The following is a 56806-nucleotide window of genomic DNA, read 5'->3' on the forward strand; positions in this document are numbered from 1 at the left end:
GCGCCCACGTTTCCGTGACGATGGCCATGCCGATACCAAATTCGCCGCCGATGCCGAGACCGACGAGAGCGCGAAGCACGAGCAGAACATAGTAGTCATTGCACCAGTAGATGCCTGCCGTTGCGAATGAATATAGGAAGATCGTTCCTGCGAGTACCTTGATGCGGCCAATCCGATCAGCCAGGATACCGAAGATGTAGGAACCGGCCCAGATGCCGAGCGTTGTTGCCAATGTCAAGTTGCCGGCCTGTCCAGGCGTCAGGCCGAAATCGCTGATGATGAAGACCAGCACGAACGATAGGAAGAACATGTCCATGCCGTCGGCAGCATACCCCAAGGTCGCTGCAATCAAGCTCTTCGTATGGTGTCCCTCTTCTCCCTCCAAGTAGACCGGCACATTCTTTTCGTCTGCCATTGAAATCTCCTCCTTTGCATATCTCGTTGACTGAAGGGCGCCTTTGTGCAGGATGGGCAGCAATTCAGCGCTAAAAAAGAAAAACTGCTTCATCAAGCGCTTCACCTGCACCTAAGAAGACAGTGCTTCAATATATTTCTATGTTATCAGTGTATTCAAATAATATAGAGATGTCAAGAGTGAATGAGAAAATTTAAGAAAGAGTGCGTATGAGCCGATTCCGGCTCATACGCACTCTTTCTTGTATACCGCTGTCTGCGGCGGTCAGACAATCCCCTGTGCGACCATCGTGTCTGCGACGTGGAGGAATGCCGTGATGTTGGCGCCGGCGATGAGGTTGCCCTTCATGCCGTACTTCTCCGCGTTCTTCTTGGAGTTCTGATAGATGTTCTTCATGATGCCCTTGAGGCGATTGTCGACTTCCTCGAACGTCCAGTGCAGGCGCTCGGAGTTCTGGCTCATTTCAAGCGCGGAGACGGCGACGCCGCCGGCGTTTGCCGCCTTCGCGGGGGCGAAGAGAACACCCTTTTCCAAGAGGTATTCCGTCGCGTCGAGCGTCGTCGGCATGTTCGCGCCTTCGCCGACGGCCATGACGCCGTTCGCCACGAGCGCCTTGACACCCTCGATGTCAAGTTCGCTCTGCGTCGCGCACGGCAAGGCGATGTCGCACTTGACCGTCCAGACGCCACGGCATCCCTCGTGGTACTCGGCGTTCGGACGCTTTTCGACGTATTCTTTGATGCGGCCGCGGCGCACTTCCTTGATCTCCTTGACGAGTGCGAGGTCGATGCCCTCGGGGTCATAGACGTAGCCGTTCGAGTCGGAGCAGGTCACGGGCTTTGCGCCGAATTCGATGGCCTTTTCAATCGCATACGTCGCGACGTTGCCCGAGCCGGAGACGACGACGGTCTTGCTCTCAAGGCTCTTGCCGTTGTCTTCGAGCATCTCCTTCATGAAGTAGAGGAGTCCGTAGCCCGTGGCTTCCGTGCGTGCGAGGCTGCCGCCGTAGCCGAGACCCTTGCCCGTGAGGACAGCGGAATCAAAGGAGTTGACGATGCGCTTGTACTGACCGTAGAGGTAGCCGATCTCACGGCCGCCGACGCCGATGTCGCCCGCCGGCGTATCGACCATCGAGCCGATGTGGCGATAGAGCTCCGTCATGAAGCTCTGGCAGAAGCGCATGACCTCGTTGTCGCTCTTGCCCTTCGGGTCGAAGTCCGAGCCGCCTTTGGCGCCGCCGATGGGAAGCCCCGTCAAAGAGTTCTTGAACGTCTGCTCGAAAGCGAGGAACTTCAAAATGGAGAGCGTCACGCTCGGATGGAAACGCAGGCCGCCCTTGTAGGTGCCGACGGCGCTGTTCGCCTGCACGCGGTAGCCGCGGTTGACCTGAACCTCGCCCTTGTCGTTCTCCCAAGGCACGCGGAACATGACGACGCGCTCCGGCTCGACCATGCGCTCAAGGATTTTGTGCTTCTTGTACTCGGGATGCTGCTCAAGGACAGGCACGATCGAGGTCAGGACTTCCTTGACCACGTTGTGATATTCCTTCTCCTGCGGATCCTTCTTTTCGATAGAGGCGAGGATGTCCTCTACATACTGCTGCATTTCCGTCATGCGTGATTACCCCTTTGCTTTGAAACTTCATAAGAGAAAACTATCGTGCGGCTAAGCACGCATATATAATAACGCAAATAGCAGAAAAAGTATACGGTTTTGCTAAGGTATTATGTATACATAGTTACAGGCGAGGAGTGGATTTTCGTATGCGCTAGGCCATCCGCCTGCTTGTTGGCGCTATGAAGAGGCGAAGATCTTCTTCCTTGACAACAAATACCCCTATGTGTATAATAAAAATACCAATAGGGGTATATGCAAAGGAGGATCGTTATGAATGTTTTGGGAAAAGGCGCTCCGTTGTCGCTGCACAAGGGCATGACGGGCAAAAAAGGCTTGGCAAAGAGCTCGTTCTTCGCTACAATGAAGGAAAACTGCATGGCGGCAGATGCGCGCGTGCTGGAGGAAAGCCGCCAAAAGGAGCGAGTTTTCGGCGCGTCCTTCTGGTCTTTCCTCGCAAAACATTCCTGGGGGTAAGAATATGGCATTTTCCTTTACGAAATGGCAGGGCTGCGGCAACGATTTCGTCCTTGTGAACGGCTTTCGGGAGCAGCTCCCGGATGACCTTGCGGCGCTCTCGCGAAGGGTCTGTGATCGTCACTACGGCATCGGCGCGGACGGGCTGATTCTCGTGCTGCCGTCGCAGCAAGCGGACTTTCGCATGCGCATCTTCAATGCGGACGGCACGGAGGCGGAGATGTGCGGCAACGGCATCCGCTGCTTCGCGGGCGTCGTCCATGCAGAAGGGCTGAGCGGCGAGGCGGAATTCACGGTCGAGACGGGCGCGGGCGTCCTCGTGCCTCGCCTGCAGCTTGCGGGCAGCAGGCTCACGGGCGTGTGCGTCGATATGGGCGAGCCGATCCTTGAAGGCGAGCGCATTCCTGTCCTGGGCTTTGGCGCATCACGCGTCATCGAGCAGCCGATCGAGGCGGCGGGCGAGACGTTTTCCATGACCTGCGTTTCCATGGGCAACCCGCACTGCGTGATTTTCGTCGAGGATGCACAAGCCGTGCCTATGGAAAAGTTCGGGCCTCTCCTTGAGCGGCACGAGAAGTTCCCCAAGAAGACAAACGTGGAGTTTGCGGAAATCAAGGACGCTTCCCACATCCGCATGCGTGTCTGGGAACGCGGCGCTGCCGTGACGCTCGCGTGCGGCACAGGCTCATGCGCGACGCTTGTCGCCGCCGCGCTCACGGGACGCACGAAGAGAGAAGCCGAGGTGCAGCTCGACGGCGGCAGGCTGCAGATCGAGTGGACGGCGAACAATCATGTCTACATGACGGGGCCTGCCGAGAAGGTCTTTGCCGGAAGGTATGAATGAATATGGGAAAAAAGGAAATGCTACGCGAGTCGAATTTGACTCACGCAGCATTTCCTTTTTTCAGTGCTTTCCGAGAACCAGAGCTGTATATTTCGCGCGTTCTTCCTCAGGAATTTGCAAGATATCCATCGCTTTTTCTACAGGGAAGTCCATGCTTTTCATCACATTGCGAATAGAAGCGGTCGTTGTTTCCAGCACACCTTGCGACAAGCCTTGCGACAAGCCTTCCTGTCTGCCCAAACGCAGGCCCTTTTCCATTGCTTCCTCGGCGCGAACTTCTAAGGCTCGTTCTTGATTCCAGACGAAATTGAGCATATCGAAGACCTCCTTTGCCTGCTTTTGTCGAAAATATTCTCCGAGATAATCATGCGTGATGCAGTATTGTACGGCATTGCTTACCGCAATTTCGAGGCTATTGCCATTCTTTATGCATTCTCGTACCGTAGAGACAAAGACGCTGTAGCTTTTGAGCGCATGACATTTTTCTAAAATCGGACGATTCGGCTTGTTGTTGATGTTAAAAACCTTGACGTCAAGCTCCAAATCGTTATCGTGTCCCCCGAAAGCGTCAGATAGATGCAATGCCCAGCCATCAGGCATTTCCGCGAGCCCGTTATAAAATACATAGAATTTCGGCGCTGGAAGAGGAATCAATTCTTTTTTGTAGACAGCATCCTTGTCTACATAGCGACGGTAGATTTCCGTGAGATACATCAGCAAACGCAGGGGCATATTCGCATTGATGGTACTTTGATGTTCGACAAGGAGCACATGTTGGTTGCCGACGATGAAGCCGATGTCGTTCTTGACCCCAGTGAAAAGGGTTTCATCGATCGTGGCGAGTGTTATGTCACCCGGTGTTGTCTTGCGGTCGAGAAGAGCTTCATAGATTTCCGGCAAGCGCTCTGCATTATTGAAGATATTACGGAAAAGCGAATCCTTGTAGGTGCGTTTCGTATTTCTCACGGGCGTGTCACCTCTTGCCTATATTATACTATAAGCATATTGCCGAGACAAGGATTGCCGCGTTCTTCAGAGCCAAGCGTATTTCAAGATGAAGAGCACGGTCAGGATGTACATGAGCCATGTCACGTTGCGGAACTTGCCTGAGGCGACGTGCAGCAGCGTGTAGGAAATGATGCCGAATGCAATGCCCTCGGCGATGGAATAGGCAAACGGCATGACGGCGATGCAGATGAAAGAAGGGATCGCCTCGGTGATGTCTGACCAAGGAATCTTCGCGACCTGCTGCATCATGAGGAAGCCGACGATGACGAGCGCCGGCGCCGTCGCGAAGCCCGGCACGGCGAGGAAGAGCGGCGAGAAGAAGAGCGCGACGAGGAAGAAGATCGCCGTCGTCACGGCCGTCAGTCCCGTGCGCCCGCCCTCAACGATGCCCGCCGAGGACTCGACGTAGGTCGAGATCGTCGATGTGCCCAGACATGCGCCGAGCGCCGTGCCGCAGGCGTCGGCGAGGAGCGCTCCCTTGACGCGCGGCAGACGCCCTTTCTCGTCGAGCATGTCGGCGCGCGAGGCGCAGCCGATCAGCGTGCCGAGCGTATCGAAGAGGTCGACGAAGAGAAAGGCGAAGATGACGACGATGAAATCAAGCGAGAGGATTGCATGGAAGTCAAATTGCAGGAAGGTCGGCGCGAGCGACACGGGCGGCGCGATGATGCCCGAAGGCATGAGGCTGAAGTAGCCGCGTGCAGGATCGGGGATGTAGACGCCGAGAAGTTCCAGGATGATGCCCAGCCCCCAGGTGGCGAAGATGCCGATGAGGATGTGCCCCTTGATGTTCTTTATGACGAGCACGGCGGTCAGGAGGATGCCAAAGAGCGCGAGGAGGACGGTGATGCCCTCGGAGTGGAACGTCCCTTCTGCCATCGCCTTGGGAAACGAGAAGAGTGCGACGAGCTTCGGCCCTGCGACGACGACATGCGCGTTCTGCAGGCCGATGAATGTGATGAAGAAGCCGATACCGACGGTGACGGCGCTCTTCAAGGTCAGCGGAATCGCATTGAAGAGCGCCTCGCGCACATTCGTTACGGAGAGTGCGATGAAGATTAGGCCTTCGACAAGAACCGCCGTCAATGCGAGCTGCCACGAGTAGCCCATCTGCCCGACGACCGTGTAGGCGAAGAAGGCGTTGAGTCCCATCGCGGAAGACAGCGCGAACGGCAGATTGGCAAACGACGCCATGAGGACGCACGAGATGCCCGAAGCGAGCGCCGTCGCCGTGAATACCGCGCCCGCATCCATGCCCGCAGCACTCAAGATCAGCGGGTTCACGGCGAGGATGTACGCCATCGTCATGAATGTCGTAAGCCCCGCTAAGAGCTCCGTCTGCACCGTCGTGCGGTTTTCCTTCAAGTGAAACACGTTTTCCAGCATTTTTTCCATCGGATTGTCTCCTTTTCCTTGGGAAGATTTGATGAATGACACTTTTATTCTAGCGGAAACAGCAGGAGATAGCAAGGCATAACACAAGGACTTTCTTCGTGAGTGAGGCGGATTCCCTAGCAGTTGTCTCTGGAAAAATTCTGCGTTCGTGCTAGAATAAGAGGGTGAACTTGAAGTTTTACAAAGGAAGGGAGTCTTCACGATGGCATACGAACTGCAAATGAAGCGCATATACGAAGAGTCTGCGCCGACGGACGGCAGGCGCATCCTTGTCGATCGCCTGTGGCCGCGTGGCATGAAGAAGGAGCGTGCCGCCTTGAGCGAGTGGGCGAAGGAAGTCACGCCGTCGCCCGAGCTTCGGAAGCTCTACCACAGCGGCGAGATGAACTTCGACCTCTTCGGAAAGGCATACCTCGAAGAGTTGAAAAAAAGCCCCGAAGCCGCCGCTTTCGCCGCGAAGTGCCGGGACTGGCTGCAGGAATCTCCCGTGACGCTCGTCTACGCCAACAAGAACGCCGTAGAAAATCACGTCCTCGTACTGCGGCAGTGGCTGCTTGATGCGATGGGGCAGGGATGAAAAGAAGAGAAAAACCGCCCGCTGCAGGAGATTTTGTTTCTGCAGCGGGCGGTTTTTTGTCGTTCGTTTTTTTTAGAGTTCGGGAGATGACAGTTTACCGGCAGTTCCTAAACATCAGCCGATCTTCACGACATGCGATACGTGGAAGCCGTTTTCTTCGAGCTTCTTTTTCACGGCTTCGCTGTCCGTCGTGTCGAAGCGCACGACGATTTCGTAGCTGCCGTCGTCTTGCTGGCAGGTGACGAGGCTGTCGATGTTGCAGCCGCAGTCGGCGATGATGCTGCCGAGGTCGCGCACGACGCCGACCCGGTCGCCGACGTCGGCGATGGTGAAGCGCGTCTTGCCGTGCGTCAGCCCCATGACGTCGACGAAGGTCTTGAAGATGTCGGTCTCCGTGATGACGCCGACGACGGCGCCGACGCTCGACACGACGGGCAGGCCGCCGATTTTGTGGTTGTACATGATGAGCGCGGCTTCCTCGATGGTCGCGTCATCCTTGACGGAGACGACGTCCTTCTGCATGATTTCGCCGATGCACATTTTCGCCAGCAGCGAGGTGATTTCGTAGCGCGAGAGCGTCGTCGCGGGCGACGGCGAGACGCGCATGATGTCGCGGTCGCTCAAGAAGCCGACGAGCTTGCCGTCTTCATCGACGACGGGCAGGCGGCGGAAGCGGTGCTTCTTCATCAAATCCTTCGCGGCCGAGACCTTCGTGTCCGGCGTGACGGTGAAGGGATTTTTTGCCATGCGGTTTGCTACAAACATTGTCAGCATCCTTTCTTTAGGAAGCGCGGATAACGGATTTTCCTCTATTTCAGCCGCCCAAATAGGCTTTTCGCACATCTTCGCTCGCTGCGAGTTCCTTTGCCGCGCCTTGGAGCGTGATCCTGCCCGTTTCCATGACGTAGGCGCGGTGCGCGATGGAAAGCGCCATGTTGGCGTTCTGCTCGACGAGGAGGACGGTCGTGCCCTCGCGGTTGATGTCCTCGATGATGGAAAATATTTCCTTGATGAGGAGCGGCGCAAGGCCCATCGACGGCTCGTCTAAGAGGAGGAGCTTCGGGCGGCTCATGAGGGCGCGTCCCATCGCGAGCATTTGCTGCTCGCCGCCCGAGAGCGTGCCCGCCTGCTGCTTGCGGCGTTCCTTGAGGCGCGGGAAGCGGTTGTAGACGATCTCGAAGTCTTTTTCCACCCCCGCCTTGTCCTTGCGCGTGAAAGCGCCCATCTCCAAGTTTTCCTGCACGCTCATCTCAGCGAAGATGCGCCGCCCTTCGGGCACCTGTGAGATGCCGTGCTTGACGATCTCGTGCGCGGGCATGCCCGCGATGTTTTCTCCAAGGAAGGAGATGCTGCCGCTCTTGGGCGCGAGCAGTCCCGACACCGTGCGCAGCGTCGTGGACTTTCCCGCGCCGTTCGCGCCGATGAGCGTGACGATCTCGCCCGCCTTGACTTCGAGGCTCACGCCTTTCAGCGCGTGGATCGCGCCGTAGTAGACGTGGATGTTGTCGATTTTCAGCATGATTTCTGCCATCTTTACGCCTCCCCGCCGAGATAGGCACGAATGACTTCGGGATTTTCCTTGATTTCTTTCGGTGTGCCCTCGGCGATGATTTCGCCGTATTCGAGGACGTAGATGCGCTCGCAGATTCCCATGACGAGGCTCATGTCGTGCTCGATGAGGAGGATCGTCAAGCCGAATTCCTTCTTGATCCAGCGGATCATTTCCATAAGTTCCTGCGTCTCCTGCGGATTCATGCCGGCCGCCGGCTCGTCCAAGAGGAGGAGCTTGGGCTTCGCGGCGAGAGCCCGTGCGATCTCAAGGCGTCGCTGTGCGCCGTAGGGCAGGTTTTTCGCGAGTTCGTGCGCCTGCTTTTCGAGGTGGAAGATGGCGAGAAGCTTCATCGCCTTCTCTTCTATTTCGCGCTCTTCCTTGAAATACCTGCCAAGGCGAAGTACGGCTTCGGCGACCGTGTACTTCGTGCGCGTGTGGTAGGCGATCTTGACGTTTTCGAGGACGCTTAGCTCGGAGAAAAGGCGGATGTTCTGGAAGGTGCGTGCGATGCCGCGTGCCGTGATCTCGCTGGGCTTCTTGCCGACGATGCTCTTGCCGTTGAAGGTAAGCTCGCCTTCGGTCGGACGGTAGACGCCCGTGATCATGTTGAACGCCGTCGTCTTGCCCGCACCGTTCGGCCCGATGAGGCCGATGAGTTCGCCCTTTTCGATGACCATGTTGAAGTTTGACACGGCGCGCAGGCCGCCGAAGACTTGCGCGAGTCCGTCCGCTTTCAGTAATTCAGCCATTCGCCTGACCTCCTTTGCCGAAGATGCGCTTCAACGGGCCGAACGCCGTGAGTTCCACATAGCCGAAGATTCCTTTGGGGCGGTAGAGCATGAAGAGGATCAGGGCGACGGCGAAGATGATCATGCGAAATTCGGGCCAGCTTGCGAGCGCCGCCTGCAGGATCGTGACGAAGAACGCGCCGACGACAGAGCCGGTCAGAGAGCCCATGCCGCCGAGGACGACCATGATGAGGAAGAAGAAGGACTGCATGAAGGTGAAAGACGTCGGGTTCAGATACGTCAGCGTATGCGCGAAGAGCCCGCCGCCGAGTCCTGCGAATCCTGCGCCGATGGCGAATGCCATGACCTTGTAGCGCGTCGTCGGAATGCCCATGGCCTCGGCGGCGATCTCGTCCTCGCGGATCGCGATGCAGGCGCGGCCGTGCGTGGAGTTCACGAAGTTCTTGATGAAGAACAGCGTCAGGAACACGGCAAAGAAGACCCATGCGAAGTTGGTGTCGCGCGCGATGCCCTTGAAGCCCGCTGCACCGCCGACGTAGTCGATGTTGATGAGCACGACGCGGATGATTTCACCGAGGCCCAAGGTGGCAATGGCGAGGTAGTCGCCGCGAAGGCGCAGCGTCGGCAGACCGATGAGCACGCCGAGGAAAGCTGCAGCGATTGCGCCTGCGAGGAGCGCGAGGGGAAACGGCACATGAAAGTTCGTCGTCAGAATGGCGGCGGCATAGGCGCCGACTGCCATGAATCCTGCATGGCCGAGCGAGAACTGTCCCGTATAGCCGTTGATGAGGTTGAGGCTCGCCGTCAGGATGATGTTGATGCCGAGGAACAGGAGGTTCAGCTGCCAGAAGGAGCCGATGACGCGCCCCGTGATCAGTCCCTGAAGAACGGCAAAGAGGATGAGCCCGAAGAGGAAGAAGATGAGATCCTGCTTGCGTAAATTCATGCCGCACCTACACTTTCTCGCGGGTGTTCTTGCCGAAAAGCCCCGCAGGTTTGAAGAGGAGGACGAGGATCAAGATGGCGAAGGCCGCCGCATCGCGGAACGTCGAGGAGACGAAGCCCGAGACGAACGCTTCGACGATGCCGAGGATGAGCCCGCCTGCGACGGCGCCCGGCAGGATGCCGATGCCGCCGAGCACCGCGGCGACGAACGCCTTGATGCCGGGCATGATGCCCATCAAGGGGTCGATCGAGTTGTAGTAGACGCCGACGAGCACGCCCGCGACCGCCGCAAGCGACGAGCCGATCCAGAACGTGAAGGAGATCACGCGGTCTGCATTGATGCCCATGAGCTGCGCCGTTTCAGTATCATAGGACGCGGCGCGCATCGCCTTGCCGATCTTCGTGTACTGCACGATGTAGGTCAGGACGACCATGAGGAAGCATGTGATGCCGAGGATCAGCATCTGCTGTCCGTTGATGACGAGAGAGCCGACGCTGAATGCCACGTCCTGAAAGAGCGGCGGGAAGGTGCGCGGCGTCGGCGAGACGAAGTACATCATCGCGTACTCCAAGAAGAGCGAGACGCCGATCGCCGAGATCAGCGCTGAGATGCGCGGCGCATGGCGCAGCGGCTTGTACGCGAGCTTCTCGATGACGATGCCCAAGAGTCCCGTGATGATCATCGCGAGGATGAGCGCGGGCACGATGGGAAGTCCGAGGTTTGTCACGGCGAAGAAGCCGAGATATGCGCCGACCATGTAGATGTCGCCGTGCGCGAAGTTGATGAGCTTGATGATACCATAGACCATGGTATAGCCGAGCGCGATCAAGGCGTAGATGCTGCCGAGAGACACGCCGTTGATGAGCTGCTGGGCGATTTGCTCCGAAAGCTCCATGATTTCTCCTTTCTTTTGTGAAACGAAATTTTCATCAAAGTATAGAAAAGGCCGCATCTCTGCGGCCTTTTCCCTTGCCTGGAAGTGGAATCAGTTCCCCTCCGGCGCAATCTTCGCCTTGAGTTCCTTTTCGCCGTTCTTCATCTCAAGGATGACCGCCGTCTTGATCGGGTTGTGGTTCTTATCCATGGAGATGGTTCCCGTACCGACCTTGAGATCCTTCGTCGCCTCAAGCGCCTCGCGAATCTTTTCCGTATCGCCGCTGCCTGCACGCTTCAGAGCATCGACGAGCATCTTGCCCGCATCGTAGCCGAGAGCCGCGAAGACGTTCGGTGCACGGTTGTACTTCTTCTTGTACGCTTCGATGAAGCCCTGCACCTCGGCGTCCTTCTCTGAGTAATGTGTGCTGAAGAAGGTGTTGTTCAGTGCGTCCGCGCCGGCGATGTCGACGACCTTCGTGTCGTCCCAGCCGTCCGTGCCGAGGATCGCGGAGTTGATGCCCATCTCACGCGCCTGCTTGACGATCTTGCCGACTTCCTCGTAGTAAGCGGGCACGAACATGACGTCAGCGTTCACCGTCTTGAGCTTCGTGAGCGTCGCCTTGAAGTCCTGATCCTTCTGCAGGAAGGCTTCTTCCATGACGACCTTGCCGCCCGCCGCTTCGAACTTCTCCTTGAACACCTTCGCGAGGTTCTTCGAGTAGTCCGAGCTGTTGTCGACGTAGATGACTGCCGTCTTCGCCTTGAGCTCTTTCGCGGCAAAGGTCGCCATCACTTCGCCCTGCTGCGGGTCGATGAAGCAGCTGCGGAAGACGTAGGGCTTGACCTTGCCGTTTTCCACCGTCGCTTCGGGACTCGTCGCGCAAGGTGCGATGATCGGCACCTTCGCGTCCGTCGCCGTCTGCGTCTCGGCGAGCACGAGACCCGTCGTCGCAGGGCCGACGATGACCTTGACGTCGTCGTCAGAGATGAGCTTCGTCGCCGCATTGATCGACTCCGCCGCTTCCGACTTGTCGTCGACGGAAACAAGCTCGATCTTCTTGCCATTGATGCCGCCGGCCTCATTCGCCTCGTCGATTGCGAGCTGCAGGCCCTCGATCGTGGCGTTGCCGTAGTTCGCGACGTTGCCCGTAAGCTCGAAGTTCGCGCCGACCTTGATCGTATCGCCCGACTCCTTCGAGCCGCAGCCTGCAAAGACGCTGCCCAAGAGCGTCGCTCCGAGAACGGCGCAGGCGAGCCGCAGGCTCTTCTTGCTGAAAATCATGAAAATCCCCTCCAAAATTCTTAGAGAATGTGCATAGCACGATAACTTTCCCTATTATATGCGATGTTACAGAGTTAGTCAAGGACGGATTCTTCAGGAATGGGCGTTTGTTTTCTTTGAGGAAATTTCTCTGATAGGTCATTTTATACGGGTCACAAAGAGACGTTCCTATAGTATAATATATAATATGAAACGAGCGAAGAAAGTCCTGCTCGAAAATTTTTGGAAAACAAGGAGGAGATGAGGAAAATGAAAAATGTGTTCCGGTTCTTTTTTGCCTGTGCTTTGGTGCTCGCAGGCAGCGTCCTTGCGGGTAGCGTCGCAAGTGCGCATACGATGCCCGATTCCGAGGCGGTGCTTCTCTATCCGCGTGCGCAAGGGAGCATGGATATCACGGTCGAGTTCCAATGCGGCATGTCGCTCGACGAGGTCGAGGCTGTCTTGGGCAGCGATTTTGAATTGCAGGATGACTGCTATGAGTTCCGCATCGTGCGCTATACGTATGGCAACATCGCATTCGATGCGACTGTCGGCAGGAACGATTCGCGGCCGACAGGTGAGATCCCCGTCAGAAGCATCGAGTGCCAAAGCCCGTACTTCCATACGCCGTCAGGCTTTCGCGTCGGCGGCAACTATGCGGACGTCGCGGCGATGTACGGCGAGGGCGAAGTGTCGAAATATGCCCCGGGCGAGCGCATCTATACGCTTCCATCCTATCGGAGCGTGAGCTTCACCGTCGATGATGCGGATCGCATCACGAAAATCACTATTATAGCGGGCGATGTATGAACTTCATATGTTCAGCCGTGAAGCAGAGCGGCAGGAGTTGCTTTTGACACCGTTTCTGGCGATGGCATCAGCAAGGAGGTTTTGAAAAATGAAACATCTGTTCCAGACCGTTTTCTGTGGTGCGCTGCTGCTCGTTGCTCTCGTCTTTGTTAGTGGTACGGCGAGCGCGCATACGATGCCCGATTCCGAATGGGGGCTGCTCTGTGACGCCGTAGGCGGGGACGGGGCGGGCGTGATCGAGTTTGGCGTCGGAATGCCGCTTCAATATGCCGAGGATTTTTTGGGCAGCGGTTTCGACGAGGAGGAAAAGGCGATCGAATCCTTCCGTCTCGTATATTACAAATACCCTGGCATCACGTTTTGCGGCGAGATGCAGAAGAGTGACCAACGCCCGCCGGGCGAGGCGCCCATCGTTTTCATCGAATGCAGGAGTACGGATTTTCGTACACCGTCGGGCTTTCGCATCGGAGACGCCTTCGAGGAGGTCGAAGCGATGTACGGCAGGGGCGAGGTGAGCGGTTCGAAGCATGTATATTGGCTCGATGAGGCGAGAAACGTGAGTTTCACGGTGGATGAGGCGGGTCTGATCGAGGAGATTGGCGTGCATCAGGTCATTTTCGGTTAAGGAAAGTTCGCCAATCGGTCTGCGCCTTCGGCTTGAGCTCTTGGATTTTCACGCTAAAATACCAACGGAAAGATTTTGAGATTGTCTCTTGACTTTTGGCGGGCACTCTTTTAGTATGAGCAGCGAAGCGATACTTGTAATATTTTAGGAAGGAAGTTTACCTAATGGAAACACCGCTGAAAAAAATGGAGTCCGAGTCAGAGCATGTGGAGAAGAAGGCTGCCAATCTCGGGAAGAGCGCCGTGCAGGATAAGATGAAGGTCGTCGGAACGATCGGATCCATTCTGTCCGTGTGCATGTATGTCTCCTATATCCCGCAGATCATCGGCAATCTGTCCGGACATCCGGGCGATTGGATTCAGCCGTTCGTCGCGTTCATCAACTGCACGATCTGGGTGACGTACGGCTTTTTCAAGCAGCAGCGCGATTGGCCGATCGTCATCGCCAACTCCCCGGGAATCGTCTTCGGCCTGACCACTGCATTGACTGCGCTCTTTTAGCAGAGGGAAGGATTTTGTTTATTTGTGAAGGAGAAGTGAGAAAATGAAGCTCAGTGCAAGAAATCAGTTCAAGGGCAAGGTCGTATCCATCGAGAAAGGTGCGGTCAATGCCATCGTCGGCATCGAGATCGCAGGCGGCAACGTCGTCACGGCGACCATCAGCATGGGCTCTGTCGAGCGGCTCGGTCTTGCGATCGGCAAGGAAGCCTACGCCGTCATCAAGGCGACTTCCGTCATGGTCGGCGTGGACGACTGAGCGCCCCCTGGCGTTCAGGAACTGCACATAATGAAAAAGCCGCTGTCGGGTTTCCTCGACAGCGGTTTTTTTTCGTGCGATTCGGCGGTGGTCAGACAGCCTTGCGCTCTTTTGGCGTCTCATGCGAGATGCGGCGGATGCGCTCGAAGGGGATGCCCTCGAATGCATAGCGCAAATCCAAATGCCCGTCAGCCAGCTTGAATGAAACACGCTTGAGCGTGCGACCTTTCGAGTGCCTTTGGATTTTACGGATGTAGCGCTCCGCTTCCTTAGCAGAAAGAGCGCCGCTCTCGATGATGACGGTGACATTGTCAATCGTCATAAAAATCCCTCCAGCGGTGTTGCAACCGTACCGGAAATCCATTTGAAGGACTTCCTCGAAACAAGATGGAAAGAACAAAATATCATCTTTCCAAATCTCACGCCTATTATACAACATCGGACAAAAATTGCAAGGTTTTTCTGTTTCCCGCTGAAAAGTCCTAAAAACAATGGAAGATAAAGGAAGGCGAGTAATAGAGGAACACCGAATATACTTGAGTGGAAAAAGAAATTTTTGCGCTTAGATAAAATACATGATGTTTTCCTTGGACTTTTGTCGGTCAGCTTCTTCAAGAATGGCGCAGAGGTTCACGCCTTGAAGCGATTGTCGTATGGCGGCGTCTAGAGGATCGTAGACGCAGTTCGTCAACGCCTGTTCAAGATCCTCCTGTGCATCTCCTGTCGCAGGCCCTGCCTTCTCCGTCAGCGGCAGTTCGATGGCGGCGAGTACGTCCCACGCCGTGATCTCCTGCGCCGCGCGAGCGAGATGGTAGCCGCCCTGCGAACCTTTGCTTGAGGTCACGAGCCGCGCGTGCTTCAGAAGGGAGAATACCTGCTCCAGGTAGATCTTGGATATGCCGAGGTTCTCAGAGATCGTGAGGATCGTCGTCGGGCTGTTCGCCTGGCCGATTCGCGCGAGGAACGCCATGGCAGCCAGTCCGTAGCGCCCTTTGGCGGAAATTTTCATAAGGGTATACCTCTTTTCATACAGTTTATATATGTATTTATATTACCATGAAACCCCAAGAAGTCAAGCCCGAAGGGCGCAGACTGATTGGCTAGGTTTCTGTAAGGGCGGCGCACAATGTCCACGAAGTGGACGTTTGTGCGTGTAGCTTACCATGAAACCCCAAGAAGTCAAGCCCGAAGGGCGCAGACTGATTGGCTAGGTTTCTGTAAGGGCGGCGCACTTTTGTCCACGAAGTGGACGTTTGTGCGTGTAGCTTATAAGGAAATCGCGAATTTGTCAATTGCATAGCAATGAAATACGTTTTCTGTCGTGCGATTCCTTAGGGAAGTGCTGCATTTATTCGTGCTTCCTTAATAAGGTGCATCAGAAGAGGCAGCCCTGCAGAGCTTCGGAATTACGACGGTGCGGTCGGCGAGCGTAAAGCTTCGCCGCTGCGAACAATTTTTCAAAAAGCCTATTGACACGCTAGGAAAAACGATGTAGTATATAACATATCAAACAGATATGAATTACATATATTTGACTTTAGGGAGGAAAAGATCATGGCAAAAATATACGAAAGCATTACGGAACTCATCGGCGGCACGCCGCTCCTGCACGCGAAGAATTTCAGCGCGAAGCATGGCGTCGAGGCGACGATCCTCGCGAAGCTTGAGTACTTCAATCCTGCGGGCAGCGTCAAGGATCGCATCGCGCAGGCGATGGTCGAGGAGGCGGAGAAAAACGGCGATCTGAAGCCCGGCTCTGTCATCATTGAGCCGACGAGCGGCAACACGGGCATCGGCCTCGCGAGCGTCGCAGCGGCGCGCGGCTACCGTGCCATTCTCACGATGCCCGAGACGATGAGCGTCGAGCGGCGCAACCTCTTGAAGGCGTACGGCGCGGAGATCGTCTTGACGGACGGCGCGAAGGGCATGAAGGGCGCGATCGAGAAGGCGGAGAAACTTGCGAAGGAAACGCCGAATTCCTACATTCCGTCGCAATTCACGAATCCTGCTAACCCCGCCGTACACAAGAGGACGACGGGGCCTGAAATCTGGGAGGCGACGGAAGGCAGGGTCGATTATTTTCTTGCGGGCGTCGGCACGGGCGGCACGGTGACGGGCGTCGGGGAATACTTGAAGAGCAAGAATCCGAACGTGAAGGTCATCGCCATCGAGCCGGAGAATTCGCCCGTCTTGAGCGAAGGCAAGGCCGGTCCGCACAAGATTCAGGGCATCGGTGCAGGCTTCGTGCCCGAGACGCTCAATACGAGCGTGTACGATGAGGTCATCACGGTGTCGAACGACGACTCTTTCCGCTACGGCAGGGAGTTCGCGCGCACGGAAGGGGCGCTCGTCGGCATCTCGTCGGGCGCTGCTCTTGCCGCCGCCGTCGAGATTGCGCGCCGTCCCGAGGCGAAGGGCAAGACGATCGTGGCTCTCCTGCCCGACACGGGCGACCGCTATCTTTCGACGGATCTTTTCAACGATTGAACTGCAAAGAGCCGGATGCGTGTCGAGATTCCTGCGGGAAAAGAGCCGCTCGCTCACGACACGAAAAACTCGTGAACTGTAAACTTGCAAAGCTGTCGTTTCTGTGATAATATAGAAGCGTTTTCAGCAATCTGCCCCCTTGGCGTCCTTGCTCAAGGGGGCTTTTTCGTAAGGCGGCACGGGATTTATCCGTGCTTTCTGAGTGGAGAAGGAGGCGGGTAATGGACACGTTGGGCTTTCTCGGCCCTCTGGGTACGCACAGTGAGGCGGCGGCGCTTCATTTGAACGGGCTTCTCGATGAGCCGCGCGAGCTTCTGCCCTTTCCTGCCATCTTTCAGGCGCTTTCGGCGGTGGAGGAGGGGCAGGTGCAGGGAGCGCTCGTGCCGGTGGAAAATTCGCTCGAAGGTTCGGTGAACATCACGCTCGACACCTTGAGTTCGAGCGAAGCCTTCGCCGTGAATTTGGAACTCATCTGGGGCGTGCGCAACGAGCTGATGATGAAGTACCCGAAAACCGAGGTGCGAAGCATCATCTCTCATGCGCAGCCGCTCTCGCAGTGTCGCGCCTACTTGAAGGAGCACCATGCGGCGGCTCGCCTCGTCGCAGTCTCCTCGACGGCGGAGGCGGCTCGCCTCGTCGCGCTGAGCCGTCCTGAGGACGGCTGTGCCGCTATCTGCACGGCGCGTGCGGGCGAACTGTACGGTCTTTATCCATTGGCCGAGGACATACAGGACACGATGGCGAACTGCACGCGCTTCTTCCTTGTTGAGTGTGCGGGGAAAAAACCGCCGGCGCTTCGTTTCTCGAATGAGCCTGTGCCTGAGAAGCTCCTGGTAATCTGCCAGATTGACGGCAAGCGCGCGGGCAGCTTGTGCGAGGTTTTGCAGGAGTTCGCCGTGCGCGGTGTGAATATGCTGCGCATCGAGTCGCGCCCCGCGCGCACGGAGCTTGGAGCTTATATCTTTTTCTTTGAGTTGGAGGCGGATGCCGCTGGGCTTGCCGCTTCAGTTGAAGCGGTGCGCCAAAAGAGCATCTGGCTGCGCACCCTCGGCGCGTTTCCCGTGCTGACGGCTGCAAATTTGAAAGGAGCATCTTTATGGTCATCATTATGAATCCGGACGCAACGGCGGAAAATATCAAAGAAGTCATCCATGCAATCAACGGCGTGGGGCTTGAGGCGAAGATCATGGAGGGCGCACAGCAGAAGATCGTCGGCGTCATCGGCGACAAGCGCCGCATGGGCTCCTTGGCGATCGACGCGATGGCGGGCGTCGAGCAGAGCGTTGCCATCTCCAAGAGCTACAAGCTCGCGAGCCGTGAGTTCCATCCGATGCCGACGGTCGTTGATGTCGGCGGCGTCAAGATCGGTGCGGGAACGCCCGTCGTCATGGCGGGGCCGTGCGCCGTCGAGTCGCGCGAGCAGCTCATGGAGGCTGCCGAGATCGTCAAGAAGGGCGGCGCCGAGTTCCTGCGCGGCGGCGCCTACAAGCCGCGCACATCGCCGTACTCCTTCCAAGGTCTTGAAGAGGAAGGCTTGAAGCTCCTCGCCGAGGCGCGCGAGAAGACGGGACTCAAGGTCGTCACCGAGGTCACGGAGGTCGAGAACGTCGGACTCGTTTCCGAGTATGCTGACGTCCTGCAGATCGGCGCGCGCAACATGCAGAACTTCCGCCTCTTGAAGGAGGTCGGACGCGGCACGAAGCCCGTCATGCTCAAGCGCGGCCTCGCGGCGACGATCGACGAGTGGCTCAATGCCGCCGAGTACATCATGAACGAGGGCAATCCGAACGTGATCTTCTGCGAGCGCGGCATCCGCACCTACGAGACGTACACGCGCAACACGCTCGATCTCAGCGCCGTCGCCGCCATCAAGCACCTGTCGCACCTTCCCATCATCGCCGATCCGAGCCACGGCACGGGCAAGTGGCGCTTCGTGCGCCCGATGGCGTTCGCCTCGATCGCCGCAGGCGCAGACGGGCTCATCATGGAGATGCACCCGAATCCGGCGAAGGCACTTTCCGACGGCCCTCAGTCGCTGACGCCCGAGAGCTACTACGAAGTCATGCGCGGCGTCAAGAAGCTCGCGAAGTTCATGCAGGACGAGAAAATAGAGCCGATGGATATTTAATTTTGAAGAAATCTTGGTTTTTCCTTTAGAAAAAATGTGGAAAAGACGATAGAAGAATAGAAACGTATGAGGAAATGGGATGCGTGTTCGTGGGCATCCCATTTTTTATCGTGCGATATGTACGGAAAATTTCTATAATTTCTACGGAGGGGAAAGATTATGAAACTCAAACCGAAGATGCTTTCGGGCGTTGGCGTGCCGCTGCTCGTCGTGTTCATCGTCATGGGGGTCATCATTTACTTGATGGCGAGCGCGGGGCTCAAGGCTGCGACGGAGGTCGGCATGGAGCAGCGCGCCAATCGTTACGCCGAAGAGATCGACGGCAACATTCGTGAGCAGGCGGCTCTCGTATCGGCTCTTTCTGTGAGCTGGTCGGCAGGCATGCCCGCAGGAGCAGATCTGCAGGCAGCGGTCGATGAGTTGGGACGCTGCAATGGCGTCTATGGTTTCCTCGTGGGGCGTCCTGATGGTTCATATACGACGAGTCAAGAGATGCCCGCAGGCTATGATCCGCGCACGCGCGATTGGTACAAGAACGCGGCGTCTTCCGATGGCGTAGTGTTTTCCGATGTCTACAAGAACGCGGCGGACGGCGCGATCATCGTGACGCTGAGCAAGGCGGTGCGCGGCCACGACGGCGAGCTTGTCGCCGTCATCGGCACGGATGTTTCGGTCGAATCCCTGACAGGAATGCTCAGGGACGTCAAGGTTGGCGAGCACGGCTCCATCTTTGTCTTGGGAGACAAGAGCGAGTTCATTTATCACAAGAAATTTCAGTTTGACGATACGACGCTCAACGAACTGGACGGCGGCAAATATAAGGATCTTGCCGCGAAGTTCCTGGCCGACAAGCCGCAGATGCTCGAAGAAGAGTTCGAGGGCGTGCAGAAGTTCTATCAGATGGTTCCCATTCCCTCGACAGGCTGGCATGTCGTCATCGAGGTGCCGCAGTCCGAGGCGTTCGCTGCAGCGACGAAGATGTCGTATGCGATCTTTGTCATCAGCCTCGCGGCGCTCGCGCTTTTGGGCGGCATCGTCTACTATTTCCTCACGGGCATGATTTCGCCGATCAAAGCCTTGTCTGAGACGATGAGCTTTATCGCCAAGGGCGACCTCACGCACAAGTTGCCCGCAAGCGATCGCGCCGACGAGATCGGCGTGCTGCAGACGAGTTCGAGCGAGATGGTCGCGACGCTTCGGAAGATGGTCGAAGGTACATCGAAAGCCGCAGAGCAGGTGTTAGCATCGTCCGAGGAATTGACGGCAAGCTCTACGCAGACGGCGAACGCGTCGCAGTCGGCGGCGGAAGCTGTCGTCGATATTGCCGAGCGCGCGGCAGAGCAAAGCGACATCGCGGAGATGGCGAACGAGGTCGCGCACAACATGGGCGCGCAGACCGAGGACATCGCCAAGGTGGTCGGTGAATCGACGAAGGTTGCTGAGACGACGGCTGAGGCGACGCGCGAAGGCCGCGCTGTGCTGGAAAAGGCGGTCGCGGGCGTCGACAGCCTCGCGGCGAACTCCGTAAAGGTCGGCGAGGCTGTGCAGAACCTCTACGACGGCTCGAAGAATATCGCGGAGATCAATGAGGTCATCACGAACATTTCGGGACAGACGAAACTTCTCGCCTTGAACGCCGCGATCGAGGCGGCGCGTGCGGGCGAGCAGGGCAAGGGCTTCGCCGTCGTCGCCGACGAGGTGCGAAAGCTCGCCGAGCAGAGCGAGCAGGCGGCGCAGGAGATCAGCGCGGTCATCGGCAAGAACTCCGCGCAGATCGAGAACGCATTCACGCTGACGAAATCGCAGGACGAAGAGGTCAAAGAGAGCGTGGAAGAAGTCCGCGCAGCTGACGAGAAGTTTGCGAAGATCGCTGAATCCATCCGTGCCCTGATCGAGCAGGTCGCGAAGGTCGGGACGATCACGGGAGCGCTCGAAAAGGACTGCAAGAGCACGGTCGATACGGTGCAGAAGGTCAGCGACCTGTCCCATGCCGTGCAGCAGAAGGCGACGGACGTGTCCGCCGTCTCCGAGGAGCAGGCGGCGTCTGCCGAGGAGATCGCAGCCGCGAGCCACACGCTCGCAGATCTCGCGCAGCAGCTGCAGAAGGGCGTGGCGCAGTTCCGTCTGTAGGAAGCGGACGGAAAAGTAAATTATGTCGCTTCGCGTGGCGGCTGAACATATCTTCTGAAAGGCTCGCGTGAAAATATGCTTTTGGGCTAAAGATTTTTGCAAAATGCCCGATAAAGAGAATACGGGAGCGCAGGAAAAGGGAGGGATGAATCCTCCCTTTTCCTGTTGCCGAAACCAGTGCGAATAAGAATCTTTATATGGAGGGTAATGAAATGAAGTTGAAACCGAAGATGCTCTTGAGCATCGGCGTGCCCTTGATCATCGTGTTTGCCGTCATGGGCGTCATCATCTATCTGTTGGCAAGTGACGGTCTCAGGACGAGCCGGCTCATTGCCATGACCGAGCGCTCCGGCCACAATGCGGCAATCATCGATGGAAATTTGTTGGGAAAAAGCGAGACGCTGGAAGCAATCGCCATGAGCTGGGCGGACAATATGCCCGAAGGCGAGGCGCTGCAGGACGCTGTGTCACATCTGGGCAGCAGACCGGGCGTCCAGTCGTTCTATATTGGCAAACCCGATGGCTCCTATGCAGCGAGTCAATCCCTTCCTGCAGGTTACGATCCGCGCACGCGCGACTGGTACAAGAATGCGGCGGCCTCCGACAAGGTGGAGATTTCCCCTGTCTATCCGACGGCGTCAGATCATACGAATGTCGTGACACTGAGCCGCGCCGTGCGAAGAAACGGCGAATTCATCGGCGTCATCGGCATGAATCTCGCGGTCGAGCAGATTACAGAGTTCCTCAAGGACATCAAGGTCGGTGAGACGGGATCGCTCTTTGTCTTGGGACCGAACAGCGAGTATATTTATCACAAGAAGTTCACACTTGACGATCCGCCGCTCAATGAGCTCGACGGCGGCAAGTACAAGGATCTTGCCGCACGCTTCACATCAGATGAAGCGCAGTCCTTCGAAGCGGAATTCCAAGGCGTCAAGAAGTTCTTCCGTTCTGAGCCGATCGGGACGACGGGTTGGCACATTGTCATCGAGATGCCGTTCTCTGAAGCATTTGCGGCGGCGACGCGTATGTCGTATGCGATCCTTGGCATCAGCCTCGCGGCGCTTGCACTTCTCGGCGGCATCACGTACTACTTCCTCACGGGCATGATTTCGCCCATCGAGATTTTGTCTGAGTCGATGGGCTTCATCTCCAAGGGAGATCTCACGCACAAGCTTCCCACGAGCGAACGCGTCGACGAGATCGGCGTGCTGCAGAACAGCTCGAGCGCGATGCTCGCGACGCTGCGCAAAATGGTCGAAGACACAGTGAAGGCGGCCGAACAAGTGCTTGCATCCTCCGAGACGTTGACGGCGAGCTCGACACAGACGGCGAATGCGTCGCAGTCTGCGGCGGAGGCCGTCGTCGATATCGCCGAGCGCGCGGCAGAGCAGAACGATATCGTGGAGATGGCGAACGAGGTCGCGCACAACATGGGCGAGCAGACGCGGGACATCGCCAAAGTCGTCGATGCCTCGACAAAGGTCGCAGACGAGACGGGAAAGGCGACGAGAGAAGGCCGCGAGGCGCTCCAAAAAGCAGTTGCAGGCGTCGAGAATCTTGCGGAAGGTGCCGTGAAGGTCGGCACAGCCGTGCAGCACCTCTACGATGGCTCGAAGAACATCGCGGAGATCAACGAGGTCATCACGAACATTTCGGGACAGACGAAACTCCTCGCGCTGAATGCCGCGATCGAGGCAGCGCGAGCAGGCGAGCAGGGCAAGGGCTTCGCCGTTGTCGCCGACGAGGTGCGAAAGCTCGCCGAGCAGAGCGAGCAGGCGGCGCAGGAGATCAGCACGGTCATCGGCAAGAACTCCGCGCAGATCGAGAGCACATTCGCACTGACGAAATCGCAGGAAGACGAGGTCAAGGGAAATGTCGGCCAAGTTCGCGCTGCCGACGAGAAGTTCGCGAGCATCGCCGGTTCTGTTGAAGCCTTGACCGAGCAGGTAGAAAAGCTCACGAAGATTACGGGAGTGCTCGAAAAGGACTGCAAGAGCACGGTTGATACGGTGGAAAAAGTCAGCGGCATCTCGCACGCTGTGCAGCAGAAGGCGACGGATGTGTCCGCCGTCTCCGAGGAGCAGGCGGCGTCCGCCGAGGAGATTGCAGCTGCGAGCCACACGCTCTCCGAGCTTGCGCAGCAGCTCAAGCAGGGAGTGGCGAAGTTCCGGCTTTGAAAAAAGACGCGGTGCATACATCCGCATGATTTACAGAGGTCTAGCCGATGGGTCTGCACCTTCGGCTAGACCTCTTGGGGTTAAATATCAGGAATCTTTGCAGGATATTTGAAAATGGAGTAGAAGAGAAGCATGTAGGTTACAAGTTTTGGAAGAACACAGGGAGGAGCACGAAATGAAACTCAAACCGAAGATGCTTTTGAGCATCGGCATTCCGCTCATCGTCATCTTCATCCTCATGGGAACAATCATCTATCTGATGGCAAGCTCGGGGTTGAAAAGCGCGGTGGAAGTCGGCATGGAGCAGCGCGCGGGCCGTTATGCGGCGGAGCTTGACGGCAGCGTGCAGGAAAAGCGCGCGATGGTGGAGACAATCGCCCAGGATTGGAGCGTCGGTCTGCCGCAGGGGGACGATCTGCAGCAGGCGGTCCGCGACATCTCGGCGCGGCCCGGCGTCTTTGACTTCTACGTCGGCTTCCCCGACGGTTCGTCCGTGGTGAAGGATCAGGTGTCGGAAGGTTTCGATCCGCGCACGCGCCCGTGGTACAAGAATGCAGTAAACTCGAAGGATGTGGAGCTTTCCGAGGTCTATCAGAGCGACCCTGACAAAACGCGGGTCATGACGCTGAGCAAGGCGGTCTACAATAAGAACGGCGAGCTTGTCGCTGTCATCGGCATGGATGCTTCTGTCGATAGTATGACGGAGATTTTGAAGGATGTGAAGGTCGGCGAGCATGGCTCGCTCTTCGTCCTGGGACCGGACAGCGAATTCATCTACCACAAGAAATTCACGCTCGACGATCCGCGGCTCAACGAGATGGATGGCGGCAAGTACAAGGATCTGGCAGCGCGCTTCACATCGAAGGATCCGCAGATGTTCGAGGCGGAGTTCAACGGCGTGCAGAAGTTCTACGAATCGATGCCGATCGGCACGACGGGCTGGCACATCATCATCGAGGTGCCGCAGTCGGAGGCGTTCGCATCGGCGACGCAGATGCTCTATGCGATTCTTGTCATCAGCCTCGTCGCTCTCGCGCTTTTGGGCGGCATCACCTACTATTTCCTCACGGGCATGATTTCGCCGATCGAGATCCTGTCCGAGACGATGAGTTTCATCGCCAAGGGGGATCTTACGCACAAATTGCCCGCGAGCGATCGCGTTGACGAGATCGGAGTGCTGCAGACGAGCTCGAGTCAGATGGTCACGACGCTCCGAAAGATGGTCGAGGACACCTCGAAGGCCAGCGAGCAGGTGCTCGCGTCCTCTGAGGAGTTGACAGCAAGCTCGACGCAGACGGCGAATGCGTCGCAGTCGGCGGCAGAAGCCGTTGTCGACATCGCCGAGCGCGCGGCGGAGCAGAGCGATATTGCGGAGATGGCGAACGAAGTCGCGCACAATATGGGAGCGCAGACCGAGGACATCGCCAAGGTGGTCGGTGAATCGACGAAGGTTGCTGAGACGACGGCTGAGGCGACGCGCGAAGGCCGCGCTGTGCTGGAAAAGGCGGTCGCGGGCGTCGACAGCCTCGCGGCGAACTCCGTAAAGGTCGGCGAGGCTGTGCAGAACCTCTACGACGGCTCGAAGAACATCGCGGAGATCAACGAGGTCATCACGAACATTTCGGGACAGACGAAACTCCTCGCGCTGAATGCCGCGATCGAGGCGGCGCGCGCGGGCGAGCAGGGCAAGGGCTTTGCCGTCGTCGCCGACGAGGTGCGAAAGCTCGCCGAGCAGAGCGAGCAGGCGGCGCAGGAGATCAGCGCGGTCATCGGCAAGAACTCCGCGCAGATCGAGAACGCATTCACGCTGACGAAATCGCAGGACGAAGAGGTCAAAGAGAGCGTGGAAGAAGTCCGCGCAGCTGACGAGAAGTTTGCGAAGATCGCTGAATCCATCCGTGCCCTGATTGGGCAGGTCGCGAAGGTCGGGACGATCACGGGAGCGCTCGAAAAGGACTGCAAGAGCACGGTCGATACGGTGCAGAAGGTAAGCGACCTGTCCCATGCNAATCGCAGGACGAAGAGGTCAAAGAGAGCGTGGAAGAAGTCCGCGCAGCTGACGAGAAGTTTGCGAAGATCGCTGAATCCATCCGTGCCCTGATTGGGCAGGTCGCGAAGGTCGGGACGATCACGGGAGCGCTCGAAAAGGACTGCAAGAGCACGGTCGATACGGTGCAGAAGGTAAGCGACCTGTCCCATGCCGTGCAGCAGAAGGCGACGGACGTGTCCGCCGTCTCCGAGGAGCAGGCGGCGTCCGCCGAAGAGATCGCAGCCGCGAGTCATACGCTCGCAGATCTCGCGCAGCAGCTGCAGCAGGGAGTAGCGAAGTTCAGGCTTTGAGCAGAGTCTGAGACAATATAGAGCGAAAGCCGATGCGTGGAGCAAGAGTCTCCATGCATCGGCTTTCAGCTATATTTGCGATGGCATATAGGATAACGACTGTACGAAAGTGATGTGCGCCAACCCCGCCTTTCGCCGCATGGACTTTTTCTGCAAAAAATGCTATACTACTAAGGTTAGATACTGTTCTCGACTATATTTTTGGGGTGAGAGTGTGGATTTTGGCGAGGGGAAGATCGTTCCTGTAAATCTCGCAAGTGAGATGAAGAATTCCTATATCGACTACGCCATGAGCGTCATCGTCGCCCGCGCCCTGCCGGACGTGCGCGACGGTCTGAAGCCCGTGCATCGCCGCATCCTCTATGCGATGCAGGAAGCGGGCATGGGGTCGGGCAAGCCGTACAAGAAGTCGGCGCGCATCGTCGGCGAAGTTCTCGGTAAGTACCACCCGCATGGTGATACTTCCGTCTACGATGCGATCGTGCGCATGGCGCAGGACTTTTCCATGCGCTACATGCTCGCCGACGGTCACGGCAACTTCGGCTCGGTCGACGGCGATCCGGCAGCAGCGATGCGCTACACCGAGGTGCGCATGTCGAAGGTTGCGGAGCTCATGCTGCAGGACATCGACAAGGAGACGGTGGATTTTGCGCCGAACTACGATGAGTCCTTGAAGGAGCCGACCGTGCTGCCCGCGAAGTTCCCGCAGCTTCTCACGAATGGTACGGCGGGCATTGCTGTCGGCATGGCGACGAACATCCCGCCGCACAATATGCGCGAGGTCATTGACGGCACGTTGATGCTCATCGACCGCCCCGATGCTACCGTTGAGGAGCTTATGACGGTCATCAAGGGGCCGGATTTCCCGACGGCGGGACTGATTCTCGGCACGGAGGGCATACGTCAGGCATATACGACGGGGCGCGGCGTCGTCAAGCTTCGCGCGCGCGTGCACATCGAGACGACGTCGAGCGGCCGCTCGCGCATCATCGTGACGGAGCTGCCCTATCAGGTGAACAAGGCACGCCTCGTCGAGAAGATCGCCGAGCTCGTGCGCGACAAGGCGATCGAGGGCATCACGGCCTTGAACGACGAGTCCGACCGCAGCGGCATGCGCATCGTCATCGACGTGCGCCGCGACGCGAACGCCAACGTCATCTTGAATCAGCTCTACAAGCACACGCAGCTGCAGGACAGTTTCGGCGTCATCATGCTCGCGCTCGTCGACGGCAGTCCGCGCGTGCTCACACTCAAAGAGGTGCTGCACTACTACATCAAGCATCAGCAGGATGTTATCACGCGGCGCACGAAGTACGAATTGACGAAAGCCGAGGCGCGCGCCCATATCCTCGAAGGCTTGACCATCGCGCTCGATCATCTCGACGCCGTCATCACGACGATCCGCGAGAGCCGCACGGCGGACATCGCGCGTGAGCGCCTGATGGAAGGCTTCAAGCTCAGCGAGAAGCAGGCGCAGGCGATTCTCGACCTTCGTCTGCAGCGCCTGACGGGTCTGGAACGCGAGAAGATCGAGGAAGAGTACCAAGAGGTCTTGAAGATGATCGACTGGCTCAAATCCGTTCTCGCCGACGAGGGAAAGATCGACAAAATCATCAAGGACGAGCTTCTTGCCGTGCGCGAGAAGTACGGCGACGAGCGCCGCACGGAAATCACGATCGACACATCCGAGATCAACGTCGAAGACCTCATCGCGCAGGAAGACGTCGTCATCACGCTCACGCACAACAACTACATAAAGCGCATGCCGCTCGACACGTATCGCCGCCAGAAGCGCGGCGGCGTCGGCGTGACGGGCATGGGCACGAAGGAAGCCGACTTCGTCGAAAATATCCTCGTCACGACGACGCATCACACGATCCTCTTCTTTACGAACCGCGGGCGCGTCTACTGTCTCAAGGCGTACGAGATCAACGAGGCGAGCCGCCAGGCGAAGGGCACGGCGATCATCAACCTGCTGCAGCTTGAGAGCGAGGAGAAGATCACGGCGGTCATCCAGGTCAAGGAGTTCCTGCCCGAGCGCTACCTCTTCATGGCGACGAAGAAGGGCATCGTGAAGAAGACGAGCCTCTCCGAGTTCCAGTCGATCCGCAGAGGCGGACTCAACGCGATCAACCTCGACGAGGATGACGATCTCATCGGCGTCAAGTTCACGGACGGCGAAAAGCATGTGATACTCGGTACGGCGGGCGGCATGGCGGTCGCCTTCGCCGAAGACGATGTGCGCTCGATGGGACGCACGGCGCGCGGCGTCAAGGGCATCAACCTGAAGGCGGGCGACGTGGTCGTCGGCATGGACAACCTCGCGCGCAATGCCGAGGTTCTGACGATCACGGCGGAAGGCTACGGCAAGCGCACGGCGACGAGCGAATATCGTCTGCAGACGCGCGGCGGCAAGGGCCTCATCAACATGAAGGTCACGGAAAAGACGGGCGCGGTCATCGGCCTCAAGGTTGTGCGTCCGGGACAGGAGCTGATCCTCATCACGACGGACGGCATCGTCATCCGCACGAAGGTCGACGAGATTTCCGTCATCAGCCGCAACACGCAGGGCGTCAAGGTCGTGCGCCTCGGCGAGGGCGACAAGGCAGCATCGTTCGCCGTGATGGAGCAGAAGAACAACTGATATGGGAAACCCCGTCATATCTCTGGCGCTCGCGGGAATCCCCGTCGAGCTTGAACGAAAGTCCATCAAGAACATCTATTTGCGCGTCGTGCCGCCCGCAGGCACGGTGCGCCTGAGCGCACCGAAGCGAGCGACGCTCGAAGAGCTCGCACGCTTCGTCGCCAAGCATATGGCATGGATCGAGGAAAAGCAGGCGAAGATCGCCGCGAAACCTCTGCCAAGCGCTCGCCGCTTTCTAAGCGGCGAGCGCTTCTTTGTCTGGGGCGAGCCCCTTTGGCTCACCGTGAAGTTCGGACGTGGCTGCAACATCGTCCTGCGAGACGGCAGCCGACTCATCCTGAGCCTCAAGGCGCAGGAGGCCGAGAGCAGCCCCGCCGAGCGTGAAGCTCTGCTGAACGAATGGTATCGCCGCGAACTCGCGCGAGCCGTGCCGCCGCTCTTGGCGCGAGCTGAGACGATCGTCGGCAAGAGCGCCGCCGAATGGCGCATCAAGAACATGAAGACGAAGTGGGGCACCTGCAACATCCGTGCGCGCCGCATCTGGTTGAATCTGCAGCTCGCCAAATATCCGTCCGCCTGCCTAGAATACGTCATCATCCACGAGCTTACGCATCTCTGGGAGCGCTACCACAACGCGCATTTCAAGAGCCTCATGGACAAGTTCTGCCCCGACTGGCGCGAGCGCAAGAAGATCGTCAACACGCCGCTTGGGGATTGAAGAAAATGGGAAAGAACCGCCCGCCGTTGTACGGTGAGGCGGTTTTTTTGACGCTTTGCTGCTGGCAGTGCAGGAGCATCTATACAGGAAATGGAAATTGTTTGTCGAAACACTACATAGGATTTTTTTGATGTTCGTGCGGACGGCGGATGGGACTATATCGATCTTGTCGTCGTTTCTGGGGAGGAAGTAAAAATGACAAAATCTTCTGCTTATCTTGGGCATCTTGATGAGGAAACGGGGCGCGAGCAGCTTTTGTGCGACCATCTGACGGGCGTTGCCGATCTTGCGGGACGCTTTGCCGCCGCTTTCGGTGAGGAGGCGATGGGGCGGCTCTTGGGCTTGTATCACGATATCGGCAAGTATTCGCGCGAGTTTCAAGCGTATCTGCGTGCGGGCGAGGAGGAGAAGAAACGGCGCAGGGGGCGCATCGATCATTCGACGGCAGGGACGCAGGAGATCGTGAGGCTGCGGCAGAGCGCGGACGATGAGCAAAGCAGAAGGCTTGGCAGAGGCATGGCGCAGGTGATGGCGTTCTGCATCGCAGGGCATCATGGCGGCATACCGAACCGGGGTACGACGGCGAATACAGCGGAAGAAGGTACGCTTTTGAGTAGGCTCAAGCGTCAGAATCTGCCCGATTACCGCGCTTATCACGAGGCCGATCTGCCCCAGACCTTGCCACCGTCGCTCTTGTTGGAGCAGGTCGCCCGCGCACCGTTTTCCGCGATGCTCTATACGCGCATGCTTTTCTCCTGTCTCGTCGATGCAGATTTTCTCGACACGGAAGATTTCATGTCGGCGGGGAATGTCGAGCGGGAAGGTTTTGCTTCTATGGAAACCTTGCTCGAACGTCTGCAGGAGAGCCTTGAAGAGAAATTCTCGAAGCCGAAGACGGAAAAAGAGAAGCGGAAGCTGGAATTGCCGATCAACAAAAAACGCTCTGCACTCCTCGCCGAGAGCATCGCCGCAGGAAAAGAAGCAAAAGGAAATTTATACCGGCTAACCGTACCGACGGGAGGGGGCAAGACGATTTCTTCCCTGGCGTTTGCCCTGCATTATGCCGCTCATGCCAAGAGGAAGCGCAGGCGCATCATCTACGTCATACCGTATACGTCGATCATCGAGCAGAATGCTGCTGTCTTTCGGGATCTGCTGGGGCCGGACAGTGTCGTCGAGCATCATCAGAATGTGGATTATGACGATGTGCAGGATATGGATATGAACCGCAAGCGGTTGGCGACGGAGAACTGGGATGCGCCCGTCATTGTGACGACGAACGTGCAGTTTTTCGAATCGCTTTTTTCCAATCGCCCGTCGAAATGCCGCAAATTGCACAATCTTGCCGAGAGCATCGTGATTTTCGATGAGGCGCAGATGATTCCACTCGATTATCTGCGTCCCTCGCTTGCCGCAATCGAGGCGCTCGTGCGGCACTATGCGTGTACGGCGGTGCTCTGCACGGCGACGCAGCCGCCTCTGGGACAGTTTTTCTCCGATGATATGCAGCCGCTGGAAATCTGCCCGGCGCTCATGGAAAATGCAGCGTTTTTCCGGCGCACGAAGATCGAGCTGCGCGAAGAGGTGATGACGGAAGAGGAGCTTGCCGAAGAGCTGGCGGCTCATGAGCAGGTGCTTTGCATCGTCAATGTGAAAAAGACGGCGCAGAGTGTCTTCGATTTGCTGCGGGAAGACGAAGGAACGTACCACTTGTCCACGAATCTCTATCCTGTGCATCGCGAGCAGGTATTGGAGGAGATTCGCGCACGGCTCAAGGACGGCAAGCCGTGCCGCGTCATTTCGACGAGCCTCGTGGAGGCCGGCGTTGACCTCGACTTCCCCTGCGTCTATCGTGAGATCAACGGCCTCGACAGCATAGTGCAGGCGGCGGGCCGCTGCAACCGCGAGGGCAGGAGGACGGCGGAGGAAAGCGTTGTGCATGTATTTTCTCTGGAAAAACTGGCGAAAAATGCACAGCTTGCCGCTGGGATCACAAAGAATGTGGCGCGGAGCTTCGGTGAAGATTTGGCGAATCCCGAGGCGATTCGCAGCTACTTTGCAGAGCTTTACGATCTGAGCGGCAAGAATCGTCTGGACAAGAAAGACATCATGGGACAGTCGGGGAAGTTTGCCTTTGCCGATATTGCAAACGATGTCCGCCTGATCGAGGATCGTACCAAGCCGATCTTCATTCCGCAAACCGAGGCGGGACAGGCGCTCTTGGCGCGGCTGGAACAAGGAGAGAGATCGCGTTCGCTTATGCGAAAGGTCGGACGCTACATCGTGACTGTCTATACGGGATATGCTGAAGCGCCGTTCGAACAGCTTGCCGCGCAGGGAAAGATCCGTATGCTTGATGAAAACCTCGCCGTGCTCGTTGATATGGCGGTATATGACTCAGAAAAGGGACTGTCGAATAATGTTGGAGAGGGAGAAGGAATGTTCCTGTAGATTCGCTGCATGAAATCGTGGTTCTCCGCACAGACGAAAGCGGGGAGATTTGAAAAAATCTCCCCGCACTCGCGCATCATATGTCCTAACAAAAATTTCAATCCTCGTGCAGACATGATCTCCACGACGATGTTAGTTTACCATGCATCTGCAAGAAGTCAAGCCTAAGGCGAGAATTGATGGATTTCGCATAATGTGGTGACTATGGAGCATTTAGAAATTATTGTTTTTATGTATTTTTTTCGATTTTCTTAGTGAATTGTAGAATTTCAAATTGACAGAGTTAATTTTTTATGATATGCTTTCTACAAATAAAATATTTCCTAACAAAAGAAAAACATATGGAGGTGATTTTATGGCCTATGGCGTTCGCCTTGAGGTTTGGGGCGAAGCGGCGTGCTTCACGCGACCGGAATTGAAGGCGGAGCGCTTTTCCTACGCCGTCATGACGCCGAGCGCGGCGAGGGGTGTCTTAGAAGCCGTCTTCTGGCATCCCGGCTTGCATTGGGTGGTTGATCGCATCTATGTCCTCGCCAAGACACAATTCACGAATGTCCGCCGCAATGAGCTCAAGGCAAAGATTCCTGCGCGTACGGTGAAGGCTTTTGCGGAGAAAGAGCGTGGGGAACTCTATCAGTCCACGAAGGAGGATATCCAGCAGCGTGCCGCCACTATCTTGAAGGAGCCGCATTACATCATTGAAGCGCATTTCGAGATGACGGAGAAGGCATCGGCATCGGACAACGAGGGAAAATTCCGTGAGATGTTCTGCCGACGCGCGCGCAAGGGACAGTGCTATCATGCACCGTATTTGGGCTGCCGCGAGTTTCCCGCGCGCTTCCGGCTGTACGAGGAAGCGGAGCTTCCGTCGACAAATGGGGAAACGAAAGATCTGGGCTTCATGCTCTATGATATCGACTACTCGGATCCCAAGAATCTTCGGCCGATGTTTTTCCAAGCACAGCTTGTGGACGGCGTGCTCGACCTTAGGGATTGTGAGGTGTATCGCTGAATGCTCCAAGCACTGGTTGAAAGATATGAGACGGAGTGCAAAGAGGGACGGTTGCCCAGAGATGGTTGGGAGAAGCGTAATGTTTCCTTTGCGCTCTTGCTTTCCAAAGAAGGAGAATTGCTTCAAGTATTGCCGCTCATCCAGAAGGTTTTGCGCGGCAAGAAGGAAGTGGATCGACCGCAGGAACTTATTGTTCCGGCAGGAGAAACGAGGACGGTTGGCATAGCCCCGTTTTTCCTTTGTGATAATTCGTCGTATTTTTTAGGCGCCGATATGAAAGGAAAGCCCAAGCGTACAGCAGAATGTTTTGCGGCTGCGAAGGCCCTGCACGAGGAGATCCTGGATGGTGCGGGGTCGGACGCTGCTCGCGCTGTCATCGCTTTTTTCGGGCACTGGCAGGGCGGTGAATCGATGGTGCGCACGCATCCGGCCCTCGCCCCCTATGCCGATGAGATTATTGCCGGGGCGAATCTCGTATTCCGTGTGGCGAGCACCTTCGTGCACGAAGAGCCGGCCGTGCGTGAGGCTTGGGAAACGCATCTCGATGCGAGCGGCGCTGAGGAAAAACGCCGCTGCCTCGTGACGGGCACATTGGCGCCGATCGCCGTCAAGCATCCGGCGCTCAAAGGAGTCAGCGGCGCCCAAGCAACGGGAGCCATGCTCGTCTCCTTCAATGCCAATGCCTACGAATCCTACGGTCACGACGGCGAGCAGGGCGGCAATGCTCCCGTGTCGAAGAAGGCGGCGTTTGCCTACGGCACGGCGCTCAATGCCCTGCTTGCTGATCGCGAGCATACGAAGATCATAGGCGACACGACGATGGTCTATTGGGCCGAGGAGGAGAGCGAGGCGGCACAAGACTTGCTTTGCGGCATGCTTTTCGGCGATGAAGATAAGATGACCGATGATCTGCTGGATTCCGTGCTGAAAAAGGTGCAGGCAGGGGCGGCTATCGACTACGAGGGCGTGGCAATCTCCTATGCCAATCCTTTTTATATCCTGGGTCTGGCGCCCAATGCGGCGCGGCTTTCCGTACGCTTCTTCCTGCAAGGATCTTTCGGAGATTTCTTGAGGAATCTCGCCCTGCACATGGAGCAGATGAAGATTGTCCGCCCGAGCTGGGAGACGCGCGGCAATGTGCCATTGTGGGAGCTCCTGCGCGAAACGGTGAATCCCAACGCCAAGGTGAAGATGGCTTCTCCCATCATGGCAGGAGCTATGCTGCGAGCCGTTTTGACCGGCAGCAAGTATCCTGTGTCCGTATTCCAAAACATTTTGCTGCGCATTCATGCAGAGCAGGGGGAGCGGAAAATCAATGCAAGGCGCGCCGGCTTTTTGAAAGCATATTTGATGCGAAATCGAGGGAGGAAGATCGCTGTGGCATTAGATGAAAACTCGACCGATGTTGCTTATTTGCTCGGACGCTGGTTCGCCGTTTTGGAAGAGGTGCAGGAGAAGGCGAATCCTGAGATCAAGGCGACGATTCGCGACCGTTTCTTTGATTCTGCCTGTGGAACGCCGGCGCATGTGTTCCCGATGCTGCAGAAGCTCGCGCTTCATCACTTGAAAAAGTTGGAGACGGTTCCCAGAGTCTATTTGGACAAGAAGCTGTCGGAGATCATGGGAAAGCTGAATGCCAAGGATATGCCGCGTCATTTGCCGCTTGAGGAGCAGGGTGTATTCATCCTTGGTTACTATCATCAGAAGCAGAAGCGGTACGAAAAGAAGGAGGAAAAGTAAATGGCGGAAGCAATCAAAAATCGGTATGATTTTGTCATTCTTTTTGATGTCGAAAACGGCAATCCGAACGGCGATCCCGATGCGGGCAACATGCCGCGCGTCGATCAAGAGACCGGACACGGACTGGTCACCGACGTTTGCCTCAAGCGGAAGATTCGCAACTACGTGGAAACGGCGCAGGAAGGGAAGCCGGGCTATCGCATTTACATCAAGGAAAACGTGCCGCTCGCTCAAAGCGACCAAGAGGCCTGTGACCACCTCGGCATCAAGGACATCAAGAAGGTCAAGGCCTCAGATCCTGCGATTGACGGCAAGATTCGCGACTTCATGTGCAGCAATTTCTTCGATATCCGCACCTTCGGCGCCGTCATGACGACCTTCGTGCAGGGAGCGCTGAACTGCGGGCAGGTACGCGGTCCCGTGCAGCTCGGTTTTGCGCGCAGCATCGATCCCATTCTGCCGCAGGAGATTACCATTACGCGCACGGCGATCACGACGATCAAGGATGCGCAGACGAAGAAGACGGAAATCGGTCGTAAGTTCATCGTACCCTATGCGCTCTACAAGGTCGAAGGCTATGTCTCGGCAAACCTCGCGCGCAAGACGACGGGCTTTTCCGAAGAGGACTTGGCGCTCTTGTGGCAGGCGATCCTGCGCATGTTTGAGCTTGACCGCTCGGCGGCGCGCGGCAATATGGCGACGCGCGAACTCATCGTCTTCCGCCACGAAAGCGAGCTTGGCAATGCGCCGTCCTACAAGCTTTTTGAGCGCATTCATGTCAAAAAGAAGGCGGCGGAGGAGCCGGCACGCAGCTATCAGGATTATGAGGTCACCGTCGATGAAGCAGATCTGCCGGAAGGTGTGACCTGCACGCGCATGAGCTGATGGCATATCGCGAAGAGGAGTGGCTGGATGTCGCCGGCATCCAGCATTTCCTCTTTTGCCGCAGGCAATGGGCGCTCATTCACATCGAGCAGCAATGGCAGGAAAACTTGCGCACAGTCGAGGGGCAGATTGTCCACGAGAAATGTCATGACGGCAGCCTGCACGAATCGCGCGGGGATTTGCTCGTGGCGCGCGCTCTGCGCATTTCCTCGGCAAAGCTCGGCGTGAGCGGCGTCTCGGATGTCGTGGAATTTCACAGGGAAAAGACAGGCGCGAGGCTGCACGGGCAGGAAGGATTTTGGCGTCCCGTCCCCGTTGAATACAAGCGCGGCAAACCGAAAGATGGCGGAGAGGATGTTTCGCAGCTCGTTCTGCAGGCTCTTTGCCTTGAGGAGATGCTTTGCTGTCATATCCCTGTCGGTTATCTTTTTTATGATGAAATCCATCGGCGGCAGAAGGTGGAAATCACGCAAGATTTGCGAGATTTCGTTCTTCATACGCTCGCTGAAATGCACAAGGAATATTCCCGCAGGGCGACACCCAAGGTCAAGGTGACGAAAAAATGCCGCAACTGTTCTCTGAAAGACCTGTGTCTGCCGAAGCTGCAAAAAACGGTGGGCGTTTCCGACTATTATGCAGCTGCCTTGAAGGGGGTGTGAGCTATGCGTCATATGCTCAATACCCTGTTCATTTTGACCGAAGATGCGTATGTGGCTTTGGAAAATGAGAATGTCGTCGTACTGCAGGAAGAAAAAGTGCTGGGGCGGATTCCGCTGCTCACTTTGGAAAATATCCTTTGCTTTACTTATAAGGGCGCGAGTCCTGCCTTGATGGGCGCGTGCGCCCAAGCGAAAATCGGGCTTTGCTTTTTTAGTCCGCGCGGGCGATTTCTTGCCCGCTCTTGTGGGGATGTGCGAGGCAATGTGCTCCTGCGCAAGGAGCAGTATCGCCGCTCGGAAGATGATGCGGAGAGTGCTAAACTCGCGGCGGATTTCCTTTTCGGAAAAATCTTCAACACGCGTACCCTTGTCGAAAGGATGAAGCGCGACCATCCGCTGAGCTTGGATCTGACGGCGCTTGCGCAAGTGAGCGCGGAACTCAAAAGCAGCCTGCAGAGCTTGCATCGAGTGCAGTCGCTTGATGAAATGCGCGGTATTGAAGGAAATGCCGCACATCTGTACTTCTCGTTGTTCAATCAATTCATTTTGCAGAACAAGGACGCATTTTCCCTGGAAGGCCGCCTCAAACGTCCGCCTCTCGATCGCGTCAATGCCATGCTGTCTTTTCTGTATACCGTGCTGGCGCATGACTGTGCCTCCGCGTTGGAAGGCGTGGGACTTGATGCGTATGTCGGCTTCCTGCACCGCGATCGCCCGGGCAGGGAATCTTTGGCGCTCGATCTCATGGAGGAGCTACGAAGTCTCTTTGTCGATCGCCTCGTACTCACGCTGATCAACAATCGCATCATCAAGCCGGAGCATTTTGAGAAAAAAGAGAACGGCGCCGTCTGGCTCAATGATTCTGGGCGTAAGCTCGTCCTCAAGGAATGGCAGGATAAGAAGCGGGAACAGATCACGCATCCGTTTCTCAAGGAAAAACTCCCTTGGGGCTTGGTTCCCTATGCCCAATCCCTCCTGCTGGCACGATATTTACGCGGCGACTTGGAGGAATATCCGGCGTTTTTGTGGAAATAAGCAGGAAAGATGGAGGGGGCGGTGGAAATGTTGATTCTCGTGACATACGATGTCAATACGGAAACACCTGCCGGCCGCACACGCTTGAGAAAAGTGGCGAAATGCTGCGTGCGCCACGGACAGCGCGTGCAGAACTCCGTGTTTGAATGCGTTCTCGATGAAGCGCAATTTTGCGCCCTGCGGCATGAATTGACTACTTTGATCGACCAAGAAAAGGACAGCCTGCGTTTCTATAATTTGGGCAATAAATACGCAGGAAAAACGCAGCACGTTGGTGCAAAACCAAGTTATGAGGCTGAAGGAACACTGATGCTGTAGTAGGCATCTCCTTCGCGAGAATGGCCGCAAAATCTCTGTGCGAACCCGTATCACACAGAGGACTTTGCGACGAAAAATGCCTGTAACAGCACGGCCAAAAATGAGGTTCGCGAAAAATATAGCGCGACCGCTGTAATTAAGCCCGTGTAAACAGGCACAGTCGCGCCCCACGCGGGCGCGTGGATTGAAATCGAAAGATAAACCGACAATCTTGATCGGTGCCTTGTCGCGCCCCACGCGTGGGGCGCGACGTGGCGCCCTTTTTGTATGCAGAGGCGAGGCACATATTTCAATCCACGCGCCCGCGGGCGCGTGGATTGAAATATCAATTAAGAGCTGTATGCTTTTATCTAATTCCGTCGCGCCCCACGCGGGCGCGTGGATTGAAATGAGGATTCATGTGAAACATTTTCGGCTTGCTGCTCGTCGCGCCCCACGCGGGCGCGTGGATTGAAATGTCGCGGGCTACGATCTCAAGAACAGCCTCCGCAGTCGCGCCCACGCGGGCGCGTGGATTGAAATCTTATGACGACGCTGGGCGCGAAGGGGCTCGCAGTCGCGCCCACGCGGGCGCGTGGATTGAAATGGGTCGAGCACGTTGATGAAGATGATCGGCTTGAGTCGCGCCCCCATGCGGGGCGCGTGGATTGAAATACGTTGGAGAATTACGTCAAGCAAGGCACGATGAGTCGCGCCCCACGCGGGCGCGCGGATTGCAATCTGAAATACACCGACAAGAAGAACCTCCGCACATGTCGCTCCCCACGCGGGCGTGATACAAAGATAAGTGCGACACTCAAAAACGCGAGGAATACGGGCTTTGGTAAGCCTCCTGTGAGGCGTGCTTGGTCAAGGATGCGCGACAGAACATTTTGCGCATTGAGTCCTGAAAAATGATTTAAACAAAACTCTTGGCACACCCAGAACTCGCGAAAAAAGGAGAGGCATCATGGAGCAGCGAATCAAATACAATCCAAAGGATTATGTCGACTATCTGGAAGAAAGCATGACGCTTTTCGCCGAAGCGATGCAGGCGGGAGACGTATTCCTTATGGAACACGCACGGCGGCGTATGTACAATGACACGAAACAGGCGCTGAAGGAATGCTGTCTCCCAAAGACCGTGATGAGATGTTTTTCTATTATGACGATTTGATTCCGCATGCTTGATATTCTATATAGAATGGCATACGAATCACTAGGACAGTTCGAAGAAACGAGGGATTCATCATGGAAGCAGTCTATAAGTACAACCCGCAAGATTACGAAGATCTTCTTCGCGACTATATGGAAGAATTTTATCGAGCTTATGAAGAAAAGAATCATCTCCAGATGGTTCTTGCTATGCAGAGGCTTCATTCCGAAACAAAATATGCCATGAAGGAAGGCGATATTTCATCAGGCACCCGGGAGGAAATGCTGACATATTTCGGAGGGTTGATTGATGGTTGATCTGACGCATGTGAAGTGGCTGCCGAATCGTTTCGGCGGTTCGGAGAGCAAGTGGACGATGCAGTACAACGACAAGCTCTATTATGGTGAAGTTTCCCGATCCCAATCGAGCACCGAAACAAACATCGCTGCCATACATCAACAATCATTTCTCTGAATATATCGGCTGCCATATATTTCAGATGCTGGGGATTCCGGCACAAAACACTTTCTTGAGACGTGCTACGCCGCCGAACAGCGAAAAAGAGAAGCTTGTTGTGGCGTGCGAGGTCTTTTCTCCGAGCAGCGAAGGTATTCTCATTGAATTCAGCAAGTTCTTTTTACATGAGACGGACAGCCAGAAACGGAGCAAGACTACGATTGACGATGTTATGTATATCATCGATACCGATGTGACGATAAAGAACAAGATGTTCTTGAAAAAGTTTTTCTGGGAAATGTTTGTAGTGGATGCTGCTATTGGCAATACGGATCGTCATTTGGATAATTGGGGCGTGATGGCATCGTCTGATGGCAAAATATCTCCCGCGCCTGTATATGATTGCGGTTCAGCGCTTTCTCCGCTAGTGTCTGACAGGGAAAAAGAGGAACTCTTGGAAGATGATATAAGCTTCAAAAATACAGAGTATAGCTTGTGTTCTGTCTATCGTCATCAAGGAAAGCGAATCTTCTACCATGAAATCTTGAAAGCGCCTCCGGCTGACCTGCATCGGTCGATTTTGGAGATTGTCCCAAGAATCAAGCTCGCGGTACCGCGCATCGACGTGCTGATTGATGCGACGGAGGGAATGACCGACATTTCCAAAACCTACATGAAGAAATCCCTCGCCATGCGCCTGAATCAGATGCTGCTTCCAGCATTGAAGAAAGCGCAGGAGCGTCAGGCTCGCGAGGATGGGGAAAGCCGCGGCTTCAGCCGCTGACACAAATGGCGAGAGCAGTCCGATGAGCAGCATATACACATACAACGACTATCTGCGCGATCTCTTGAAGGATGCGCCCTGCATCCTCGCATACGATACGGCTGCGGATTATATGGGGCTATGGAGCGGCAGCATGAATCCGCTTACGGCGAAGATTTATGTCTGCAAGCCTCCGCACATCGAAGGAACGACGGAATATCTGATTCCTTCCTTTGAAACTGTGGAACATGAGAATCGCCTCGCTGTCGAGAAGGCGAAAAAAATCGCCGCGGAGCTTGAAACTCTGCGGCAGGGATTCTAGGAGATGTGCGGCGAAGCCGACAAGATGAACGTTCAATTTTGCAGGGGAGTGCCGAAGAAGCACGGATAAAGATTCAGCGGATGGAGAAAGGCAAACCGTATCTGCGGTTACTGCTGATGTGGGCCGTGGCCTGCTCCGTGGCCGCCGCGACCGTGGCCGTGGCCGCCGCCTTTGCCGCGATGCGGACAGCGGCCTTCACCTATGGTGGCATCCTGTCCGTGGCGGTGTGCGTGCGCTTGGCCTTCGCCGTGGTGCTGACCGCAGTGACCGTTGCCTTCGCCATGATGATGCGCATGCCCTTCACCATGCTCTTCGCCGTGGTGCTGACCACAGTGGCCTTTTCCGTTACCTTCGCCGTGGCGGTGCTGACCTTCGCCCGTGCCGTGCGCATGGGAGCAGCGATGACCGCTTTCGGCGTGCTCATGTCCCTCGCCGTGATGCGAACAGTTTGCTTCCGTCGTGTAGTCAAGCGTGCCGGCGAGATGCTGTGCGACAGCCTCGTCCGCCGCGCCCTTGACGCCGGCATAGACGCGGATGCCGGCTGAGCCAAGCGCTTCGATCGCGCCCGCGCCGATGCCGCCGCAGATGAGCGCATCGACTTCGTTTTCCTTCAAGAAGCCGGCGAGTGCGCCGTGACCGCTGCCTTGCGTGCTGACGACCTCCGATTTCTCTACGGCGTCCTCCTTGACGTCGTAGAATTTGAATGCCTGCGAGTGGCCGAAGTGCTGGAACACCGTGCCGTTTTCGTTTTCATAGGGGACTGCGATTCTCATCGTTCCTTCTCCTTTCTTTCTCGGGGGCGAAAAGCGATAGTCTTGACGCGCCTCGGCACGCGGGCAGCATTTGCCGCACGGTGCGGACATGTCGCAGAGCTGGTAGAAGCCGCCTTCGATGACGAGCGGTCTGCCGTGCACGAGGCTCTCGGCGATTTTTTTGCGCGCTGCGGCATAGATTTCGGCGACCGTCGTGCGCGAGATCGCCATGCGTTTGGCGCATTCCTCCTGCTTTAGCCCGTCGTGGTCGATGCTGCGTATGCACTCGTACTCTTCGACGAGCAGGGTGACGGCCTCGCCGCCGGGAAAGCCCGCAGGCGTGAAGCGCTCGTAGGCGGGACGCACGCAGATCCTTCGCCCCCGCGTCGGTCTTGGCACAGTCCTCGCCTCCTTTAAAACATTTTACGAATTTGTTATCGACATATGTCGGTAACTGTGTTATCATCGTATCATGGAAGGAACAGTGTGTCAAGCCGTTTTGACGAAAACGGCAGGATTTAGCCCTTTCATGGAGAAAAGAATAATATCGCCCATCAAAATAGAGGAGGGATTCCATGGCAAAGGAAACGATACAGAAGGACGTCGTCATCATCGGTGCGGGCATGGCAGGGCTGACGGCGGCGCTCTACGCGGGACGCATGAATTTTTCGACACTCGTCCTGGAGAATGCCGTCGTCGGCGGGCAGATTGCGAACGCCACGGGCATTGAGAATTATCCGGGCTTTCTGAGCGTCTCGGGCAGCGACCTCATTCAGACAGTGCAGCAGCAGGCGGAGAAGTTCGGCGCCGTCGTCGACGAGTTCGATGCGATTGAGAAGGTTACGCTCGAAGGCGCGGTCAAGCGCGTCGAGACGGAGAGCGCTGTTTACGAGACGCCCGTCGTCATCATCGCCTCGGGCATGAGCCGCAGGAAGCTGCCGCTCGCTGCGGAAGCGAAGTACGCGGGGCGCGGCGTCCACTACTGCCAGCTTTGCGACGGACACATGTATCAAGATAAAATCATTGCCGTCATGGGCGGCGGCAATGCGGCGCTCGATGCGGCTAACTTCCTCTCGCGTTACGCGAAGAAGCTCTACCTCGTGCATCGCTCCAAGCTTCGCGCCGACGAAGTTTCGCAGAAGCGTCTCCGAGAAAATCCCAAGGCGGAGATCTTGCTCGAAACGGAGATCCGTGCCCTGCGAGGTGAGGGAAAGCTCGAATCTATCGAGATTTTCGACAAGAAGGCGGGCGAGGCACGGGAACTTGCTGTCGACGCCGTATTTGTCAACATCGGCGTGCAGCCGAACACGGCGCTCTTTGAGGGACAGGTCGAGATCAACGAGAAGGGGCATATCGTCGCGGGCGAGGACTGCCGCACGAATATCCCCGGCGTCTTCGTCGCCGGCGACATCCGTGAGAAGGAGATCCATCAGCTGACGACTGCCGCATCCGACGGCACGACGGCGGCGCTTCTCGCCGAGAAGTACATCACAGGAGGGAAAACATCATGGTAAAGGTCTATTCCATCACGCAGTGCCCTTGGTGCGACAAGGTCAAAAAGTATCTGAAGTCGAAGAACATCGCCTACGAGGAGCACAACATCGAAGAGGACGAGGCGGCGCGCAAGGAGTGCAAGGCCATTTCGGGCGATCTCATCGTGCCGGTGACGACGGTCAACGGCAAGGACTTCGTCGTGAGCTTCGACAAGGCGAAGCTCGATGCGATTCTCGGTATATAAGGAAGCGCAGATAAATTCAGCGCTTCCTTGAGAGAGTGACTGCTGCTACAGGCAGCATCGAAAAACGCCCGCATGTGCAAAAGTGCATGTGCGGGCGTTTTTTCAGTCTGCGCCCTCCGGGCTTGACTTCTTGGGGTTTCATGGTAAACTTTTTGAACATATGTTCAGCCGCCGCGCGAAGCAGCATGAGCTACTTTTCGTCCGTTTCCCGCGACAGCTTCATCAAGGGGGCACGCTGTACATATGTCCACACGCCTTACATGAAAGAGCCAATCAGTCTGCGCCTACGGCTTGACTTCTTGGACTTTCATGGTAAACTATAAATTGCTATATCAGCCACATTAGCTCGATGGAACTTGCAGTGTGTGGGGGAGGAAATGGGACTTTCATGGAGAAGTTGATTATAAAGGGCGGCTGTCGGCTTGCGGGACGCGTGAAAATCAGCGGTGCGAAGAACGCGGTGCTGCCCATCATCGCCGCGACGCTTCTGGGGCAGGATGCTCCGAGCCGCTTAGAGGAGGTTCCTTCGCTCGACGATGTGCATACGATCACGGAAGTGTTGCGGGCGCTCGGCGTACATGCTACATTCGACAAGGCGGCGAATGCGCTGACCGTGGACAGCTGCGAGATCAAGCGGACGGAAGCGCCCTACGAGCTTGTGCGCAAGATGCGCGCTTCTTTCCTCATCATGGGGCCGCTGCTCGCACGCCTCGGTCACGCGAAGATCTCGCTGCCGGGCGGCTGCGCCATCGGCACGCGCCCCATCGACCTGCATCTCAAGGGCTTCGAGGCCTTGGGCGCAAAGATCGAGATCGGGCATGGCTACATCGAGGCGCGCGCTGACGCGGGACTCAAGGGCGCGCGCATCTATCTCGACTTCCCGAGTGTCGGCGCGACGGAAAACATCCTCATGGCAGCTTCGATGGCCGAGGGGCAGACCGTGCTCGAAAACCCTGCGCAGGAGCCGGAAATCGTCGATCTCGCGAACTTCCTGAACGTCATGGGCGCGAAGGTGCGCGGCGCGGGTACGAATGTCATCAAGATCGAGGGCGTCAAGAAGCTCACGGGGCACAACTATACGATCATCCCTGACCGCATCGAGGCGGGCACCTACATGGTCGCCGCCGCCATGACGCAGGGCGACGTCTATATCGAAAACGCCATTTCCGAGCATCTAAAGCCCGTCATCGCCAAACTCAAGGAGGCGGGCGTCACGATCGAGGAGGCTGTTGAGGGCATTCGCGTGACCTGCGACTGCAGGCCGAAGGCGGTCGACATCAAGACGATGCCGTATCCGGGCTTTCCGACAGACATGCAGGCGCAGTTCATGGCGCTTCTCGCCATCGCAGACGGTGCGGGACTCGTGACGGAAACGGTATTCGAGAACCGTTTCATGCACGTCGATGAATTGAAGCGCATGGGGGCGTCCATCAAGATTGACGGGCGCACGTCCATCGTTGAGGGCGTCGATCATCTGACGGGCTGCCAGGTCAAGGCGACCGATCTGCGTGCCGGCGCTGCCATGGTGCTCGCGGGTCTCGTCTCCGAAGGAGAGACGCAGGTCGGCTACATCCACCACATCGATCGCGGCTACGACAAACTCGTGGAGAAACTGGTGGGGCTTGGCGCGGACATTCGCCGCACAGATGATTGAAGGGAAATCGGCAGCGGATGCAACCGTTTGCTGCAAATAAAAATTGACATTCCTACAGGAAAAGTGATATATTGTTTCTATTGATGCGCTCGTAGTCCAGTGGATAGGACGTTAGCCTCCGGAGCTGAAAGCGTGGGTTCGACTCCCGCCGAGCGCACCATGGAATGACTTGAAGGAGGGCGCGCTTTCGCGCCCTTTTTATCATATCTGCGAGAGGCGGAAGGTACGATGAACGAAAAGGCGAGCGCGGCGATGCGCCGGTTCCTTGAAGCGATGGGACTCGATCTCGCGGCGTGCGGCATGGAGAAGACGCCGGAGCGCGTGACGGAGATGTTTGAACTGCTCTTTTCGGGCTGCGGCAAAGATGTGTCTTCGGGTTGGGGCGAGCTTTTCGAGACGAAGGCGAGTGGTCTGACGGCAGTGCAGCACATCCCGTTTTATTCGCTGTGCGAGCATCATCTCGTGCCGTTCTTCGGCGAGGTGCATATCGCGTATTTGCCGAAGGACGGCAAGGTCGCGGGCTTCGGCAGGTTCGTCCATGTTGTGAATCTTCTCGCGAGGAGGCCGCAGCTGCAGGAGCGGTTTACGCGCGAGATCGCGGACGCCGTGCTCGACGGGCTTTCGGCAGAGGGCGTGCTCGTCATTGTCGAGGCGCGGCAGCTGTGCATGATGATGCGCGGCGAGCTTGCGCCCGGAACGCGCACGCTGACTTCGGAAACGGGCGGCACGATCACCGCCGATGCGGCTCTTGGCAAGGAGGCGTGGGATCTTCTGATGCGCGGAGCGAAGGAGGGATGAGGCAGATGAAGGCGAAGAGGCATTACCGACTGCCATCGGGCAAGGAGCTGACGGTCGGCGAAGGGACGCTCGTCATGGGCATATTGAACGTGACGCCCGACTCTTTCTCAGACGGCGGCAAGTGGAACACGCTCGATAAGGCGCTCGACCATGCGCTTTCGATGGTCGAGGACGGCGCGGCGATCATCGACGTCGGCGCGGAGTCGTCGCGCCCGGGCTTCGTGCCCGTGTCGGCGGCAGAGGAGATCGAGCGGCTCGCGCCCTTCTTGGAGCATATAGTACCGAAGATTCCCGTGCCGATCTCCATCGACACGTTCAAGGCGGAGACGGCACGCGCTGCCTTGCGGCTTGGTGCGGACATCCTCAACGACATATGGGGCCTACAGTACGCGGCGGAGGAACGCGGCGCGATGGCTCGCGTCGCAGCCGAATACCACGCGCCCGTCGTCGTCATGCACAATCAGACGGGTACGGTGTACAGACCGGACGTCATTGAAGCTATGCAGGATTTCTTCCGCGAGAGCTGCGCCATTGCCGAGGAAGCGGGCGTGGCGAAAGAGAACCTGATCTTCGATCCGGGCATCGGCTTCGGCAAGACGCCCGAGACGAACATCGAGGTACTGCATCGTCTGCATGAGCTGATGAAGCTCGACGGAGAAGCGTATCCGCTGCTGTTGGGCGCGAGCCGCAAAAGCTTCATCGGCTATGCGCTCGATCTCCCCGTAGAGGAGCGGCTCGAAGCGACGGGCGCGGCGACGGTTTTGGGCGTCGCCTCTGGCGCATCCATCGTGCGCGTGCATGACGTCAAGGAGATCGTGCGCATGTGCCGCATGGCGGACGTCATCTTGGAGGGCGGGAAGCATGGACAGAATTGAGCTTTCAGGCATGGAGTTCTTCGGCTATCATGGCTGCTTTGCCGAAGAGCGGCAAAAAGGACAGAAATTCATCGTTGACGCCGTGCTTTGCCTCGACCTCGCCGAAGCGGGGCGCACGGACGATCTCTGCAGGAGCGTCAATTATGCTGAGGTGTTCGAGGACGTGCGCACCGTTGTCGAGGGAGAAGCGAAGAATCTCATCGAGGCACTGGCGGAGGAAATCGCGGCGCAGCTCCTCAAGAAGTATGCGGCGCTTGCGCGCGTCGAAATCGCCGTGCATAAGCCCCAGGCACCGCTTGCAGGCGCATTCCGCGATGTCTGTGTGCGCATCGAGAGGAACCGCGCATGAACGGCGAAGGGGCGAGAGCCGGCGAAGGGGCTAGGCGCGTGCATCTTGCGGAGCGGGGATTGGCGCACGATATTGCAGGGCGAGCAGAGAGAATGTATCGCATCTATCTCGGTCTCGGCGCGAATCTCGGCGACCGCCGCGCTTCCTTGCGGCGAGCCTTGCGACTTTTGGCTCATCTTGAGGATACGCGGCTCCTACGCGTATCCTCTTTTTATGAGACGCCGCCGTGGGGAAACGAGAAGCAGCCGCCGTTTCTCAATGCCTGCGCCGCTTTGGAGACGCGCCTTTCACCCCTCGTGTTCCTGCGCCGCGCTCAGCGCATCGAGCGTGCGCTCGGCCGCGTGCGCAAGGAGCATTGGGGGCCGCGCACGATCGACATCGACCTGCTCTTCGCTGAAGGATTCGAGAGTGCAGCGCCGGAGCTTCGGCTGCCGCATCCGTATCTTCACGAACGAGCTTTCGTTCTCCTGCCCTTGGCGGAGATTACACCTGGGCTGATTGTTCGAGGCAGGAAAATCGACGAATGGCTGGCGGATCTTTCGGAAACTGTCGCCTGCCGCAGGTGCGGCGTATACCGGCCCATGAAAAAATGAAAGAAGATTTTTTCTTCCAAAAGAAAAGCTATCTTTTCCCGTTGGAACATGGTAAACTACACGTACATGAGAAAGCCAATCGCTCTGCGCCCTTTGGGCTTGACCTCTTGGATTTTCATGGTAGAATAGACTTGGTTGATTGAGATTTCATGAGAACTACGCCAAGGAATTTGGATGGCGCGACTATCCTCTCCGTGGTACCTTTAGGAGGGAAATGCATGGCGAGATTCAGTATGCAGGAAGCGCGTCAGCTGGAGCAAAATCTTGCGCATATATATGATTTCGCTCGCTTTGTGGATGCAAAAGCATGTGAGGTGCTTCATCTTGAAGCGGATGGCACGGTGCGGCGCGAGGGTCGCTGCTTCACCACTTGGGGAAGGACGCGTCGTTGCCGGCACTGCACGAGCTTCTGCGCCGCCGAGTCGCAGTCGAACTTTGAAAAGGATGAGATTTCGGACGACAAGATCTACCACGTCCTTTCTGCACCGGTTGAGATCGAGATGCCGGACAAGAGCATCCTGCATTGTGCGATGGAACTGGTGACGAACTACCCACGCAATGCGGATACGCGCGCGATGCGCGACCGCGAGGTGCTGCAGCTTCTCTCGCGTGCGAAAGATACGGCTCATGCGGGTGTCCTGTGCTTCAATGTGGAGGATTCCTGCATTTATGCCAACCTTGAGGCATACCGCGCCTTCCAGGTGCCGCCAGGCGAGCTTGAGGCTCTGCGGAGCTTCTTCATGACATGGCTCAAAGATGAAAGTTGGGACTCTCCGTGGGAGAGTGCAGCTGCATGGGAGCAGGAATTCTTCCTCGAAGGTGAGCGCTTCGTCTATCGGGTGACGATGGCGAAACTCTTTGATGCGGACGGACATTACAAGGGCTATTATTACACGATCCGCGATCGGCATGGAACGATGGAGGAACAGGACGATGCGGCATGGTCGCGCGATAAGCTCACGGGACTTTATGACCGCGAGGGCTTCTACGGCGCCGTGCGCGAGGAACTTGACTACGGCATAAAGGGCGAACGCTGCATCATCTGTTCGAACATCAAGGATTTCAAACTGGTCAACGAGCTTCTCGGCGAGGAGAAGGGAAACGAGATTCTAAAGAGCCTGGCGGAGTTTTTCGCCGACCTTGCCATGGATTCAGGCGCGGCAGCCCGTCTGCACGGCGACCATTTTGCTGCTTATGTGGACAGGGCGCGCTTCACGGAAAAGGATTTGCTCGACGGCCTGGAACATTTAGGGCAGGCGTTCGACAGCAATTCATTCAAGCTGAATATCCATCTCGGCATATATAAGATTCAGGAGGCGCAGATGCCCGTTTCCGTCATGTGTGATCGGGCGCATCTCGCGCTCGCTCTTGTGCGCGACGAGAATGGCAACAAGGTGGCGTTCTATGACGATGCCTTGATGGAGCGCACATTGCGCGAAAAGGAGATCCTAGGTAGTTTCGAGGAAGGTTTGGCCGAGCGCCAGCTCGCTGTCTACCTGCAGCCGCAGGTTTCGACAGAGGGGGATCTGCTCGGTGCGGAGGCGCTTGTGCGCTGGAATCATCCCGAGAAGGGGTTCCTCGTGCCCGGACAGTTCATCGGTATCCTGGAGAATGCGGGGCAGATTCATCGCCTTGACCAGTACGTCTGGGAAGAGGCGGCGGCGATTCTGAAACGTTGGCAGGGAACGGAAAAGGAAGGGATGACGATCTCTGTCAACATTTCCGTGAACGACATGCTTCATCTCGACATTTTCCAGACGATGACGGATATTGTGAAGCGGCATGGCATCGACGCCAAACAGCTGAAGCTGGAAATCACGGAGACGGCCTTGATGGGAGACATCGAAAAGTACAGAAAGCTCATCAGCAGTCTGCAGGAGGTGGGCTTCGAGGTCGAGATCGATGATTTCGGCAGCGGCTACTCCTCGCTTTCCATGCTCAAGGACATCGAGGCGGACATTCTGAAAATCGATATGGGTTTTCTGCGTCAGACGGGCAATCCGAAGCGCAGTTCCGTCATATTGAATGCCGTCATCGCCATGGCAAAGTGGCTCGGCATGCGCGTCATCACGGAAGGCGTGGAAACGAAGGAGCAGGTTGAGCATCTGAGGTCGCTCGGCTGCGATATGTTCCAAGGATATTTCTTCGCGAAACCCATGCCGGTCGAGGAGTTCGAGGCAAAGTATTTTCAGGAAGCGTCAAATGTATCTGCGCTTCCCGAAGCCGGAAGGTGATGGAGGAAGTTGCACGAGGACGATTTTATGCAGAGTTACGAATCGTCCTGGCGCAGGGGAGGAATGCTGGAAATGAAAAAGGGTTGGATGAAGCGTGCGGGGTGGCGAGCCTTCGCGCTTGGCGCATGTGCTTTTGGGGGATGGAGCACGCAGGCTTTCGCCGCCCGCATCGACCCGCAGGAGCTTGAGCAGCTGCGCGGCACGGTCGGCATGCTGCTTGAAGACGTCGAGGAATTTTACCATGTGACGCTCTTGATTGAGTCGTTCATGATCTTCGTGCTGCTGGCGCTGATCGTCGTCGGGCTCGTTGGCTATATCAAGCTGAGAAAGGAAGTTCGGGAACTGCGGCGGCGCATTTGCGGCGAGGACGATTTTGCGGCAGAGCCGCCCGAGGACATCGACTCTCCTTTTGAGCCGATGCCAACGCCTGAGCCGATGCCGGAGCCTGAGCCGATGCCAGAGCCTGAGCCGATGCCAACGCCTGAGCCGATGCCAGAGCCTGAACCAGAGCCAGAGCCAGAGCCGGAGTCGGAGCCGGAATCGCCGCCGATCGTACGCTTTATGGAAGCGTACAGCGAGGCGAACGATATAGAAGACCCGGCGCTGCAAAAAGCGCGTTTTGCCAGCCTCTTGGCGGAGTTTTCCAGCAAGAGGTTCACCTGCACGAATCCTGAGGATCGGAAGACGAACCCGAATGCGCCGCCGACATTTGAAACGAGAGATGAAGGAGACTTCTGGGCTGTTGAGAAGGGTGACGGTTCGGACGATTACTACGTCATTCCCGATCCCACGTTTCCGTACAGTGAAGAACGCCATCGCTTCTGCGGCATGAAGGAAGCATTCGCTTCGAACTACCAAGAGGGCAAGACGTACACGCACATGGAGATCGAAGCTCCCGCGCGTTTCAGCCTCATGGGCAGCCTCTGGGCGCCGCAGCGCCCCGGTAAGATCGTGCTGTCGGGAGAACAAGACGCATAGGAAGAATGAGAAACTCCGGCAGGAAGAGATTTCTGCCGGAGTTTTTATGCGTCCGTGCACAGTAAAACCCCGCAGGCGTAAATCCTGCGGGGTTTTACTATGAAAGTCCAATCAGCCGAGCCGAAGGCGGGCTTCTTGGGTAACTTTCGTTAAGTGCGTGTAGTTTACTGTGTAAAGATGCGGCGTCACACCTTGAACTTGACGGATTCTTCCTTCAGGTTCTTCGCGGAGTCTGCAAGGCCGCGCGAGCTTGCGGCGATTTCTTCCATGCCCGCGGCCTGCTCTTCGGTGGCGGCAGATACATTCTGCGAGGCATCGCTCGCGCGTTTCGCGGAGTTGTTCACGTTCTCGCTGAGGTTCACGATCGTGTGGATGCGTCCGTCGAGGATCTGCATTGTGTCGGTGATCTGTGCGCTGTCGTCGCTGCAGATGCGGATGAGCTCTAGGATGCGCGAGAAGCCCTGGCCTGTCGAAGAGACATTCTCCAGCCCCTTCTCAGCTTGTTCGCGGCCGTCCTTCATGGCGCTGACTGCTTGCTCTGTCTCGGTCTGGATGGAACTGATGAGGTCGCCGATCTGCTGTGCTGCCTGCTGGGATTCCTCGGCGAGCTTTCGGACTTCCTCGGCGACGACGGCAAAGCCGCGGCCGTTCTCGCCGGCGCGCGCCGCCTCGATGGCGGCATTCAAAGCGAGGAGATTCGTCTGCTCGGCAATGCCCGAAATCGTCGAGATGATCTCGCCGATTTCCTGCGAGCGCTGACCGAGCTTTTCGACGATCTGCGCCGACTGGTCGACCGTCTCAGAAATTGTGTTCATCTGCTCGACGGTCGATTTCACGAGTTCATTGCCCTCGTTGGCGCGCTCGACGGTGTCCTCGATGTTCTTGCGGATCGTGGCGATGCGGCTGACGGCTTGGCTGATGCCGTCGGACAGGGCGTCAATCTCATGCTTCGTTTCGCCGAGAGAATCCATCTGAACGGCAGCGGACTCGGCGACCTCCGTGATGGACTGAGCGACGCTCTGCGTAGCCTCAGCAGACTGGTTGGCGTTCGCCGTGAGCTGCTCGGATGTGTCGGAGACGAAAGCGGCGGTGTCCTGAATCTTCTTTGTCATCGAGCGCATGTTGTCAATCATGCCGTTGAACGCCGTCGCCATCTCACCGAATTCGTCCTGATTCTCCACGGGCGCATGAACGCTGAGGTCGCCGCCTGCGGCGCGGCGCACGGCCTGCAGGAATCCTTGCACGGCGTTGTTGATTTCGCGGCGCAGCCAGTAGAGGACGGCGAGCGTTAGGGCGATGACGAGGAGCAGGGCGACTATGGTGATGACGGCGATCCGCGCTTCTTTCGCCTGGCTGAGTTCCTTCTGCGTCGCGGCGTCCCTGATGCAGTTCTGAGCGTCCTGGTTAATGCCGGCGACAGCGGTGTCGAATGCCTCGACGATCTCGGGCGAGAGGATGGCGGCTTCAGCCTCTTCACGGTTGTTCGAATCCTTCATGGCGTCGCCCGCTTGACTCAGGCGCTTGTAGTTCTCCCAAAGCTCCTGCTCTGCATCGAGTTCGGAGAGCGCCTGCTTCGTGATGTCGGGCGAGCCGAAATCCGTGTTTTTCTTTGCCTCGCGCAGAGCATTGAACGCATCTTCCACCTCTTGACGCGAATCCTGAACCTTTTGGGCGAAATCGTGCTTCTTCGCCGGGTCGACCGATACTACCTGATAGAAGACGTAGAGGCGCGTCTTCTGCATGGCCTGCGCGACCCTGTTCGAAGTGGCAACAAGGGTCGTGCGCTGGTTGATCCCCGTGTTGAGATCGTCGAGTTCGCCGACCGAATGGTAGGCGAAGACGCCGAAAGCGATGAAGGCAATGAGCAAGATGCTGAAAGAGAACAGGATCTTGTTTGCCACGGTCATGTTTTTCATGAAAAACCATCTCCATTGAATCACGTTGAAAATCAATCTTTCTTAGCCTTCGACATGGAGAGAAGAAATCCTTTAAGGAAGTCTTTCTGATTTTTCATGGATTTTTTTCGTTTTATCGCATAGCGGAAAATGGGAGAAGAAAAAGCCGCTCGATACGCCTTCTGTGCTGAGATGGCGGTACTGAGCGGCTTTTCGCTATAGTTTGCGTCCCTTGCGGGGCAGCGGTTTACGATTCTCTGAAGTCATCGACCTCGGCTGCGTCATGCTCGGGCAGTTCTTCCAAGAGCAGCGCCGCAGCGTCGACCCAGTCGCCTTCGTACGACTCAATCTTGCCGGCGTCGCAGAGCGCGGCGAGCTTCGGCTCGATCGGCAGGCGCGCGAGAAGCGGCAGGTAGTAGTCGCGGGCGATCTCCTCGATGTGGCTGTCGCCGAAGATCTTGTGCTCTGCCGAGCAGTTGGGGCACTTGAAGTACGCCATGTTCTCGATGATGCCGAGGATGGGGGCGTTCATCAGTCCGGCCATCTTGACCGCCTTTTCGACGATCATGGAGACGAGCTCCTGCGGCGAGGTCACGACGATGATGCCGTCGATGGGCAGGGACTGCAGCACGGTCAGAGGAACGTCGCCCGTTCCCGGCGGCATGTCGACGAAGAGATAGTCCTCATTCTCCCAGACGACATCCTGCCAGAACTGCTGCACGACGCCCGCAACGATGGGGCCGCGCCAGACGACGGGGTCGGACTCTTCCTTCAAGAGCAGGTTGATTGACATGATGTCGATGCCGCCCGCGCTCTTCAAGGGACGGATGCCTGCGGCATCGGCGGATGCCTTCTCCACTTCGCCCTTAACGCCGAAGACCTTCGGGATCGAAGGCCCCGTGATGTCGGCATCGAGCACGCCGACGCGATGGCCGCGCCGCGCCATGGCGGTCGCGAGAAGCGAGGTGACGAGGGACTTGCCGACGCCGCCCTTGCCGCTCATGACGGCGATGACGCGCTTGACACTGCTGTGCTCGTTCGGCGGTGTAAGAAGGCTCTGCGGCTCCTGCTGTGCGCCGCCGCAGCCGCCCGCCGAGGAACAGCTGCTGCAGCCGCTGCTGCAATTTTCACTCATGATGAATCTCTCCTTTGCTATACATAATAATGGAAAATTTTTCTGAATGGATAGGGTATATTCATTATCTTACCCCTTTTTCTTGAATTGTCAATAGCCGCACTGCGCTGTGTCATTCCAATGCACGAAGGATGCGATAGAGCTGCTCCTTCAGCGCCTCGGCCTCTTCGAGGGTGAACAGGGTGCCTTTTTTATTGACGAGGCAGCCCATCGCATAGGGAATCTTCTCCGCCTCTTCGCGCAGGGCTTCCCCTTCCTTCGTGATCTCCACGACGACCACGCGCTCATCGTCTGCCTTGCGGCGGCGCTTCAGATACCCCATGCTTTCCAACTTCTTGAGCACGGGCGTCAAGGTGCCGGAGTCGAGGTACAGGCGCTTGCCGAGATCGTGCATGGTGACGGTGTGCTCTTCCCAGAGCACCATCATCGTGACGTACTGTGCATAGGTCAGACCGATCTTTTTCAGAAAGGGATTGTAGGCGGCCACAATCTTGCGGCCTGTGGCGTAGAGCGGGAAACAAAACTGATTTTCCAGCAGAAGCGGATCGAATTCCTTTTTTGCCATTGACAACATCTCCATAGAATGATTCTTGTTTCAGTGTCTCTTCGATATTTTAACAGACAAATAAAATATAAGCAAATGAAATGTAGAAAAATAAAACATGAAAAAATGATATTTTATAAAATTGTATTTGACAAAATATATTTTGCGTGTATAATAAAACATGTAAGCGGCTTCCCCCGAACGCGAAGAGGAAAAGAGCTGCTTATATGGATGGAGAGAAAATTTCGTGCTTCGGACATTTGATTTGAAGTATTGCCTGATTTATTTGGATGAAAACAGGAGGTTATTCATTATGAGCACCATTGTTTTGGCAGTATCGGCCCTTGTATGCGCTACGGCATTTCGGCTTCTCGGCGAAGAAGTGCAGAAGGGATAAGGCGACGCATCCTTCATACCGCATAATCACATAAGGCAAAACGCCGCAAGGCAGTCAAACAGCATGTGTTTCCGATGGGAGCGCATGCTGTTTTTTTAGGAATCTTTGACGAGATGTTTTATAGATGAACCTTATCGCAAAAATCTTCAGATATAAATAAAATAATGATAGTCTATCTCATTTACAACCTTCGAGGAACGTGCTATACTACATGCTAAGAAAATCTCGAAAGAAGGTGCAATATGAATTTTTTGAAGAGGATGCTTCGTGGGAACGGCAAGGGGCTGTTTCTGTTGGCTCTGTGCCTCGCGGCGGCGCTTCTGACGGCGGGCTGCGGCGGTGCGGCGGGGGATGCGCCCTCGGGCAAGAAGAAGGTCACGGTCACGACGTCGTTTCTCGCCGACATGACGAAGGAATTGGCGGGCGACTACGTCGATATTGACCTCGTCATTCCGGCGGGAGAAGACCCGCATCTTTACGTCGCTCAGCCGGCGGATCTCAAAAAGCTCAAGGATGCCGATCTCGTGCTTTACCACGGACTGCATTTCGAGGGCAAGATGGTCGAAATCCTTGAAAAGCGCGGCACGGCGGTGACGGCGGACTTCCCTGCGGATGCTGTACTGCGCATGGAAGAGGACGGCGAGAGCGTCGTTGACCCGCACTTCTGGTTCAGCATTGCGCTCTACAAGAAGGCGACGGAGAAGGCGGCAGACAGTCTCTCCAAGCTCGTGCCCGAGCATGAGAAGGAGATTCGGGCGAACTCGGCTGCATACCTCGCCAAGCTCGATGCGCTCGACGCCGAGGTCAAGGAGAAAATTGCGTCCATTCCCGAGGGCAAGCGCAACCTCGTCACGCCGCACGACGCTTTCAACTATTTCTCCAAAAGCTACGGCATGACGGTCGTCGCGCCGCAGGGCGTGAGCACGAATTCCGAGGTGGCGAATGCCGACATTGAAAAGACCGCAGACTTCATCGTCGAGCACAAGGTCAAGGCGGTCTTCGCCGAGAGCACGACGAATCCCGAACGCATGAAGAAGCTGCAGGAAATCGTGCGGTCGAAGGGCTTCGATGTCGAGATCGTCGGCGGCGAGGGGAATGAACTGTTTTCCGATTCGCTCGCACCCGCAGGGCAGAAGGGAGATACGTTCATCGACATGTATCGGTTTGACGTCGATCTGATCGTCAGTCATCTGAAGTAAGGAAAAAGGGAAGAAGGGCGGGCGACCGCCCTTTTTTGCTTTTTCCGTTCGATGCGGTCGAGTTGGCTGATTCTAGGGAAAGAAGGCGGAATATGGGAGAAAAGATGCTGCTTCATGTGGAGGATGTGACGATGGCGTACCGCGAGAGCGCGGTGCTCTGGGACATCGATCTCGATGTACCGACGGGCGTGCGATGTGCGATCGTCGGGCCGAACGGCGCAGGAAAATCAACGCTCCTGAAGGGAGTCCTTGGCCTTGAAAAGCCCGTCGCGGGCTATGTGCGCCTTTGGGGTAAGACGATTGACGAGGTGCGCGAGCGCATCGCCTATGTGCCGCAGCGCGGCGCGGTCAACTGGGATTTCCCGACGACGGTGTTCGACGTCGTGCTCATGGGACGCTATGTGCATATCGGGCTCATGCGCCGCCCGGGCAGGGAGGATCGCGAGAGGGCGAAGGCGGCGCTCGCCGAGATGCAGCTTGAAAAGCTCGCCGAGCGCCAGATTTCGGAGCTTTCGGGCGGCCAGAAACAGCGCGTCTTCATCGCGCGCGCACTCGCGCAGGAAAGCGACCTCTACATCATGGACGAGCCGCTCGCGGGCGTGGACGAGACGACGGAGCGCATCGTCATGGACAAGTTCGTCGCGCTGCAGAAGGCAAGGAAGACGGTGATCGCCGTGCATCATGATCTTTCGACGCTCGACATGTACTTCGACTACCTCGTCGTTCTGAACCGTACGATCAAGGCGAGCGGCTACTTGAAGGATATGGACAAGGAAGCGGCGCTCGCGCTCGCCTTCCGTCCGAAGGAGCGTTGACGATGGACATTCTGATGAACTACGCCTTCCAGATCATCGCCCTCGGCACGGCGCTTCTCGCGGCTGTCGCGGCGCCCGTCGGCGCTCTGAGCGTCTACAAGGGGCAGAGCCTCATCGGCGACGCCATCGGACATGCGACGTTTCCGGGCGTCGTCCTCGCCTTCATGGCGTTTTCGACGCGAAGCCCCGCCGTGCTGCTCGTCGGCGCAATGGCGGCGGCCGCCGTCACCTTTTTCGCCATTCAGGCGGCGCACGAGAACACGCGCGTCGGACTCAATGCCAACCTCGCCGTATTCCTCTCGGGCTTCTTCGGCCTCGGCATGGTCTTGAAGAGCTTCATTCAGGGGAACGAAGCTTATCGCGGTGCGTCGCAGGCGGGGCTTGAGACGTACATTTTCGGGCAGGCGGCATACATGCTCGAAGCCGATGTGAAGCTCATCGCCTTCGTCGCTGCGCTCTGCGCGGCGCTGCTCTTCGCCTTCTACAAGGAGCTGAAGGTCTTCGTCTTCGACGCCGAGTATGCGCGTGCCGTGGGGCTTCCCGTGCGCCTGCTGCAAGTCCTGCTGCCCTTTTTGACGATCGCCGTCATCGGTATCGGCATCAAGGCGGTCGGCGCGATTCTCATCAGCTCGTTCCTCATCATCCCGTGCGTCGCGGCGAGCCAGTGGTCGGATGATTTTGCACACGTGCTCTTCCTGAGCGCCGTCTTCGGCGTCGTCGCAGCTCTCGCAGGCACCTATGTGAGCACGCTGGAGCAGGGAATGTCGACGGGGCCGAGCATCATCCTCGCGGCCTCTGCCATCGCCTTTTTGTCCATGTTCTTCGGCAAGCGGGGTGCGTTCAGAAAGCGCGGAAGGAGGGAAGAGGCATGACCGATTCTTTTGTCGTGCTCGCCCTGACGGCGGCGGCGTGCGCCCTGCCCGGCGTGTTCCTGCTGCTGCGCAATCTCTCGATGATGGCGGATGCGATCAGTCACACAGTGCTCCTCGGCATCGTCCTCGCGTTCTTCCTCGTGCGCGACCTCTCGTCGCCGTGGCTGCTCTTCGGCGCGGCGCTCATGGGCGTCGTGACCGTGCTGCTCGTCGAGCTTCTGGGAAAGACGAAGACGACGAAGAGCGACGACGCGATCGGCATCGTCTTTCCCGTGCTCTTCTCCCTCGCCGTCATCCTCATCAGCAAGTATGCGGGCAACGTGCATCTCGACACCGACATGGTGCTGATGGGCGAGGTCGTCTATGCGGGACTCGATACGGTGACGCTTTTTGGGCATGAGGTCGCGTCCTCCGCCGTCAAGATGGGCGCGATCTTCCTCGTCAATGCGGCGTTCATCACGCTCTTTTACAAGGAACTCAAGCTCTCGACCTTCGACGAGGAGAACGCGCGTCTCATCGGCATGGCGACGGGCGCGATCTTCTACGCGCTCATGACCTTGATCTCCTTGACGACGGTCGCGGCATTCGACGCCGTCGGCTCGATCCTCGTCATCTCGTTCTTCATCGCGCCCGCGGCGGCGGCGCTTCTCTTCACGAAGCGCCTGCATCA

56 protein-coding genes, 1 tRNA gene and 2 pseudogenes (2 of these 59 running past the window's edge) are annotated in these 56806 nt (G+C 57.0%); 43 read left to right on the forward strand and 16 right to left on the reverse strand.

What is annotated here, in order from left to right; all coding sequences use genetic code 11:
* Both OL236_RS12115 and gdhA read right to left on the reverse strand, forming a co-directional pair.
* Nucleotides 1-415, reverse strand: the start of a protein-coding gene (locus OL236_RS12115; RefSeq protein ID WP_037370668.1) for an MFS transporter. The gene continues 884 nt to the left of window position 1, outside the view; only the first 415 of its 1299 coding nucleotides appear in the window; its start codon is at nt 413-415; its stop codon lies off the left edge, out of view.
* Nucleotides 416-679: 264 nt separating this feature from the next.
* Nucleotides 680-2029 carry an NADP-specific glutamate dehydrogenase gene (gdhA, locus tag OL236_RS12120; protein ID WP_265070812.1) on the reverse strand — a complete coding sequence of 450 codons (1350 nt, stop codon included), beginning with the start codon at nt 2027-2029 and terminating at the stop codon, nt 680-682.
* A gap of 273 nt (nt 2030-2302) precedes the next feature.
* Here gdhA and OL236_RS12125 point away from each other — a divergent pair, with 273 nt between their 5' ends.
* Nucleotides 2303-2506: a hypothetical protein gene (locus OL236_RS12125; protein ID WP_265070813.1), complete on the forward strand. Its 204-nt coding sequence runs from the start codon at nt 2303-2305 to the stop codon at nt 2504-2506.
* 4 nt (nt 2507-2510) lie between these two features.
* Nucleotides 2511-3350, forward strand: coding sequence for a diaminopimelate epimerase (dapF, locus tag OL236_RS12130; protein ID WP_265070814.1), 840 nt, complete (start codon nt 2511-2513; stop codon nt 3348-3350).
* 60 nt (nt 3351-3410) lie between these two features.
* Here the strand turns inward: dapF and OL236_RS12135 are convergent, their stop codons facing one another.
* Together OL236_RS12135 and OL236_RS12140 are read right to left on the reverse strand one after the other, a co-directional pair.
* Nucleotides 3411-4316: an Rpn family recombination-promoting nuclease/putative transposase gene (locus tag OL236_RS12135; RefSeq protein ID WP_265070815.1), complete on the reverse strand. Its 906-nt coding sequence runs from the start codon at nt 4314-4316 to the stop codon at nt 3411-3413.
* A gap of 66 nt (nt 4317-4382) precedes the next feature.
* On the reverse strand, nt 4383-5753 hold the full coding sequence (locus tag OL236_RS12140) for an NCS2 family permease (RefSeq protein WP_265070816.1): 1371 nt from the start codon (nt 5751-5753) through the stop codon (nt 4383-4385).
* A gap of 202 nt (nt 5754-5955) precedes the next feature.
* Here OL236_RS12140 and OL236_RS12145 point away from each other — a divergent pair, with 202 nt between their 5' ends.
* On the forward strand, nt 5956-6330 hold the full coding sequence (locus OL236_RS12145; protein ID WP_265070817.1) for a DUF488 domain-containing protein: 375 nt from the start codon (nt 5956-5958) through the stop codon (nt 6328-6330).
* A gap of 114 nt (nt 6331-6444) precedes the next feature.
* Here the strand turns inward: OL236_RS12145 and OL236_RS12150 are convergent, their stop codons facing one another.
* The 6 genes from OL236_RS12150 to OL236_RS12175 all read right to left on the reverse strand — a co-directional run bounded on the left by OL236_RS12150 (nt 6445) and on the right by OL236_RS12175 (nt 11735).
* Nucleotides 6445-7095 carry a CBS and ACT domain-containing protein gene (locus OL236_RS12150; protein WP_265070818.1) on the reverse strand — a complete coding sequence of 217 codons (651 nt, stop codon included), beginning with the start codon at nt 7093-7095 and terminating at the stop codon, nt 6445-6447.
* Between the two features lie 49 nt (nt 7096-7144).
* Complete coding sequence (locus OL236_RS12155) at nt 7145-7861, reverse strand: ABC transporter ATP-binding protein (protein ID WP_265070819.1); 717 nt, start codon at nt 7859-7861, stop codon at nt 7145-7147.
* Between the two features lie 2 nt (nt 7862-7863).
* Entirely contained in the window at nt 7864-8631 is a 768-nt protein-coding gene (locus OL236_RS12160; protein ID WP_006193556.1) for an ABC transporter ATP-binding protein, read from the reverse strand.
* Nucleotides 8624-9577, reverse strand: a complete 954-nt coding sequence (locus OL236_RS12165) for a branched-chain amino acid ABC transporter permease (RefSeq protein WP_265070820.1) — start codon at nt 9575-9577, stop codon at nt 8624-8626. Before OL236_RS12165 ends, OL236_RS12160 begins: the two co-directional genes overlap by 8 nt.
* A 7-nt stretch (nt 9578-9584) precedes the next feature.
* Complete coding sequence (locus tag OL236_RS12170; RefSeq protein ID WP_013740593.1) at nt 9585-10472, reverse strand: branched-chain amino acid ABC transporter permease; 888 nt, start codon at nt 10470-10472, stop codon at nt 9585-9587.
* Nucleotides 10473-10562: 90 nt separating this feature from the next.
* Nucleotides 10563-11735 (reverse strand): ABC transporter substrate-binding protein, encoded by a 1173-nt coding sequence (locus OL236_RS12175; protein WP_265070821.1) that lies wholly within the window; start codon nt 11733-11735, stop codon nt 10563-10565.
* A 249-nt stretch (nt 11736-11984) separates the two neighbouring features.
* Here OL236_RS12175 and OL236_RS12180 point away from each other — a divergent pair, with 249 nt between their 5' ends.
* The 4 genes from OL236_RS12180 (at nt 11985) to OL236_RS12195 (ending at nt 13905) form a co-directional block, all read left to right on the forward strand.
* Nucleotides 11985-12524 carry a hypothetical protein gene (locus tag OL236_RS12180; protein WP_265070822.1) on the forward strand — a complete coding sequence of 180 codons (540 nt, stop codon included), beginning with the start codon at nt 11985-11987 and terminating at the stop codon, nt 12522-12524.
* Between the two features lie 88 nt (nt 12525-12612).
* On the forward strand, nt 12613-13149 hold the full coding sequence (locus tag OL236_RS12185) for a hypothetical protein (protein ID WP_265070823.1): 537 nt from the start codon (nt 12613-12615) through the stop codon (nt 13147-13149).
* A 164-nt stretch (nt 13150-13313) separates the two neighbouring features.
* Complete coding sequence (locus OL236_RS12190; RefSeq protein WP_265070824.1) at nt 13314-13649, forward strand: SWEET family sugar transporter; 336 nt, start codon at nt 13314-13316, stop codon at nt 13647-13649.
* 43 nt (nt 13650-13692) lie between these two features.
* On the forward strand, nt 13693-13905 hold the full coding sequence (locus OL236_RS12195; protein ID WP_265070825.1) for a TOBE domain-containing protein: 213 nt from the start codon (nt 13693-13695) through the stop codon (nt 13903-13905).
* Nucleotides 13906-13996: 91 nt separating this feature from the next.
* On the opposite strand, the gene OL236_RS12200 is transcribed toward OL236_RS12195, so the two are convergent.
* Nucleotides 13997-14227 (reverse strand): hypothetical protein, encoded by a 231-nt coding sequence (locus OL236_RS12200; protein ID WP_013740594.1) that lies wholly within the window; start codon nt 14225-14227, stop codon nt 13997-13999.
* Nucleotides 14228-14467: 240 nt separating this feature from the next.
* Nucleotides 14468-14914, reverse strand: coding sequence for an RrF2 family transcriptional regulator (locus OL236_RS12205; protein ID WP_265070826.1), 447 nt, complete (start codon nt 14912-14914; stop codon nt 14468-14470).
* A 545-nt stretch (nt 14915-15459) separates the two neighbouring features.
* On the opposite strand from OL236_RS12205, the gene cysK reads away from it, so the two are divergent.
* The 21 genes and pseudogenes from cysK to OL236_RS12305 all read left to right on the forward strand — a co-directional run bounded on the left by cysK (nt 15460) and on the right by OL236_RS12305 (nt 39308).
* Nucleotides 15460-16392, forward strand: a complete 933-nt coding sequence (cysK, locus tag OL236_RS12210) for a cysteine synthase A (RefSeq protein WP_265070827.1) — start codon at nt 15460-15462, stop codon at nt 16390-16392.
* Nucleotides 16393-16613: 221 nt separating this feature from the next.
* A complete protein-coding gene (pheA, locus tag OL236_RS12215; protein ID WP_265070828.1) occupies nt 16614-17504 on the forward strand; it encodes a prephenate dehydratase in 891 nt (296 codons plus the stop codon).
* Nucleotides 17489-18520: a 3-deoxy-7-phosphoheptulonate synthase gene (gene aroF, locus OL236_RS12220; protein ID WP_006193531.1), complete on the forward strand. Its 1032-nt coding sequence runs from the start codon at nt 17489-17491 to the stop codon at nt 18518-18520. The genes pheA and aroF overlap by 16 nt, the downstream gene beginning before the upstream one ends.
* A 159-nt stretch (nt 18521-18679) precedes the next feature.
* The gene (locus OL236_RS12225; RefSeq protein ID WP_265070829.1) at nt 18680-20650 is read left to right on the forward strand and encodes a methyl-accepting chemotaxis protein; all 1971 of its coding nucleotides are present in this window, start codon (nt 18680-18682) and stop codon (nt 20648-20650) included.
* 212 nt (nt 20651-20862) lie between these two features.
* Entirely contained in the window at nt 20863-22830 is a 1968-nt protein-coding gene (locus OL236_RS12230; RefSeq protein WP_265070830.1) for a methyl-accepting chemotaxis protein, read from the forward strand.
* 175 nt (nt 22831-23005) lie between these two features.
* Nucleotides 23006-24837: methyl-accepting chemotaxis protein (locus OL236_RS12235; RefSeq protein WP_413777378.1), on the forward strand; the 1832-nt coding region annotated here is incomplete at its 3' end.
* 1 nt (nt 24838) lies between these two features.
* Nucleotides 24839-25170: pseudogene (locus tag OL236_RS12240) on the forward strand (methyl-accepting chemotaxis protein); the annotation flags it as partial.
* Nucleotides 25171-25384: 214 nt separating this feature from the next.
* Nucleotides 25385-27814: a DNA gyrase subunit A gene (gene gyrA, locus OL236_RS12245; protein ID WP_265070831.1), complete on the forward strand. Its 2430-nt coding sequence runs from the start codon at nt 25385-25387 to the stop codon at nt 27812-27814.
* Between the two features lies 1 nt (nt 27815).
* Nucleotides 27816-28532 (forward strand): M48 family metallopeptidase, encoded by a 717-nt coding sequence (locus OL236_RS12250; protein ID WP_265070832.1) that lies wholly within the window; start codon nt 27816-27818, stop codon nt 28530-28532.
* A 195-nt stretch (nt 28533-28727) separates the two neighbouring features.
* On the forward strand, nt 28728-30983 hold the full coding sequence (cas3, locus tag OL236_RS12255; protein WP_265070833.1) for a CRISPR-associated helicase Cas3': 2256 nt from the start codon (nt 28728-28730) through the stop codon (nt 30981-30983).
* Nucleotides 30984-31338: 355 nt separating this feature from the next.
* Entirely contained in the window at nt 31339-31995 is a 657-nt protein-coding gene (gene cas5c, locus OL236_RS12260) for a type I-C CRISPR-associated protein Cas5c (protein ID WP_265070834.1), read from the forward strand.
* Nucleotides 31996-33735, forward strand: coding sequence for a type I-C CRISPR-associated protein Cas8c/Csd1 (gene cas8c / locus OL236_RS12265; protein ID WP_265070835.1), 1740 nt, complete (start codon nt 31996-31998; stop codon nt 33733-33735).
* Nucleotides 33736-34620, forward strand: a complete 885-nt coding sequence (cas7c, locus tag OL236_RS12270; protein ID WP_265070836.1) for a type I-C CRISPR-associated protein Cas7/Csd2 — start codon at nt 33736-33738, stop codon at nt 34618-34620. It begins immediately after the preceding gene.
* The gene (cas4, locus tag OL236_RS12275) at nt 34620-35279 is read left to right on the forward strand and encodes a CRISPR-associated protein Cas4 (RefSeq protein ID WP_265070837.1); all 660 of its coding nucleotides are present in this window, start codon (nt 34620-34622) and stop codon (nt 35277-35279) included. Before cas7c ends, cas4 begins: the two co-directional genes overlap by 1 nt.
* A 3-nt stretch (nt 35280-35282) precedes the next feature.
* Nucleotides 35283-36314, forward strand: a complete 1032-nt coding sequence (gene cas1c / locus OL236_RS12280) for a type I-C CRISPR-associated endonuclease Cas1c (protein ID WP_265070838.1) — start codon at nt 35283-35285, stop codon at nt 36312-36314.
* Nucleotides 36315-36341: 27 nt separating this feature from the next.
* On the forward strand, nt 36342-36632 hold the full coding sequence (gene cas2, locus OL236_RS12285) for a CRISPR-associated endonuclease Cas2 (RefSeq protein ID WP_265071831.1): 291 nt from the start codon (nt 36342-36344) through the stop codon (nt 36630-36632).
* A gap of 525 nt (nt 36633-37157) precedes the next feature.
* On the forward strand, nt 37158-37283 hold the full coding sequence (locus tag OL236_RS12545) for a hypothetical protein (RefSeq protein WP_413777379.1): 126 nt from the start codon (nt 37158-37160) through the stop codon (nt 37281-37283).
* A gap of 298 nt (nt 37284-37581) precedes the next feature.
* Nucleotides 37582-37788, forward strand: a complete 207-nt coding sequence (locus OL236_RS12290) for a glycosyl transferase (RefSeq protein ID WP_265070839.1) — start codon at nt 37582-37584, stop codon at nt 37786-37788.
* A gap of 74 nt (nt 37789-37862) precedes the next feature.
* The gene (locus OL236_RS12295; RefSeq protein ID WP_265070840.1) at nt 37863-38084 is read left to right on the forward strand and encodes a hypothetical protein; all 222 of its coding nucleotides are present in this window, start codon (nt 37863-37865) and stop codon (nt 38082-38084) included.
* A pseudogene (locus OL236_RS12300) lies at nt 38077-39007 on the forward strand (HipA domain-containing protein). The gene OL236_RS12295 and the pseudogene OL236_RS12300 overlap by 8 nt, the downstream one beginning before the upstream one ends.
* A 22-nt stretch (nt 39008-39029) precedes the next feature.
* A complete protein-coding gene (locus tag OL236_RS12305) occupies nt 39030-39308 on the forward strand; it encodes a hypothetical protein (protein WP_009646937.1) in 279 nt (92 codons plus the stop codon).
* 107 nt (nt 39309-39415) lie between these two features.
* On the opposite strand, the gene OL236_RS12310 is transcribed toward OL236_RS12305, so the two are convergent.
* Nucleotides 39416-40459 (reverse strand): DUF134 domain-containing protein, encoded by a 1044-nt coding sequence (locus tag OL236_RS12310; RefSeq protein ID WP_265070841.1) that lies wholly within the window; start codon nt 40457-40459, stop codon nt 39416-39418.
* A 176-nt stretch (nt 40460-40635) separates the two neighbouring features.
* On the opposite strand from OL236_RS12310, the gene OL236_RS12315 reads away from it, so the two are divergent.
* The 11 genes from OL236_RS12315 to OL236_RS12365 all read left to right on the forward strand — a co-directional run bounded on the left by OL236_RS12315 (nt 40636) and on the right by OL236_RS12365 (nt 49279).
* Entirely contained in the window at nt 40636-41574 is a 939-nt protein-coding gene (locus OL236_RS12315) for an NAD(P)/FAD-dependent oxidoreductase (protein ID WP_265070842.1), read from the forward strand.
* Entirely contained in the window at nt 41568-41798 is a 231-nt protein-coding gene (locus OL236_RS12320) for a glutaredoxin family protein (protein WP_009646978.1), read from the forward strand. The genes OL236_RS12315 and OL236_RS12320 overlap by 7 nt, the downstream gene beginning before the upstream one ends.
* A gap of 388 nt (nt 41799-42186) precedes the next feature.
* Entirely contained in the window at nt 42187-43452 is a 1266-nt protein-coding gene (gene murA, locus OL236_RS12325) for a UDP-N-acetylglucosamine 1-carboxyvinyltransferase (protein WP_265070843.1), read from the forward strand.
* A gap of 85 nt (nt 43453-43537) precedes the next feature.
* A tRNA-Arg gene (locus OL236_RS12330) sits at nt 43538-43612 on the forward strand.
* Between the two features lie 68 nt (nt 43613-43680).
* The gene (folE, locus tag OL236_RS12335; RefSeq protein ID WP_265070844.1) at nt 43681-44250 is read left to right on the forward strand and encodes a GTP cyclohydrolase I; all 570 of its coding nucleotides are present in this window, start codon (nt 43681-43683) and stop codon (nt 44248-44250) included.
* A gap of 5 nt (nt 44251-44255) precedes the next feature.
* Complete coding sequence (gene folP / locus OL236_RS12340; RefSeq protein WP_265070845.1) at nt 44256-45125, forward strand: dihydropteroate synthase; 870 nt, start codon at nt 44256-44258, stop codon at nt 45123-45125.
* On the forward strand, nt 45112-45474 hold the full coding sequence (gene folB / locus OL236_RS12345) for a dihydroneopterin aldolase (RefSeq protein WP_265070846.1): 363 nt from the start codon (nt 45112-45114) through the stop codon (nt 45472-45474). The genes folP and folB overlap by 14 nt, the downstream gene beginning before the upstream one ends.
* Complete coding sequence (folK, locus tag OL236_RS12350; protein WP_265070847.1) at nt 45471-46067, forward strand: 2-amino-4-hydroxy-6-hydroxymethyldihydropteridine diphosphokinase; 597 nt, start codon at nt 45471-45473, stop codon at nt 46065-46067. The genes folB and folK overlap by 4 nt, the downstream gene beginning before the upstream one ends.
* The gene (locus OL236_RS12355) at nt 46064-46210 is read left to right on the forward strand and encodes a hypothetical protein (protein ID WP_265070848.1); all 147 of its coding nucleotides are present in this window, start codon (nt 46064-46066) and stop codon (nt 46208-46210) included. Before folK ends, OL236_RS12355 begins: the two co-directional genes overlap by 4 nt.
* A 75-nt stretch (nt 46211-46285) precedes the next feature.
* Nucleotides 46286-48301 carry a putative bifunctional diguanylate cyclase/phosphodiesterase gene (locus OL236_RS12360; protein WP_265070849.1) on the forward strand — a complete coding sequence of 672 codons (2016 nt, stop codon included), beginning with the start codon at nt 46286-46288 and terminating at the stop codon, nt 48299-48301.
* A 72-nt stretch (nt 48302-48373) separates the two neighbouring features.
* Nucleotides 48374-49279 (forward strand): LapA family protein, encoded by a 906-nt coding sequence (locus OL236_RS12365; protein ID WP_265070850.1) that lies wholly within the window; start codon nt 48374-48376, stop codon nt 49277-49279.
* 185 nt (nt 49280-49464) lie between these two features.
* Here the strand turns inward: OL236_RS12365 and OL236_RS12370 are convergent, their stop codons facing one another.
* The 3 genes from OL236_RS12370 to OL236_RS12380 form a co-directional block, all read right to left on the reverse strand.
* Entirely contained in the window at nt 49465-51195 is a 1731-nt protein-coding gene (locus OL236_RS12370; protein ID WP_265070851.1) for a methyl-accepting chemotaxis protein, read from the reverse strand.
* Nucleotides 51196-51421: 226 nt separating this feature from the next.
* Nucleotides 51422-52309: an Mrp/NBP35 family ATP-binding protein gene (locus OL236_RS12375; RefSeq protein ID WP_265070852.1), complete on the reverse strand. Its 888-nt coding sequence runs from the start codon at nt 52307-52309 to the stop codon at nt 51422-51424.
* 112 nt (nt 52310-52421) lie between these two features.
* The gene (locus tag OL236_RS12380; protein WP_009647003.1) at nt 52422-52874 is read right to left on the reverse strand and encodes a MarR family winged helix-turn-helix transcriptional regulator; all 453 of its coding nucleotides are present in this window, start codon (nt 52872-52874) and stop codon (nt 52422-52424) included.
* Between the two features lie 618 nt (nt 52875-53492).
* Here OL236_RS12380 and OL236_RS12385 point away from each other — a divergent pair.
* From OL236_RS12385 to OL236_RS12400, 4 genes are all read left to right on the forward strand, one after another.
* Nucleotides 53493-54449 carry a metal ABC transporter solute-binding protein, Zn/Mn family gene (locus tag OL236_RS12385; protein WP_265070853.1) on the forward strand — a complete coding sequence of 319 codons (957 nt, stop codon included), beginning with the start codon at nt 53493-53495 and terminating at the stop codon, nt 54447-54449.
* 92 nt (nt 54450-54541) lie between these two features.
* A complete protein-coding gene (locus OL236_RS12390) occupies nt 54542-55264 on the forward strand; it encodes a metal ABC transporter ATP-binding protein (protein WP_265070854.1) in 723 nt (240 codons plus the stop codon).
* Nucleotides 55265-55266: 2 nt separating this feature from the next.
* On the forward strand, nt 55267-56136 hold the full coding sequence (locus OL236_RS12395) for a metal ABC transporter permease (protein WP_006193844.1): 870 nt from the start codon (nt 55267-55269) through the stop codon (nt 56134-56136).
* On the forward strand, nt 56133-56806 hold the 5' portion of the coding sequence (locus OL236_RS12400; RefSeq protein ID WP_265070855.1) for a metal ABC transporter permease. Its footprint extends 427 nt past the window's final position; the window shows 674 of its 1101 coding nt (coding positions 1-674); its start codon is at nt 56133-56135; its stop codon lies beyond the right edge, outside the window. Before OL236_RS12395 ends, OL236_RS12400 begins: the two co-directional genes overlap by 4 nt.

Source organism: Selenomonas sputigena (genome assembly GCF_026015965.1).
Lineage (GTDB): Bacteria > Bacillota > Negativicutes > Selenomonadales > Selenomonadaceae > Selenomonas.

Bases quoted from the DNA above. Each gene is read 5' to 3' on its own strand.
- gdhA (WP_265070812.1), bottom strand. From the start codon at position 2,029: ATGACGGAAATGCAGCAGTATGTAGAGGACATCCTCGCCTCTATCGAA.
- OL236_RS12125 (WP_265070813.1), top strand. From the start codon at position 2,303: ATGAATGTTTTGGGAAAAGGCGCTCCGTTGTCGCTGCACAAGGGCATG.
- dapF (WP_265070814.1), top strand. From the start codon at position 2,511: ATGGCATTTTCCTTTACGAAATGGCAGGGCTGCGGCAACGATTTCGTC.
- OL236_RS12140 (WP_265070816.1), bottom strand. From the start codon at position 5,753: ATGGAAAAAATGCTGGAAAACGTGTTTCACTTGAAGGAAAACCGCACG.
- OL236_RS12145 (WP_265070817.1), top strand. From the start codon at position 5,956: ATGGCATACGAACTGCAAATGAAGCGCATATACGAAGAGTCTGCGCCG.
- OL236_RS12150 (WP_265070818.1), bottom strand. From the start codon at position 7,095: ATGTTTGTAGCAAACCGCATGGCAAAAAATCCCTTCACCGTCACGCCG.
- OL236_RS12155 (WP_265070819.1), bottom strand. From the start codon at position 7,861: ATGGCAGAAATCATGCTGAAAATCGACAACATCCACGTCTACTACGGC.
- OL236_RS12160 (WP_006193556.1), bottom strand. From the start codon at position 8,631: ATGGCTGAATTACTGAAAGCGGACGGACTCGCGCAAGTCTTCGGCGGC.
- OL236_RS12165 (WP_265070820.1), bottom strand. From the start codon at position 9,577: ATGAATTTACGCAAGCAGGATCTCATCTTCTTCCTCTTCGGGCTCATC.
- OL236_RS12170 (WP_013740593.1), bottom strand. From the start codon at position 10,472: ATGGAGCTTTCGGAGCAAATCGCCCAGCAGCTCATCAACGGCGTGTCT.
- OL236_RS12175 (WP_265070821.1), bottom strand. From the start codon at position 11,735: ATGATTTTCAGCAAGAAGAGCCTGCGGCTCGCCTGCGCCGTTCTCGGA.
- OL236_RS12180 (WP_265070822.1), top strand. From the start codon at position 11,985: ATGAAAAATGTGTTCCGGTTCTTTTTTGCCTGTGCTTTGGTGCTCGCA.
- OL236_RS12185 (WP_265070823.1), top strand. From the start codon at position 12,613: ATGAAACATCTGTTCCAGACCGTTTTCTGTGGTGCGCTGCTGCTCGTT.
- OL236_RS12190 (WP_265070824.1), top strand. From the start codon at position 13,314: ATGGAAACACCGCTGAAAAAAATGGAGTCCGAGTCAGAGCATGTGGAG.
- OL236_RS12195 (WP_265070825.1), top strand. From the start codon at position 13,693: ATGAAGCTCAGTGCAAGAAATCAGTTCAAGGGCAAGGTCGTATCCATC.
- OL236_RS12200 (WP_013740594.1), bottom strand. From the start codon at position 14,227: ATGACGATTGACAATGTCACCGTCATCATCGAGAGCGGCGCTCTTTCT.
- OL236_RS12205 (WP_265070826.1), bottom strand. From the start codon at position 14,914: ATGAAAATTTCCGCCAAAGGGCGCTACGGACTGGCTGCCATGGCGTTC.
- cysK (WP_265070827.1), top strand. From the start codon at position 15,460: ATGGCAAAAATATACGAAAGCATTACGGAACTCATCGGCGGCACGCCG.
- pheA (WP_265070828.1), top strand. From the start codon at position 16,614: ATGGACACGTTGGGCTTTCTCGGCCCTCTGGGTACGCACAGTGAGGCG.
- aroF (WP_006193531.1), top strand. From the start codon at position 17,489: ATGGTCATCATTATGAATCCGGACGCAACGGCGGAAAATATCAAAGAA.
- OL236_RS12225 (WP_265070829.1), top strand. From the start codon at position 18,680: ATGAAACTCAAACCGAAGATGCTTTCGGGCGTTGGCGTGCCGCTGCTC.
- OL236_RS12230 (WP_265070830.1), top strand. From the start codon at position 20,863: ATGAAGTTGAAACCGAAGATGCTCTTGAGCATCGGCGTGCCCTTGATC.
- OL236_RS12250 (WP_265070832.1), top strand. From the start codon at position 27,816: ATGGGAAACCCCGTCATATCTCTGGCGCTCGCGGGAATCCCCGTCGAG.
- cas3 (WP_265070833.1), top strand. From the start codon at position 28,728: ATGACAAAATCTTCTGCTTATCTTGGGCATCTTGATGAGGAAACGGGG.
- cas5c (WP_265070834.1), top strand. From the start codon at position 31,339: ATGGCCTATGGCGTTCGCCTTGAGGTTTGGGGCGAAGCGGCGTGCTTC.
- cas8c (WP_265070835.1), top strand. From the start codon at position 31,996: ATGCTCCAAGCACTGGTTGAAAGATATGAGACGGAGTGCAAAGAGGGA.
- cas7c (WP_265070836.1), top strand. From the start codon at position 33,736: ATGGCGGAAGCAATCAAAAATCGGTATGATTTTGTCATTCTTTTTGAT.
- cas4 (WP_265070837.1), top strand. From the start codon at position 34,620: ATGGCATATCGCGAAGAGGAGTGGCTGGATGTCGCCGGCATCCAGCAT.
- cas1c (WP_265070838.1), top strand. From the start codon at position 35,283: ATGCGTCATATGCTCAATACCCTGTTCATTTTGACCGAAGATGCGTAT.
- cas2 (WP_265071831.1), top strand. From the start codon at position 36,342: ATGTTGATTCTCGTGACATACGATGTCAATACGGAAACACCTGCCGGC.
- OL236_RS12545 (WP_413777379.1), top strand. From the start codon at position 37,158: ATGACGACGCTGGGCGCGAAGGGGCTCGCAGTCGCGCCCACGCGGGCG.
- OL236_RS12290 (WP_265070839.1), top strand. From the start codon at position 37,582: ATGGAGCAGCGAATCAAATACAATCCAAAGGATTATGTCGACTATCTG.
- OL236_RS12295 (WP_265070840.1), top strand. From the start codon at position 37,863: ATGGAAGCAGTCTATAAGTACAACCCGCAAGATTACGAAGATCTTCTT.
- OL236_RS12305 (WP_009646937.1), top strand. From the start codon at position 39,030: ATGAGCAGCATATACACATACAACGACTATCTGCGCGATCTCTTGAAG.
- OL236_RS12315 (WP_265070842.1), top strand. From the start codon at position 40,636: ATGGCAAAGGAAACGATACAGAAGGACGTCGTCATCATCGGTGCGGGC.
- OL236_RS12320 (WP_009646978.1), top strand. From the start codon at position 41,568: ATGGTAAAGGTCTATTCCATCACGCAGTGCCCTTGGTGCGACAAGGTC.
- murA (WP_265070843.1), top strand. From the start codon at position 42,187: ATGGAGAAGTTGATTATAAAGGGCGGCTGTCGGCTTGCGGGACGCGTG.
- folE (WP_265070844.1), top strand. From the start codon at position 43,681: ATGAACGAAAAGGCGAGCGCGGCGATGCGCCGGTTCCTTGAAGCGATG.
- folP (WP_265070845.1), top strand. From the start codon at position 44,256: ATGAAGGCGAAGAGGCATTACCGACTGCCATCGGGCAAGGAGCTGACG.
- folB (WP_265070846.1), top strand. From the start codon at position 45,112: ATGGACAGAATTGAGCTTTCAGGCATGGAGTTCTTCGGCTATCATGGC.
- folK (WP_265070847.1), top strand. From the start codon at position 45,471: ATGAACGGCGAAGGGGCGAGAGCCGGCGAAGGGGCTAGGCGCGTGCAT.
- OL236_RS12355 (WP_265070848.1), top strand. From the start codon at position 46,064: ATGAAAGAAGATTTTTTCTTCCAAAAGAAAAGCTATCTTTTCCCGTTG.
- OL236_RS12360 (WP_265070849.1), top strand. From the start codon at position 46,286: ATGGCGAGATTCAGTATGCAGGAAGCGCGTCAGCTGGAGCAAAATCTT.
- OL236_RS12365 (WP_265070850.1), top strand. From the start codon at position 48,374: ATGAAAAAGGGTTGGATGAAGCGTGCGGGGTGGCGAGCCTTCGCGCTT.
- OL236_RS12370 (WP_265070851.1), bottom strand. From the start codon at position 51,195: ATGAAAAACATGACCGTGGCAAACAAGATCCTGTTCTCTTTCAGCATC.
- OL236_RS12375 (WP_265070852.1), bottom strand. From the start codon at position 52,309: ATGAGTGAAAATTGCAGCAGCGGCTGCAGCAGCTGTTCCTCGGCGGGC.
- OL236_RS12380 (WP_009647003.1), bottom strand. From the start codon at position 52,874: ATGGCAAAAAAGGAATTCGATCCGCTTCTGCTGGAAAATCAGTTTTGT.
- OL236_RS12385 (WP_265070853.1), top strand. From the start codon at position 53,493: ATGAATTTTTTGAAGAGGATGCTTCGTGGGAACGGCAAGGGGCTGTTT.
- OL236_RS12390 (WP_265070854.1), top strand. From the start codon at position 54,542: ATGGGAGAAAAGATGCTGCTTCATGTGGAGGATGTGACGATGGCGTAC.
- OL236_RS12395 (WP_006193844.1), top strand. From the start codon at position 55,267: ATGGACATTCTGATGAACTACGCCTTCCAGATCATCGCCCTCGGCACG.